A 55649-nucleotide genomic window follows, 5' to 3' on the forward strand; every position below is an offset into this window, starting at 1 on the left:
GCGGCCGACATCGCGACGGTGCGCGACCTGCTCAAGAAGCTCGCCGACGACATGTGGGACGACCCGGAGTACCGCGACCTGGTGATCGTCGAGGAGCCGCAGGTCTTCGGGCTGGAGTCGGTGTCCGGCACGTCCGTGATCTTCCGGGTCAGCGTGAAGACCGTGCCGGCCCGGCACCTGGAGGTCGCCCGTGAGCTGCGGCTGCGGGTGAAGAAGACCTTCGACGAGAAGGGCATCGCCTTCGCCGCCTGACCTTACCGATCGACAACTGGCTTAGGCTGAAACCGTGACCAGCGAGCAGACCCTGTCCTTCTACGAGGTGGTCGGCGGCGAGGACGCCTTCCGGCGCCTCGTGCACCGGTTCTACGAAGGTGTGGCCGAAGACCCCCTGCTGCGTCCGCTCTACCCCGAGGAGGACCTCACCGGGGCCGAGGAGCGGCTGCGCCTGTTCCTCATCCAGTACTGGGGAGGTCCGAAGACCTACAGCGAGCAGCGCGGCCATCCCCGGCTGCGGATGCGGCACATGCCGTTCGTGATCGGCGAGGCCGAGCGGGACGCCTGGCTGCGCCACATGGGCGACGCCGTGCGCTCCCTCGAACTGCCGCCGGAGCGGGAGAAGCAGCTGTGGGACTACCTCGTCTACGCCGCCCACAGCCTGGTCAACGCATAAGCAACGCGGGCAGCGGGCAGCCCATGTGTCATGGAAAAAACCCCCTGGTGGCGTGATGCCGTCGTCTACGAGATCTACGTCCGCAGCTTCGCCGACGCCTCCGGCGACGGTACGGGTGACCTGGCGGGAATCCGGGACCGCCTGCCGTACCTCGCCGAACTCGGCGTCGACGCGATCTGGCTGACCCCCTTCTATCCCTCTCCCATGGCCGACGGCGGCTACGACGTGGCCGACTACCGCGACGTCGACGCGTTGTTCGGGACGCTGGCCGACTTCGACGACCTGGTCGCCGACGCGCACGCGCACGGACTGCGGCTGATGGTGGACATCGTGCCCAACCACAGCTCCTCCGCCCACCCGTGGTTCCAGAAGGCGCTGGCGGCCCCCAGAGGCTCGCAGGAGCGCGAGCGGTACATGTTCCGGGAGGGCGGCCCCGAGGGCACCGGCGGCGGCCACGGCGAGCCCAACAACTGGATGTCCACCTTCGGCGGCCCGGCCTGGACACAGGTGCCCGACGGGCAGTGGTACCTCCACCTCTTCGCGCCGGAGCAGCCCGACTTCAACTGGCGCAACCCCGAGGTGCGCGAGGAGTTCCTCGACATCCTGCGGTTCTGGCTGGACCGCGGCGTGGACGGCTTCCGCATCGACGTGGCGATGGGGCTGATCAAGGCGGAAGGGCTGCCCGACACCGATCCGGGGTTCACCGCCAAGTCGCCCATCTGGAGCCGGCCGGAGGTGCACGACGTCTACCGCGACTGGCGGCGGGTGCTCGACTCCTACCCCGGCACCCGCGTCGCCGTCGGCGAGGTCTGGACCGACTCCGCCGAGGACCTCGCGCTGTACGTGCGGCCGGACGAACTGCACCAGAGCTTCAACTTCGCCTGGCTGGAGGCTCCCTGGTCGGCCACGGCGTTCCGCAAGGTCATCGACGACACCCTCGTCGCCGTGGCCTCGCCGACCTGGGTGCTGTCCAACCACGACGTCGTACGGCACGTCACCCGCTATGGGCAGGGGTCGCTCGACCCCGGGGCCGGCCTCGCGCGGGGGCGTGCGGCGCTGCTGGCCATGCTCGCCCTCCCCGGCTCCGCGTACCTCTACCAGGGCGAGGAACTCGGGCTCCCCGAGGTGACCGACCTGCCGCCCGAGTCGCGGCAGGACCCGATCTTCGCGCGCTCGAACGGCGAGGTGCCGGGCCGGGACGGCTGCCGGGTGCCGATCCCGTGGTCGGGCACCGAGCCGCCGTACGGCTTCGGGCCGGGCGGGTCGTGGCTGCCGCAGCCCGCGGACTGGGCAGACCTCACGGCCGAACGGCAGGCCGCCGACCCGGCGTCCACGCTGTGGTTCTACCGGCAGGCGCTGCGGACGCGCCGGGAACTGCGCGGCACGCTGCCGGACGCGATCACGTGGCTGGACTCACCCGAGGAGACGCTGTTCTTCCAGCGAGGACGGCTGCTCTGCGTGGTCAACTGCGGCGAGGGCGCGGTCCCGCTGCCGCCGCACGACCAGGTGCTGATCACCAGCAGCCCGCTCGACGGCACCGACCTCCCGCCCGACACCGCCGCCTGGCTGCTCACCGCCTGACCTGAGCGCGGCCCGCGTCCCCACTCCCCCGCCGTCCGACCGCCCGCCACGTGCGACCGACCGGCCGCCGGTTCTCCGCGGCCGGTCCCAGGCGGGGCAGAGGCCGGTCCCAGGCGGGGCAGAGGCCGGTCCCAGGCGGGTCGCCGGAGAGGGCGGGGTCCGGGGCTCGGGGGGCTCAGGCGGGGGCGGAGAACCGGCGGAGGAAGGCGACCTCGTCCTCGCCGAGCCTGCGTGGCCACGCGGCAGCGGAGTCGTAGGCGACCAGGATCGTGCGCGCCTCGGCGTAGAGGGTCGCGTCGTCGCGGATCTCGTACGCCAGGGTGAACCGCGACCTGGAGATCTCGGTCACCCACACCTCGACGCGCACGGGGTCGGGGCGAAAGTTCAGCGGCCGCCGGTAGTCGATCTCCTGCCGGGCGACCACCAGGTCGAGCCGGTTGCCCTCGCCGTCGCGCGGGCGCTCCCACAGCATGGACACCCGCGCGTCTTCGAGGTAGTCGAAGAACCGGACGTTGTTGACGTGGCCGTAGCTGTCGATGTCGGCGAAGCGCACCTTGCGCTCGAAGACGTAACGGTGGGCATGCTCAGCGGGGCGCGGCTCGGTCACCCGTCAAAACTAGTGCCCCTGCTCACGAGGTTCGGCCGGGCGGCGCGGTGTCCACGGTGATGCCGCGAAGTCCCCCGCCGGGCACGGCGGGGGACGGGACGCGGGTCCTGGTCAGTCGCGGGTGAGCTTGCGGTAGGTGACGCGGTGCGGGCGGGCCGCCTCCGCGCCCAGGCGCTCGATCTTGTTCTTCTCGTAGTCGGCGTAGTTGCCCTCGAACCAGAACCAGTTCGAGCCCTCTTCCCACGCGAGGATGTGGGTCGCGATCCGGTCGAGGAACCACCGGTCGTGCGAGGTGATCACGGCGCAGCCCGGGAAGTCGAGCAGCGCGTTCTCCAGGCTGGAGAGGGTCTCGGTGTCGAGGTCGTTGGTGGGCTCGTCCAGCAGCAGCACGTTGCCGCCCTGCTTGAGCGTGAGCGCGAGGTTGAGGCGGTTGCGCTCGCCGCCGGACAGGATGCCCGCGAGCTTCTGCTGGTCGGGGCCCTTGAACCCGAACGCCGCGACGTACGCCCGGGACGGCATCTCGACGTTGCCGACCTTGATGTGGTCGAGCCCGTCGGAGACGACCTGCCAGACGTTCTTCGCGGGGTCGATGCCGGCCCTGCTCTGGTCCACGTACGAGATCTTGACGGTGTCACCGACGGTGATCGACCCGCTGTCGGGGTTCTCGGCACCGGTGATCATCCGGAACAGCGTGGTCTTGCCGACGCCGTTCGGGCCGATGATGCCGACGATGCCGTTGCGGGGCAGGTCGAAGGAGAGCTCGTCCATGAGCAGCCGGTCGGCGAAGCCCTTGCTCAGCTTCTCGGACCGGATGACCGTCGTGCCGAGGCGCGGGCCCGGCGGGATCTGGATCTCCTCGAAGTCGAGCTTGCGATACTTGTCGGCCTCGGCGGCCATCTCCTCGTAGCGCTGGAGACGGGCGCGGCTCTTGGTCTGCCGGGCGCGGGCGTTCGACCGCACCCACTGCAGTTCCTCCTCGAGGCGCTTCTTGCGCTTGACGTCCTTCTGCCCCTCGACCTTCAGACGCGCGGCCTTGGCCTCCAGGTAGGTGGAGTAGTTGCCCTCGTAGGGGAAGCAGCGGCCGCGGTCCAGCTCCAGGATCCAGTTCGCGACGTTGTCCAGGAAATAGCGGTCGTGGGTGACGGCCAGGACGGTGCCGGGGTACTTCTCCAGGTGCTGCTCCAGCCACTGCACGCTCTCGGCGTCGAGGTGGTTGGTGGGCTCGTCGAGCAGCAGCAGGTCGGGCTGTTCGAGCAGCAGCTTGCACAGCGCGACCCGGCGGCGCTCGCCACCGCTGAGCTGGGTGACGTCGGCGTCGGGCGGCGGGCAGCGCAGCGCGTCCATGGCCTGTTCGAGCTGGCTGTCGAGGTCCCACGCGTTCCGGTGGTCGAGGGCGTCCTGCAGGCGGCCCATCTCCTCCAGCAACGCGTCGCTGTAATCGGTGGCCATCTGCTCGGCGATCTCGTTGAACCGGTCGAGCATCGCCTTGGTCTCGGCCACGCCCTCCTCGACGTTGCCGAGCACCGTCTTGGCGTCGTTGAGCGGCGGCTCCTGCTGGAGGATGCCGACCGTGAAGCCGGGCATCAGCCGGGCCTCACCGTTGGACGGCTGCTCCAGCCCCGCCATCATCTTGAGCAGCGTGGACTTGCCCGTGCCGTTCGGGCCCAGGACGCCGATCTTGGCCCCCGGCAGGAACGACAGCGTGACGTCGTCGAGGACCACTTTGTCGCCGTGCGCCTTGCGCACGCGCTGCAACGTGTAGATGTACTCCGGCATGCCTTCAAGCCTAGGGGATCGCACCGGCAGCGCCGTCCGCGCTGCGGGGAGGAGGGGCCAGTGGGGCGGCGGGGAGGCAGATCCTGTCCCTGCCGAGCTCCTTGGCGCGGTAGAGGGCGAGGTCCGCCGCCGCGAGCAGCTCCAGCAGGTCCTCGCCGTGGATGTTCAGGATGGCGACCCCGGCGGAGACCGTGACCGTGACCGCCGCCTGCTCGGTGGGCACCGCCATGCGGCTCACCCGGACGCGCAGCCGTTCGGCCACCCGCCGCGCCTCGTGCACGTCGGCGCCCGGGAGCAGCACGACGAACTCCTCGCCGCCGAACCGGCCCACCACGTCGTACTCCCGCAGCTGCGTGCGGAGGGTGGCGGCCACCTCGGCGAGCACCTGGTCGCCGACCAGGTGGCCGTACGTGTCGTTGACCTTCTTGAAGTGGTCGATGTCGACCAGCACCAGCGCGAGCGGGTTCCCGGTCCGCTGCGCCCTGACGATCTCGGTGTCCGCCTCCCGCTGCCAGGCGGCCGCGTTCAGCAGGCCGGTCTTCGCGTCCGTCCGGGCCGCCGCCTGGAGCTGCGCGTGCAGCAGGCTCCGCTGGAGCAGCACGACGGGCGGCAGCACGAGCAGCAGCAGCGCGAGGTTGATCCCGCAGACGACGGCGACGAGCACGCCGAGGCACAGCTCGACGGCGTCGAGCAGGACGCGCTCGCGGTCCCACAGGACCTCGCCCCAGCGGCCCTCGGGATCGGACGCGTGCGCCGCGACCGCGATCAGCGCCGTGTTGAGCACGGTGAACAGCACCGCGCAGGCCGCGGCGACCAGGATCGGCCTGCCCTGCCCCGAGGACAGCCGCGCCGGCACGACCACCCAGTGATGGAAGGCCGTCGACGCGGCGCCCGCCGCGAGCCCGATCGCCGCCGCGCTGAACACCCGCCGGTAGAGCACGGTCGCCCGCACCCTGAGCTGGAGCAGGATCTGCATCGGGACGGGCGCCAGCAGGGCGTAGACCGGCGGAAGCAGGAACGCCGCCGGAAGCCACCAGGCCGACAGCAGGTCGCGGGACACGCCCGCGGGCATGCCGAGGCGGCGGGTGGCCTCGATGCAGACCGCGCCGCACAGCGTGAGCGCCCCGAACATGGCGAGGTCACAGGCATGGAAGACGGTCGCCCTGGCCAGCACCGCGACCAGGACGGTGTAGAACGCCAGAATCGCGCAGACATAGGACACGAGGGCGGGCGGCTGGGTCAGCAACGGCCAGCGGCTCCGGGAGCAGATGGCGCCGCGCGGCCTCGCCGAGGTCTGACCGGTTGCCGTCATCCCGCCCCCCAACGACGCCAAATCAGCATCTCACGATGTGTAACACAATAGTTGCGGAGTGTGCGACGCGCGACGGGAACCGCTCCCTTGGCACGGGGCCATCTGCATCCGATGGGCTGCGAGGGTCTCTGTGGCGATTTGCCCGGAGCCCGGCGCCCGGCGCCCGGAACTCGGCGCCCGGAACTCGGCGCCCGGCGACCTCCCGTGCCCCACGCCACCGCCCACGCGCCACCCCACGCCCAGCGCCGCACTCCCGTGACCAGCGGGTTCAGGCCCGCCAGGGGGCGTGGGGGCAGGGAGCCGTCCGCGTCGTCCCGCACCCCCAGGCGTCACCCATGCGCCGTCCCACACCCCGCCGGGAACTCCCGTGACCAGCGCGTTCAGGCTGCGAGGGCGCGTGGGAGCAGGGAGCCGTCCGCGTCGTCCCGCACCCCCAGGCGTCACCCATGCGCCGTCCCACACCCCGCCGGGAACTCCCGTGACCAGCGCGTTCAGGCTGCGAGGGCGCGTGGGAGCAGGGAGTCGTCCATGTCGTCGGCGTCGTCCGTGTCGTCGGCGTCGTCCGTGTCGTCGGCTTGCGGCCCCGCGCCGGACCCCGCGCTCGTGACGACGCCCGCGTCCCCCTCGGCACCAGGCTCGGTGCCGACCTCCGTGCCGACCTCCGTGCCGACCTCCGTGCCGACCTCCGTGCCGAGCCCTGCGTCGAGTTCCGCGCCCGCCGTCGGCACGCCGCGCTCCCCATAGGTGGCCCCGAGGGCGGGGCGCTCCGGCGGGGTCGTGCCCCGGCCTCCGACGAGGGCGTCGAAAGCCTCGTCGGCTTCGCCACCGTCGGCGGTGGGGGTGCCGGCGAAAGGGCCCCCGGGGGAAGGGGCGCCGGGGGCGGTGCGGCCGGTCAGCTCCCACTCCCTCGTGGCGTCCTCCATCGCCTGGCGGTCGTCGTCGCTGACCGCTCCGGCGGAGTAGGCGCGGATCGGCTTCTCGTAGGTGGTGATGCCCCACTTCAGGTCGTGGCCGACGGAACTCGCCTCGATCTCGGCCCAGAACCGCTGCTCGCCCTCCCGCTCGAACTGCTTGATCCGCAGCTTGCCGTACACCACGACCGGATGGCCCTTGCGGACCGACTGCTGGACGTTGTCGGCCAGCCCCCGGTAGCAGCGGACCACGTAGTAGGTGGTGTCCCTGGTCTGCCAGGTGTTGGTCTGCTGGTCGAGCACGCGCCGGTTGACGGCCATCCGCATGGACGTGACGCGCGAGCCGTCACGGAACCGGTACTGCCGTGGGTCGTCGGTGACGTTCCCGCTCAACGTGACGTAGATGTCGCTCATGGAAGTGCCTCTCCGGCCCGGTCACCCGCCGGGCTCGGATGACACCCTCGCCGGGACGGCCGTTCCCGTACGGGCCGGAAACGCGTTCTGTGGACGGGCGGGCGCCTGTGGACGACCGGCCGTGGACGAGCTGCGGGGTCAGCGGCGGGTGGCCGCCATCGCGCCGAAGAAGTCGTTGTAGCGGTTGAGTTCGCGTTCGACCGGCTGGACGACCATGTCCTGCGCGAGGAGGTCCACGCGGCGTCTCATGTCGCGTTCCAGGCGGTCGCGTTCCCTGCCCGCGCCCAGGACCACGAAATTCCTGCTCGCCATGGCGGAGAACAGCCCGAGCCCGAGGACGCTGATCACCATCAGTCCCACCCACGGCAGCAGGGCCACGTCGCCGAGGATCTCGGCCGGCGGCCGGCCCGCCTCGAACACGCCGTACGCCAGGATCGCACCGGCCCAGGCCAGGCCCGCGGCGAACATGACCACCAGGAGGTACTGCCAGATCTTCAGCAGCCACCACCAGCCGGGCACCCGGTCGAGCGGCGGGGCCACCTCCGACAGTTCGGCGGAGAGCGCCCCGGGCAGCTCGGCGGACCGGGACCGGGCGGCCTGGCGCACGCCGTCGCGCCACTGATCCGGCATGCCGGCGGTGAGCCCGTCGGAGAGCGCCGTCACGGCGTTGTCCACCTCGGCGGGCTGGGCCGTGACCGAGCTGCCGACCAGACCGCGGATGTCGTCCTTCACGGCCCCGAGGCGCAGGCTCTTGAGCGGATCGGGCCGCACGCGGCCGGCCCAGCGCGCGTACGGCCACCCGACCCAGGAGACCGAGCGGACGCCGTACACGTTCTCCATCGCCTCGCCGAGCGCGGAGACGCCGATCGCGTCGCACAGGGCGTCGACGAGCGCGGCACGCCGCGCGCCGTCCACCGCCGGCTCGACCCGCAGCATCTCGGGGAGATCCTTCACCAGCCGCGCCACCAGCCGGTCGAGGTCGGCTTCGAGCCGCTGGTAGGCCGCGCGCCGGGCGGTGACGGACTCGGCCAGGACGGCCTTCAGGCCGTCGACGCCCTCGCCGGTGACGGCGGAGGTGGTGACCACGCGGGGGTGGGCGACGCCCTCACGCCGGAGGAGCTCCTCCAGATCGCCCGCACACTCGGCCTGCTCCTCGGAGGTGAGCCGGTCGGCCTGGTTCAGCACGAAGACCGTCACCGCGTCGTGCCCGGTCAGCTCGGCGACGTAACGCCGGTGGACGGAGGCGTCGGCGTATTTCTGCGGGTCGAGCACCCACACGACGAGGTCGGCCAGCTGGATGAGCCGATGGGCCTCGGGATCGGTGAGCGCGCGGATCGAGTCGTGGTCGGGCAGGTCCAGCAGGATCAGCCCGTGCAACTGGCTCTCGCCCCTGTCCAGGGCGCTGGCCCGGGCGAACCGGTGCCGCCACTGGATCTGCAGCCAGTCGAGCAGCGGGCTCGCGCCGTCGATGCCCCACACGCAGGCGTGGGTGCGGGCCGTGGTCGGCCGGCGTGCTCCGGTGGGTGAGAGCTCCAGCCCGGAGATGGCGTTGAACAGGGAGGACTTGCCGCTTCCGGTGCCCCCGGCGAGCGCGACGACGGTGTGGTCGGACGACAGCTTGAGCCGGTCGCCCGCGCGCAGCAGGAGCTGGGCCGCCTCGGTGATCAGCGCCGGGTCGACCCGCCCCTGACCCAACTCGACGATCTTGGCCAGGGCGGCGAGCCTGGACCCCAGCCCGTGCTGCGTTTCGGCGGTGCTGACAGTCGTCATCGATCCCTCACCGTCGGTGCCCGGGGCGTCCGGGCCGGATGGGCTCCGTCATCGTGCGACCTCGAGGTTGTACGTCGCCTGGTAGAGCCGCGTCGCCGCGGCCTCGTCCGGTATGCCCGCGCTGTCGAGGGCGTCGACGTACCTGAGCGTCTCCTCGTCGAAGAGCAGGCCGATTCTGGCCCGCAGGTCGCTGCGGGCCTTGGCGCTGATGCTGCGCAGCGACTCGGCCCCGAGCAGGCCGCGCAGCAGCCGCTGGGGCAGCGCCGCGGCGCCGGTGGCGGTCTGCGGGTCCGTGGCGCCGTAGCCGAGCAGGCCGATCATGAAGATCAGCGAAAGCGACTCCACGTCGAACGAGACCAGCTTGGCCACCGAGCGCTTGGTCACGCCCTCGGTGCGGATCAGCTCGGTGACGTGCTCCTGCCAGGCGGCGACCGTCCTCACCGTCCTACGGGCGATGTCCTCCGGCGGACGGCCGAGCCCGGGAGTGGCGGCAAGCCGGTCGCCCGCGCCCGCGCGCTGCCTCCACCGGGTCACGACCTCCTCGGCGGCCCGCTCGACGGCCGAGGTGACCAGGGATTCGAGGCCGGCGCGGATCGCCGCCTTCAGCCCGCGGACCCGCTCGGGGCCCTGGTGCTGGCCCTTGGCGCCGCGGCGCAGCTGCAGCGTGCGCATGAGGTCGCCGGAGCCGGCGAAGTCCTGCCACCGCGCGAGCACCTCGCCCCGCAGCAGCGAGCCGTCCCGTGTCGCCTCGTCGATGTCCGTGAGCGCCCCCATGTACGCCGCGTCCACGTCGGAGCGCAGGTCGGCGCGCAGCGCGACCTGGGTCTCCAGGTGCCGGGCGAGCGCGGGCAGGCGGGTGCGGAAGCTGTTGAGCACGCCGTTCAGCGTCGTCCGTACGGCCTCCTCCCGACGTTCGTCGTCGACGGACAGCCCGGTCAGCCACATGCGCAGCTCGGCGATCTCGATCTCGGGCAGCCGCCCTTCCTGGACGGACGTCTCGTTGATGACGAACCGCTCGACGTCGCCGAGGCCGTACTCCTTCAGCATCCGGCCGAAGTGCTTCATGATGACGTCGCGGGACCGGGCCGGCACCCGGGACAGCACGATGACCAGGCGCGCCCGGCGCTCCTTGGCCCGCCGCAGCAGGCCCCACGACGGCGCGTCGGCGTAGCGGGACGCCGTGGTGACGAACACCCACAGGTCGGCGGCGTCCAGCATGCGGTGCGCGATCTCGTGGTGCTCCTCCACGACCGAGTCGATGTCGGGCGTGTCGAGCAGGGCCACCCCCGCGGGCATCGACGGGCTCGGCACCAGGACGACGCCGCCGGGCGCGGCCTCGGCCGGGGGCTCGTCGAGCCTCTCCAGGCCGCCGAGGAGATCGCCCCGCGCGTACCACTCGAGGTCGCCGGGATGGACGGCGAGCACGGGCGTGCCCGTGGTCGGGCGGCGCACTCCCGTGGCCGTGACCCGGCGTCCCGCGAGCGAGTTGACGATGGTGGACTTGCCCGCCCCCGTGGACCCCGCCACGACGATCAGCGCGGGCGCGGTGCTCAGGTGGACGCGCGGGATGACGTAGTCGTCGAGCTGGGCCAGCACGGCCGCCTGCGCCTTGCGCGCCTCCTCCGACCCCGGCACGTCGAGGCCGAAGTGCAGGTCCTTGACCGCCGTGCGAAGCTGGTTGAGCGCGTCCGTCAGCGCGGCGGATACCGGCTCCGGCATCGGGATCTCGCGGACCCGGTCCTCGCCCGGCGCGTCCTCGCCGTCTTCGCCCGGCAGGTACTCGCCGTCCGCCGCGTCCTCGGCGTTCTCGCCGTCCCCCGTGCCGGTCGCGCCCGCCTCGGCTTCCAGGTCGGCCGCGGCTTCCAGGTCGGCCCCGGCTTCCGGGTCCGTCGCGTCTGCCGGGTCCTCCGCGCCGGTCGCGCGGGTGTCTTCCTCCATGCCGGCGACGCCTGCCGCTGCTACCTCGCCGGCCGCGTCCGCCAGGTCCGCGTCGCCTTCGGCGGCGTTCTCCGTGTCGTCCTCGGCGGCGTCGTCCTGGCCGTCGTCTCGTACGTCTCCGGGCGCCGCCTCAGATCCGTCCTCGTCCGGAGTGGACCCGTCGTCCGCCGCGCCGGGCCCGGCCTCGTCCGTCCCGGGTCCGCCGGGGCCGGAGATCTCGGACGGAGCGTGGCGGGTCGTGGGCTCCGGATCGCCGGGCCGCAGGACGGGGACGTCGTCGCGGATCTGGGGAAACGCGACCGTCCGCTCCCCCGGCGACTCGGGTGGCGGATCCCCGGCGCCCGGCTCGCCGGTCACGGCCTCGCCCGGACCCGCGCCGGTCCCGTGGTCGGGCGTCTTCCTGGCTGCCGATCTCACGGAACCCGCTCCGCTCGCACCATTTCGATCTCCTGGCCGACCTTGACGACCTCGCCGACGATCACGATCGCCGGAGGCCGCACTCCGGCCGCGGTCACCCGTTCCGCCACCGTCGACAAGGTCGCGGTAACGGCTCGCTGGGTCGGAAGAGTACCGTCCTGTACCACCATCACGGGAGTTTCCGGCGAACGTCCGTCTCGAAGCAGCGCCTCGGCGATCTCCTTGATCCTTTCGACCGCCATCAGAAGTATCAGGGTTCCCGCGGATCGCGCCAGTCCCGGCCAGTCGACGGTGGACCTCGGGTCGCCGGGGGCGACGTGCACCGAGACGACGTGGAACTCCTGGCTCACGCCGCGATGGGTGACCGGCACCCCGGCCGCGCCGGGAACCGCGACCGCGCTGGTGATCCCGGGCACCACGGTCACCGGGATGCCCGCGCGGGCGCAGGCGATCATCTCCTCGCCGCCCCGGCCGAAGACGAAGGGATCGCCGCCCTTCAGCCGTACGACGAACTTGCCCATCCGGGCGTGCTCGACGAGCAGTTCGTTGATCTTCTCCTGGGACAGCGACCGGCCGTACGGGACCTTCGCGGCGTCGATCAGCTCGACGTCGGGGGAAAGCTCGTCCAGGAGGGCGCGCGGCGCCAGGCGGTCGGCCACCACCACGTCGGCCTGGGCCAGAAGCTGGCGGCCGCGCACGGTGATCAGGCCGGGGTCGCCGGGGCCGCCGCCGACCAGGGCCACCCCGACCGGCCTGGTGCGGTGCCGCCGGGCGTCGACGGTCCCGTCCCTGAGCGCGCCGACGATGGCGTCGCGGATCCCCGCCGCACGCCGGGGGTCGCCGCCCGCGGTGACCGCGACGCCGATCTCGTCCACCCGGCCGTGCGCGGGGGTCCAGGCGGCGGAGGCGTCCTTGTCGTCCGCCCTGACGCACCAGATGCGCTTGGCCTCGGCCTCGGCGGCGACGGCGGTGTTGACCTCGCGGTGGTCGGTGCAGACGTGCACGAGCCACGCGCCGTCGCAGTCGCCGACCTGGTACGGACGCCGTTCCCAGGTCACCCGCCCGGCGGCGATGAGATCGTCCAGCGCGGGGGTCACACTGGGCGAGATCAGGGTGACGGAGGCTCCCGCGTCGAGCAGCGCGGGAATCCGCCTCTGGGCGACGCGTCCGCCGCCGACCACGAGCACACGCCGCCCGTCGAGGCGCAGGCCGAGCAGGTAGGGCGCCATGACCTCAGTCTCCCTGTTGCGTCAAGGGTGCATAGTTAGGAGGCAAACCTACCCGCTGGGCTCCGGCCGCATTCACCGGACGAGACCGGCAGGGTCGCGGGCGGGTCCTCCACCGGCTCAATCGCCCTTGTCCGCCACGCCGGCGGAGTCGAAGGTGGCGACCTCGTGCATCACCCGCACCGCCGCGCTGACGAGAGGGTGGGCGAGCAGGCCGCCGGTGCCCTCTCCGAGGCGGAGCCGCAGGTCGACGAGGGGCTCCAGGCCCAGGTGCGTCAGCGCCACCGCGTGCCCGGGCTCCGCCGACCGGTGCCCGGCCAGGCAGTATCCGACGGTGTCCGGGGCGAGCGCGCACGCGGCCAGGGCCGAGGCTCCAGCGATCACCCCGTCGAGGATCACCGGCACCCGGGCCGCGGCGGCGCCGATCACGAAACCCGCGATCGCCGCGTGCTCCAGCCCGCCGACCGCCGCGAGCACGCGCAGCGCGGCGTCCGGGCCGCCGGGTACGGCCTCCGCCTCGGCGATCCCGTTGACCCGCAGGCCGCGCCGGACGATCTCGATCTTGTGCTGATAGGTGGCGTCGTCGACGCCGGTGCCCCGCCCGGTGACCCCGGCGGCCTCCCTGCCCGTGAAGGCGCAGATCAGTGCGGCCGAGGCGGTGGTGTTCGCGATGCCCATGTCGCCGGTCACCAGGCACCGCGCACCCGCGGCGACGAGATCGCGGGCGACCTCGACGCCGGCCGTCAGGGCCGCGGTCGCCTGGTCCCGCGTCATCGCCGGGCCCTGGGACAGGTCGGCCGTGCCGTACGCGACCTTGCGGACGAGCAGTCCGTCGGCGGGAGCCAGGTCGGCCGCGACACCCACGTCCACCACGGTCACCGACGCGCCCACCTGCGCGGCGAAGGCGTTGGCGACCGCTCCTCCGGCGGCGAAGTTGGCCACCATCTGCGCGGTGACCTCCTGCGGCCAGGGGCTCACCCCCTGCGCGTGCACGCCGTGGTCGGCCGCGAAGATCGCCAGGGCGGCCGGGGCGGGAAGCGGCGGCGGGCAGGCGCCCGCGATGCCGGCCAGCCGGACCGCGACGTCCTCCAGCACCCCCAGAGAGCCGCTCGGCTTGGTGAGCCTGTCCTGATGCGCCCGGGCCTCCGCCATCGGGCCGGGCTCGACCGGCCGGACGGCGCCGAGCGTCTCGCCGAGGGACGTCATGTTCTCTCTCTCCTCGCTTCGTCGCGGCTCCGGCGTGTCAGCCCACCACGTCGGCCCGCGAGGCTGAACCAGCGATCCGGTCCGGTACGCCGGCCTGCCGGCCCGCCACGCCTGACTGCTCGTCACGCCCGCCCACGACAGTCAGCCCGCCCGATCGCCGAGTCCGGCCGGCACGCCCGAACGAGCCGGGCTACACCGCGCTGGCCACTCCGGGCTGGGCGAGCGGTCCGTCGGGTGAACCGCCGCGGATCTCCGTGACGGCCTCGGCGTGGCCGGTCGCGCCGATCATGGTATCGGTCTCGGCGGCGGCCTCCGTCCTCCCGTCGAACGACTCGGCATCGAACGACTCGGCATCGAACGACTCGGCATCGAACGACTCACCGTCGAACACCTCGGCATCGAACGCCTCCGTGCCGAAGACCTCCGCGTCGAACGCCTCTGAGGAGAGCACCTCGGCGTCGAACGTCTCCACGTCGAGAGCGTCGGCGTCGAGCGTCTCGATCACGGGCACGTCCGGTGCCGCCGTCCCGATCGCGGGCACGGCGACCGGCCCGACGACGGACGGGCGGCCCGAAACCGCCGCGGCCGGTCGCGTCGCGGCGGGGATGGTGACCGGCGCCGGGGAGTGCCCGGCTCCCGCGAGCGCCTCCTCGTACCGGTCGATGACCACGTCGGCGAGGCCCTCGCAGTCGCCGATCACCTCGGCGCAGCGGATGTCGAGCCCCTCGTGGTTGGCGCCGTAGGCGAGCGCCTGCGCCCAGATGCGTTCGAGGACGGCGCCCGCGAACAGGACGTACGGAAGGACGATCACGCGCTTGGCGCCGAGCCTGCGGCAGCGCTCCAGGCCCCCGGGCACGCCGGGGCGGGTGTGCGAGACGTAGGCGGTCTCCACGGTCAGCAGGTCGGCGGCGTGGGTCTCCCAGAACAGCCGCGAGACCCGGTGGACCTCGGCGTTCACGGCGGGATCGGTGGAGCCGTGCCCGACGAGGACGACCGCGGTCTCGCCCGGCGTGATCTCGGCGGGCGGTTCGTCGGCGACGAACCGGGGCATCTCGGCGCGGGCGTCGGCGAGTCGCTCCGCGAGCAGCCTGAGCACACGGGGATCGGGCCCGAGCGGGCGGCCGAGGTCGTACTCCAGCGTCGGATGCCGTTCCTGTTCGAGTGCCATGGTGCCGGGGATGTCCCCGAGCGCGCGCCGGTCTCCGGTCAGGCTGAGCGGCAGGGCCACCAGATGGTGGTGGCCCCGGGCCACCAGGGAGGCGATGGACTGGCCGAGCTGGGGGCGGGCGTTCGTGATGAAGCCGCCGCTCACCTCGGCGGGAAGCCCGTCGAGGCGGCAGCGGAGCCGGTGGACGAACCTGCCGAACTCGGCCACGCCGGTCTCATCGTGGGTGCCATGGCCGATGAGCAGCAGCGGCGGTTTCATCTAATCGATCTCCCCTGCGTAGACCTGCGTGTCGTTCACGATCCCCCGCTCTCCCCGATTCCCCGCCTCCGCCGCGGCGCCCGCGCTCACCGGTCGTGCCGGGCGTGCCGTGGGCGGGGTGCCGGGCACGCGTGACGGCGGGCGCTTCCTCGTCCCATGGAGTCGCTCGTGCTCGCCTCCACTCACCGCCGGCACTCACTGCCGGTGCGCTCCGGACGGCCGGCGACCCGGCCGGGCCGCTCCGTCGCTCCCGCCGGCCGGCGGGACGCTCTGGCAGGCGAGAATAACCTTTCGGCCCCAATCATGGAGGTCTCTTGACCGGAGGGCCCAGGGTCTAGAGCGATTCTTTACCTATTGCCATGAAATTTCCCCGTTGAGGATGCTGAAGAGCACGGCGTCGGCCCAGCCTCCCGGCACGGGCAGTGCCTGCCGCATGATGCCCTCCTCGATGAACCCGGCCTTCCTCGCGACCGCCTGGCTGGGCCGGTTGCCCGTCGCCACCAGCAGGTGGGCCCGGTGGAACCCGAGATCGAACAGGTGCGCGGTGGCCATGCGGACCGCCTCCACGGCGTACCCCTGGCGCCTGGCCCACGGCGCGATCCAGTACCCCAGCTCCGCGTCGCCGCGCTCGTGGTCCTCGCGCTGCACGCCGACGGCGCCGGCGAGCCGTCCCCCGTCCCGCGGCTGTATCGCGAAGTTGCCACCATAGCCGGGGCCCGGCGCGTGCGCGAGGCGGGTGCACCACTCCAGCGCGCGTTCCAGCGTGTAGCCCTCGGCCCACGGCATCCAGCGGGCGATCTCCGCGTCACCTCTGACCGCGTCGACCATGTCGAAGGCGTCCTGCCGGGCGAACGGCCGCAGGACCAGCCGCTCGCTCTCGATCCGGCGGCGTGGCGCCTGCCGCTCGTCTCCGCGGAGCCTGCCGAAGACCACAAGGTCGTGCGGGCCGTCGTCCTCGAACCCGGCGCCGCGCAGCAGGCCCTCGCGGACGAAGCCGGCCTTCTCCGCGACCCGGATCGACGCCAGGTTGTCGGCGTTGGCCCGCAGTTCGACGCGGCGCAGCACCCCCGTCCCCAGCAGGCGGCCGGCGAGCCCCCGCACCGCCTCGGTCGCGTATCCCCGGCGGCGGTACGCGGGGTGCACGCCGTACCCCACCTCGGCGACGCCCGCGCCCCACTGGGCCTTGAACATGCTGATCGATCCGACCACCCCGTCCCTGGCGTGCATCGCCAGGTGGATGCCCTGCCCCGAGCGCCACAGCTCGTGCACGCCGTGCGCCAGCCACTGGCCGATGCCGGTGGCGTGCCCCGGCGCGCCGGGCGGCAGCGCGGTGGTGTGGGCGCCGTCCTCGATGATCGCCCGAACCTGGCCCGCGTCCCCCGGGCCGAACGGCCGCAGGATCAGCCGCTCGGTGTTGATCGTCAGCCGTTCGTCGAACAACGCATCGCTCCATCACATACGGGGATTTTTCGCCCGTCGGCGGTTAAGTAGGGCACGTCGTCACCGTTCTCGATGTTTGGGGCAGGGGGTTCGGGTACGAGGCACGACAGTGACCCTAATCGGGAGGTGAGGTCATGAGTATCCAACGCGGCAGCGACAAGCACGGCCGCCGCCTTGACGAACAGCAGAAGCACGAGACGCAGGGCCTCGTGCAGGGCTCCGGGACCAGCCGGGCCGAGGAGTGGCGCGAGACGGAGCCGACCCAGCAGCCCGAACAGGACATGTCGCCACCGCGCCGTCAGCCGCCCGGCCGCGAGCCGGGGACGCCGCTCGGCATCACCCCCGCCGATGTGGAACGCCGCAGCCACCTGGCCACCTGGCTCAGCGACGCGGGCTTCCCCGCCGACCCCGCCAAGCTGCTCGACCACGCCGAGCGCAAGAACGCCCCCGACGCCGTGATCGACGCCGTACGGCGGCTGCCCGAGATGAGGTTCCACAACATCGGGGAGGTGGCGGAGGCCCTCGGGCTCGGAGTGGAACGCCAGCGCTGGTAGGGGGATTCGGTGCGACTCGACTTCATTCGCGGACTGTACGAGCCGGGCGGGCCGTACGCCTCGGTCTACCTGGACACCGACCGGTCGTCCGAGGGAGCGGCCAACGTCGTCCAGCGGCGGTGGGCTCACCTGCGTGAGCTCCTCGCCGCTGAGGGGGCGCCGCCGGAGGCCCTCGATCCCATCGGGGAGCTGATGCTCGATCCCGTCTGGGCGGCGCCCGGTCGCGCGGTCTTCGCGAGGGAGGGCGAGGTCGCGCTCACCGAACCGCTCGCCCACCGTCCGCGCCGCGAGACCGCGCGGTGGTCGCCGCTCCCCCATGTGGTGCCGCTGCTCGCGCAGCGCGGCGAGCACGTCCCGCACATCGAGGTGCTGGCCGACCGGGCCGGAGGCGACGTCGCCGTCGTGGCCGACGGACAGCGGCGCGAGCTGACCGTGGAGGTCGCGGAAGGGCCGATCCAGAAGACCGGAGCGGGCGGCTGGTCGCAGCGGAACTTCGAGCGGGAGGTCGAGGAGACCTGGCGCCGCAACGCCGTGGCCGTCGCGGAGGTCGTGGAGAAGGAGGCGCACGGCGTCGGCGCCGAGGTCGTGGTCCTGGCCGGGGATCCCAAGGCGCGGGCCCTGGTGACCGACCATCTCGCCAAGGACGTCGTACGGCGGCTGACGGTGGCCGAGCACGGCAGCCGCGCTCCCGGCGCCGACCCGCACCTCTTCCGGCAGGAGGCCGACGCGGCCTGCCGGGCCTGGGTCGACCGCCGGTGCGCGGAGTTGCTGGAGGCGTTCGCGGCCGGACCGGCCGTGGCGGGCCTGCGGGAGACGGCCCGCGCGCTGCGCGACCGGCGGGTGAGCACCGTGCTGGTGCGTGACGACCCGTCCTCCACCGCGACGATGTGGATCGGGCCGGAGCCCACGCAGTTGTCCGACGATCCGGCCGAGCTGGCCGCCTGGGGAGTGAAGGAGCCGGTGCGGGAACGGGCCGACGCGGCCATCGCGCGGGCGGTGGCCGCGACGGACGCGGAGCTGTGGTTCGTCGATCACATCGACTCGCCGGACGGCATCGGCGCCGTGCTCCGCTTCTGACACTCGCCGCTTCGTGCTCCGGTCAGGGCGCTCGCGGCGAGTTCCGCCCGATGTCCGGCCGTCAGAACCGCCGGGCGGCGGCGCGGGGTCGCCGCGAGACATCAGGCGACGATCAGCACTTCGAGCGTGCGGGGGCCGTGCACGCCCTCCACCCGGTTCAGCTCGATGTCACTGGTGGCGGAGGGACCGCTGATCCAGGTCAGGGGCCGAATGGGGTCCAGCCGGGCGACCGCGTCCGGGACCCCGGCGACGATCTGGCCCGCCCGCACCACGCACAGGTGATAGTCGGGCACCAGCGACAGCGCCCGCCGTCCCTGACCCGGCCCGGCGTCCATGACGATCGTGCCGGTCTCCGCGACGGCCACGGCGCAGGTGGTGAGCACGCCGTCCAGCGCGTCGAGATCGGCGGCGGTCGGCGGCGGCTCGTCGGCGACCCGCTCGGCCTGGACGGCGGCCGTCCACGCCGCGGGGAACCCCCCGGGCACGGCGACCCGCCGCGCCCCGCGCTCGGCGAGAGACCGCGCGACGCGCTCCGGCACGCCCGCCTCGTCCACGACGTGCACGACCGCGCGATAGTCCCGGAGCCGCTCCTCGAACAACCGGATCTCGCCCGGCGTCCCGGACGGGCCGCGGTAGGCGCGCGGGATCTCGACGTCGGGCACGCCGGCGACGGCTCGGCGGACCCGGGCGAGGATCAGGTCGCGGGAGCGACTCATCGGCGGCCTCCGTCCGTGCGGTCCCACCAGTCGCGGAACGACTCCCGGGGCACCTCGGGCAGGTCCCTGGTGTCCGTCCAGGCCGCCAGCGGCCCGGGAAGCCGCCGGGGCGCGAGGTTCCGCAGCCGTCCCCCGATCCGCTGCATCCGCGCCAGCCGTCCCGACCGCCGCAGCACCCAGCCGGCGGCGGCCATCCCGGCGCGTTCCGGCCAGGGATGCGGGACGCGGGCGCGCAGGTCGACCAGCACCGACGGGATGTCGATGGCCACCGGGCAGACGTCGTAGCAGGCGCCGCACAGCGAGGAGGCGTACGGCAGCGAGCGGTCCAGCTCCGAGCTCATGCCGCGTAGCTGCGGCGTGAGGATCGCCCCGATCGGCCCCGGGTAGACCGACCCGTAGGCGTGGCCGCCCGTCCGCTCGTACACCGGGCAGACGTTGAGGCAGGCCGAGCAGCGGATGCAGCGCAGCGCCTGGCGGCCCACCTCGTCGGCGAGGACGCGGGTGCGGCCGTTGTCGAGCAGCACGAGATGGAACTCCTGGCCCTCCGTCGCGCCCGCCCACATCGAGGTGTAGGGGTTCATCCGCTCGCCGGTCGAGCTGCGGGGCAGGAGCTGCAGGAAGACCTCCAGGTCGCGCCAGGACGGCAGCACCTTCTCGATGCCGACCACGCTGATCAGGGTGGTCGGCAGCGTGAGACACATCCGCCCGTTGCCCTCCGACTCCAGCACGACGAGGGTGCCGGTCTCGGCGATCGCGAAGTTGGCCCCCGAGATCGCGACCTTCGTCTTCAGGAAGCGCTCGCGCAGGTGCAGCCGGGCCGCCTCGGCCAGGGCCGCGGGGTCGTCGGTCAGGTCCTCCGGGGCGGGACGGCCCCAGCCCGCCATGCGCCCGGCGAAGATCTCCCGGATCTCCGCGCGGTTGCGGTGGATCGCGGGGACGAGGATGTGCGAGGGCCGGTCGTCGCCCAGTTGCACGATGAGCTCGGCCAGGTCGGTCTCGTACGCCGTGATGCCGTGGTCGAGCAGCGCCTCGTTTAGCCCGATCTCCAGGGTGACCATCGACTTGACCTTCACGACCTCGGTCTCGCCCGTGGCCTTCACCAGGCCGGCGACGATCTCGTTGGCCTCGGCCGCGTCGGCGGCCCAGTGCACGTGCCCCCCGGCCGCCGTGACGGCCTCCTCCAGCTGAACCAGGTATCGGTCGAGGTTGCGGAGGGTGTGGTCCTTGATCGCCCGCCCGGCCTCGCGGAGCGCGGCCCAGTCGGGCACCTCCGCGACCACGCTCGCCCGCCTGGCCCTGATCGTCCGGGTCGCCTTGCGGAGGTTGAACCGCAACTGCGAGTCCCGTACGGCTCTCGCGGCGTTGCGGGGGAAGGGCCGCGTCGCCGGCATCCCGAGGAAGGTGACGCTCACCGGACGTTCCGCACTCACCGGGCGCTCCCCGCTCGCCCGGCGGCGCCCGCCGGTTCGGCCGCGCCGAGGATCTCGGCCAGGTGCATCACCCGTACGCCCGACTTCTGCCGGGCGAGCATGCCGCCGATGTGCGTCAGGCACGAGTTGTCGGCGGCGCACAGCACCTCGGCGCCGGTGTCGAGGACCGCGCGCACCTTGTCGGCGCACATCGCCGCCGACACGTCGGCGTTCTTCAGCGCGAAGGTGCCGCCGAAGCCGCAGCACTCCTCCGCGCCGGGCAGCGGCACCAGGTCGAGCCCTTTCACCTGGCGTAACAGGGTCAGCGGCCGGTCGCCGAGGTGGATGCCGCGCAGCGAATGGCAGGTCGGGTGGTAGGTGACCCGGTGCGGGAAGCTCGCCCCCACGTCGGTCACGCCCAGCACGTCGACGATGAACTCGGTGAGCTCGTACGTCCTGGGCACGACCCGCGCCACCGCGTCGGCGAAGGGCCCGGACGGCCCGGCCAGCCTCGGGTACTGCTCGCGGATCATCGCCGCGCACGAACCGGAGGGCACGACCACCGCGTCGTAGCCGCGCAGGACCGCCACGGTGCGCCGGGCCAGCCGTACGGCCTCGTCCCGGTAGCCGGTGTTGGCGTGCATCTGGCCGCAGCAGGTCTGGCCGCGCGGGAACTCGACGTCGACGCCGAGCCGGCGCAGCAGCATCACGACCGCCCGCCCGGTGGCCGGGAAGAGCGTGTCGTTGACGCAGGTGACGAACAGGGCGACCCGCACGTCCCCTCCCGGCGTGTACGGTCGGCCCGCACATGGACCGAATATGGTCAGACCCTACCTCCTGGTCCCCTTCCGGGCTCGACGAGAGCGTCTCCGAGGGGGGTCCTCCGATAGAGCACGCTCCGGCCGTCGCGGATCTTCGTCACCGCGCCCGCGTCGTACAGGACCGCCAGGTGATCGCCGACCCCGCCCGTGCTGAGGCCGAGCCCGCGGGCGAGCAGCGTGGTCGTGGACGGCTGGTCCAGGGCGCGGAGGACGGCGGCCCGGGTCTCGCCGATCAGGCGGCCGGCGCCGTCCGGCGGGACGCGGCCGCCGCCCCAGAGCCGTCCGGCGCCGCGGGCCGGGTAGATCAGCGCGCAGGACTCCGGAGGATCGAGGGCCAGCCATCGTCCGCCGAGCGTGCAGGGCACCAGGGTCAGGCCCGCGCCGTCGAGCGCGCGGTCGGGGCCGCCGATGCCGGCGATCTCAAGACGGTCGCTGCCGCGCCAGCGGACTCCGAGGTTCATCCCCGACAGCGCCCGTGACCAGCCGTGCGTGGTCAGCAGGCCCGTACGGTAGAGCATGTCCTGCTCGGCGATCGCCTGGAGGCGGGGCCACATCGGCTCGACCAGCTCGCTCCAGACCGAGAAGAGGCTGTCGGCGACGCGCCTCGCGACTCCCCGGCCCGAGAGGCTCCCGGCCAGCGGACGGCCGCCGCTGCTCACCTCCAGGTCGTGCCGGGCCCGCTCGTCGGGGGTCTCACCGACGCGGGTCAGTTCCCGGGTGACGGTCGTCCGCAGGTCCGGCGGCGGCGCGCAGACGAAGTCGGGCACCCAGGAGGTCGTGGCCACCAGCTCGGCCAGGGCGGCGACGGTGGGGTCGCGGCGGCAGAGGCCGGCGTAGGCGGCGCGGCCGTACTCGCGCCAGGGACGCAGTTCCACCGGGCGGCTGCGCCCGCCGAGGATCTGCAGCGCCGCGACGGTCTCGCCGATCGGCGACATGGCGAACCGGATGCCCACCAGATCGTCCGCCGAGACCCGCAGCACGACCATGTTTCGCCTCCACACGTAAGGATGGCCCTGTCTCACCTGCCTACCCCAGGATTCCGATCGTGGTCGGTTACGGTGACGTTCTGCGGGTGCCCGAGTTCCGGGCGCTCTTCGGCGGGCACAGCCTGACGATCGCCGGCAGGACCATGCAGCAACTGGCGCTGGCGTCGCTGGTCTTCGCGGTGACCCGCTCGCCTCTGCTGTCGGCCGTCGCGTTCCTGGCCGGGCTGTTGCCGCAGGCGATCGTCGCCCTGACGGTGATGTCCCTGGCCGACCGGCTTCCGCCGCGCGCGGCCCTCACCGCCTGGGAGGCCGTCAGGGCGGTGACGCTGTGCGCCCTGGCGTCGGACGTGCTCCCGGTGCGGGCCGTCCTTCTCGCGATCCTGTTTCTCGGGGCCGGCGACGCCGTCGCCGTCGCCGTACGGCAGGCCGTCCTCGCCGACGTGCTCGGCCGGGAGCAGTACGTGCCGGGCCGGGCGCTGCTGAACATCGTCGTCGGCGTCATGCAGATCCTCGGGTTCGCCGCGGGCGGCGTTCTGGTCACCGCCGCCGGCGTCTCCGGAGCCCTCCTGGTCGCGGCCCTCGCCGCGCTGGGCGCCGCCGGGGTGAGCTGGTTCGGGCTGCGGCCGAGGCCCTCAAGCGGTCCCGCCGCGGGTGCCGTACGAGCCGCCGTGCGAGCCACGTGGGCGGGCAACCGGACGCTCTTCGCCGACCGGCGCATCCGGGGCCTGCTCCTGGCGCACTGGCTGCCCAACGGGCTCGTCGTCGGGGCCGAGGCGCTCTACGTCCCGTACGCCGGGGACACCGCCGGCGCGCTGTTCGTGACGGCGGGGGCCGGCATGCTCCTCGGCGACGTGGTCGTGGGGCGTCTCACGCCGGAGCTGAGGGGGCGGCTGATCCTGCCCCTGTCCCTTCTGCTCGCGGTGCCCTACCTGGCGTTCTTCGCGATCCCTCCCGGGCCGGGCGCACTGGCCGCGGTCGCCGTGGCGTCGTTCGGGTTCGGGTCCACTCTTGGCGTTCAGGAACGCCTCGTGCTGGCGATGCCCGAGCGCCTCTGCGGGCAGGGCCTCGGCCTGGCCATGAGCGGCATGATGACGACGCAGGCCGTCGCCGCGTCCCTGACGGGGACGATCGCCGAGATCACGAGCACGGGCGCCGCCATGGCCCTCGCCGGCGCCGGTTCCCTGCTGCTGACACTCGCCCTGACCGCGCACGTGGGCCCACGCTGGCGCGCCCGGGCCGGCGTCGTGCCGGATTCGGAGACGACGGTCCGATAAATGCGCCGGCCGGAATTCCTCGGGTGAACGATTCCGCGAATCCGGTCGTTTGCCGGGGAAACAGGCGGATCGATGCTGCGAGGGAATGGATGGATCTGCTCGGCGCCGCCACGTTGGCGGTCTCTCTGCTCGCGCTCGCCGTGTCCGTCGCGACGGCACTGCGGCAGATACGGATAATGCACCACAACAACCAGCTCCCCGTTCTGGTCGAACTGTTTCAAGAATTCCGGTCGGCGGAATTCCAGCTGGCCGAGCGGTACGTCGTCCAGCGACTGCGGGACGAGCACGATCCGGGAACGGGCTGCATGCTGCTGCCCGAGGAGGCGTTTCTCGCCGTCACGAAGGTCGTCGGCTTCTACAGCGGATGCGGCGCATTCATCGCGCGGAAGGTGGCGGACGAGGGGCTGGTCGTCCCGCTTCTCGGCTATCGGGCGAGCAGGGCGTGGGACGCGCTGGAGCCGTTCGTCAGAAGGGAACGGGAAATCCGGGAGTCGCGCGACCGCTATGCCGGTCTTTTTGAGGATTTCGTGTGGCGGGTCCGGCGGCACACGTCGCTGGAGAAGGCCTACGGTCTCCGCCTCAGAACGCTCCCGCCGGCCCCCTCCCGGGATGTTCCGCCCCCGGAGCCGCAAACGACGTAACCCTCTCCTACCGGCGTACGAGCCGGGGCCTGATTAGCGGCGTCGCGGACGGGATAAGAGTGAGGCAGGTCACAGCGGCGCCGAGGGGAGAACCAGATGGGGTCCACGTCGTCACCGGTGAGCCGGGCGGCCGCCGGCGTGTACGCGGGCCTCGCCGCCCAGGTCGTCTCGCTGACCGCGCTGGCCGTGTTCGAGCAGGCCAGGGGCAGGCGGCTGGCCGCCCAGATCGCGGCGTTCGGCGGCGACCCCGCCTCTCCCGCCGCGCGGGCCGTCAGCGGCGCGGCGACGGCGTTCGCCGTGCTGGTCCTGGTGCTGCTGAGCGCGACCGTGGCCGCCGCGTTCGCCTACCTGTCCTGGCTGCGGCTCGTACGGCCGGGCACACCGCCCGCGGTGCTCGCGGTGGCCTGTCTCGTGCCCGGGATCAACCTGGTGATGCCGCCGATCCTCGCCGACCTGGCATGGCGTGAGACACCGGCGCCCGCGCGCGGAGGTCCGGGACGCCCGCGGCGCACGGCCGGGGACGACGACCACCCCGCGTATGGGGGCCACGCGGCCTCGCAGCCCGAAGCGGCCAGGGCGACCAGGGCGCCGGGTGGTGGGCCGGACGACCGCGTGCGGTGGCGGGCGACGCTCGCCTGCTGGTGGCTGAGCTGGCTGGCCGCGCTCGGCCTGGTGTTCGCGGGCCCGGCGCGGGACGGGCTGACCGGCCTCGGCCTGCCCCAGGTCGCCGCGGTGACCATCGCGGCGATCCTCTGCGGCGCCGCCGTCCGCGAGGTCACCGACCGGCACACGGGCCTGGCCGGCCGCGGGCGCGACAGGCGGAGCGCCATCAGCTTTCCGGTTCGCCTCAACCCGGCCGGAGCGCCCTTGGGAGCGCCGGCCGGAACGCCCTTGGCAGTACCGGGCGGAACGATCGCCACGCCGAGCGGCGTGCCGCACAGCGCGATGGAGCGCCCGGCGCACAGCACCATGGAGCGCCCGGCGCACAGCACGGTGGACCGCACGATGGACGGTGCGGCGGATCGCACGGCGGACGACGCGATGGACGACGCGATGGACGGCGCCGGCGCGCGGCGTGCCGACAGCGCGGCCCGTCAGCGGCCGGGCGGAGGGCCCGAACTGCCGGAGCTGGCGTGCCAGAGCCGCCGCTGGGGCTCCCCCGGATGGCCGGGGAGCCGTCCCTCCCGCGCGGCGGGCGGGGCCCCGTTGTCGGAGTAGGGCGACACCCGGAAGCCGTTGCCGTACTCGATGGGCCGCCCGCCCACTCCGGCGCCCGGCACGGGCACCTCGGCGAGCACGGCGCGTACGGCGTCGAGCCCCCGGGTGCGCCACACGTGGTCGAGGTCGGCGAGGTTCCAGCAGTGCACGGCGCGCAGCGAGACGGCCCTGATCCCGGTGCGCCGCACCACTCCCCTGGCGGCCAGCAGCCACGACCCGAACACCGTCGCGGCCGTGTGCGCCTGCACCGACTCGAAGAAGGTCAGGTCGATCGGGCCGGTGGAGTCGTCCAGGGTGGTGAAGATGACCCGCTGGCCCGAGCGCACGGCGGGCGTCTGGGTGGCGACCTTGACCCCCGCGACCAGGATCTCCGCGCCGTTGCGCTGCCGCAGCAGGTCGGCCGCCCTCGTCACGCCGAGCGCGTCGAGCAGGTCGTGGTAGAAGTCCATGACGTGGTGGCTGACGTCCATGCCGAGGATCGCCAGCTCCGCCTCGACGGCCTCGGCCTCGGTCATCTCCGGCAGCTCGCCGGGCGCGACCCGCTCGGTGAACCCCATCGGCAGCTGCCCCGCCGCGCCGGTGGCGCCGCGGTCGAGCGCGCCGACCTGGGCGATCAGGTCGCGCCTGGTCAGCCGTCCGGGCCGCCAGCGCGGCTCCCCCGGGCGCAGGCCGTGCAGCGCGTCGAACCCGCCGACCTCCACAATCCGCTCGGCGACCGGCCGGGAGGGCCGGGCCCGCTCCCAGAAGTCCGCGAGCGAGGTGTACGGCCGGCCGGCGACCATGCGGTCCACCTCGGCCTCGCTCGCCCCCCGCACGGCCGAGAACGGCACCCGCAGGCCGTACCCGTCGCCGAACCCGCGCTCCCCCGCGGAACGCCGCTCCGTACGCTCGACCAGCCAGGTCTTCCCGGAATGGTTCACGTCGAGGGGAAGGACGTCAACGCCGCACTGGCGGGCCTCGTCGAGGATCACCCGGCTCGGGTACATGCCGGGGTCGTGGGTGAGCACGCCCGCGAGGAACGCGGCGGTGTGGTGCCGCTTGAGCCAGGCCGACTGGTAGGTGGGCAGCGCGAACGCCGCCGCGTGCGCCTTGCAGAACCCGAACCCGCCGAACGCGTCGAGCACCCTCCACGCCTGCTCGACGACGTCGGAGGCGTACCCCTTCTCCCGGGCGAGCGGCACGAACCACGCCCGCACGGCCTCGCGGCCCTCCGGCGTCCCGAGGGCGCGGCGGGCCCGGTCCGCCTCCGCCAGCCCCGCCCCGGTCATGACGTCGATGACCTTCATGACCTGCTCGTGGAAGACGACCACCCCGTTGGTCTCCCGGAGTGCCTCGCGCAGCGACTCGTGCGGGTAACGCGCCTCCCTGAAGCCGTGCCGGGTCTCCAGGTACGGCGTGACCATGTCGGAGTTGACCGGTCCCGGGCGGAACAGCGAGATGTCCACGATCAGGTCGTGCATCGTGCGCGGCTCCAGCTTGGCGACCAGCTCGCGCTGCCCCGGCGACTCGATCTGGAAGCAGCCGATCGTACGGCTGAGGCGGATCATGTCGTAGGTGTCGCGGTCGTCTCGGGGCACGGCCTCCAGGTCGATCCGCCGGCCCTCGACCCGTTCGACCTCCTGGATCGCGTAGGCGAGCGCCGACTGCATGCGCACGCCGAGCACGTCGAGCTTGAGCAGGCCCGCGTCCTCGACGTCGTCCTTGTCGAACTGCGACATCGGGAACTCCAGCAGGCTGCGCTCGACCGGGGTGCGGTCGCGCAGCGTGGAGTTGCCGATCAGCACGCCGCAGGGGTGCAGCGCGATGTGCCGGGGCAGCCCGTCGAGCCGCTCGGCCAGCCGGAACACGGCCTGGAGCGACCGGTCGTTCAGCCCGCTGTCCCGCAACTCGGGCAGGTCGGACAGCGCGGCCCTGATCTGCCTCGCCCGCACCTGCGGGAACGCCTTGGCGATGACGTCGATCTCGTGCGGCGGCAGGCCCATGGCCGCCCCGACGTCCCTGATCGCGCTGCGGGCGCGGTAGGTCTCCATCATCGACACGCAGGCCACCCGGTCCTCGCCGTACCGGCCGAGGATCGCGCGGTAGCAGTCGAGGCGGCGGGCGGACTCCACGTCGAGGTCGATGTCGGGCAGGCCCGGACGGCCCTCGGACAGGAAGCGCTCCATCAGCAGGCCGTGTTCGAGCGGGTTCACCTCGCCGACGCCGATCAGGTAGTTGACCAGGCTGCCGGCCCCCGAACCGCGGATCGCGCACCGCACGCCCATCGCCCGGATCATGTCGGTGATGCCGACGACCGCGGTGAAGTATCCCGACAGCCGCTTCCGTTCGATGATCCCCAGCTCGGCCGCCAGGCGGTCGCGGGCCTCCGCCGAGCGGTCCAGGCCCCGCCGGGCCAGCCCCTCCTCGCACCGGTGGCGCAGCAGGGGGACCGGGTCCTCGCCGACCTCCGGCAGGTGCAGCCGGGGCCGCTCGGGTTCGAGCATGGGCACGATCTCGACGGGGTCGAGCACGCAGCGCTCGGCCACCCGGCGCGTCTCGGCCAGCAGCCGCCCGGCCCGGCCGGGGTCGCCGCCGCAGATCCGCGCGGCCACCCGCGCCATCTCCGCGCCGTCCTTCAGGTACGCGTGGGCCGTGGGGTCGTCGATGTGCCGCCCGTCGAGGGGCACGAGCTTGCGCGCCGCGTCGAGCACGTTGCCCACCTGGTGGTCGGCGGCGTCCAGGTAGCGGACCGCGTTGGTCAGCACGACCGGCACGCCCATCGAGTCGGCCAGCCCGACCATGCGGGCGGCGACGTTCGCGTCGCGGTAGCCGTACAGGTCGGAGACCTCGACGACCAGATCGGGGAGCACCGCGCGCCAGGCGGCCAGCAGGGCGCGGGCCTGGTCGTCGCGCCGCTCCGCCACCGCGCGGCCGAAGCCGGAACGGGGTCCGAGCAGCACGGTCAGGCGTGGCCCGCCGTCCGGGCCGGTCGCGTGCTCGGCGATCATCCCCGGCGTGACGTACGGCTCGCCGCGCTCCCCCGCCGCGTGCGCGGCGGTGACGAGACGGCACAGCGCGGCCCAGCCGTCGGCGCGCGCGAGCACGACGACCCGGGCCGGCTCGCCCGGCGTCCTCCGTACGGCACGCCGGCCCGGTGCCGGGAACAGCCCATCGCCCGAGGAGAGCCCTCCGCCCGGGAACGGCCCTTCGGCCGCGAACGGGCCTTCGTCCCTGATCGGGAGGGAGCCGTCCGCCGGCGGGCCCGCGCCGAGAGCGAGGTCCACGCCGGCGATCGGGCGCACGCCTCGCTCGTGGCACGCCCGGACGTGCTTGATCGCGCCGTAGAGGCCGTCGCGGTCGGTCAGCGCCAGCGTGTCCGCGCCCTGCTCGGCGGCCCGCCGGACGAGTGCGCCGGGGAACGCGGTGCCGTACCGCAGCGAGAAGGCCGACGCCACGTGCAGGTGAGCGAAGGACGGCCCCTGGAGCGTTCCCATCGGTCCCTGCCCCATTGATCCCCGGCCCATCGATTCCAGGCCCATCAATCCCAGGCCCTCAGGAGGAGCCAGCCGTCGCTCGCGGTGTCGAAGCGCAGCTCATAGGTCCCCACCTCCTTGCCGGCCGCCGCCCCCACCCGCCAGAAGCGCCGCTCCCCGGGATCGGCGTCCGAGGTCTTCCACCATTCCCGGGCGACCACCCAGTGATCCTGGATTTCGCGGACGGTGTAGAGCCGGTCACGCCAGACGAACTGCACAGGCTGCCCGTCCCGCACCCACACCTCGATCGGATCGCCGTAAAGTCTGCTCAAGACTCCTTCTCCCTGTGGCTTCGTGGCCACCCGGGGGAAGACGGGCGGATGATTCGGGCAGAATCGCCGCTACTTCGAACATACGTTCACAGGGGGCCGAACGCAAGTCGGCACGACGCCTTCGGCTGTCCGTTTCGGGAGGCGTTCGCCACACCCCGCCTCTCACGCCCGAGCTGCGGTCACCGGCCGGTCATCCGGCCACCCAGATCCCGCTCCCCCGGTACGGCGGCTCCTCACGCTCGGTGTCGTCCGCCGCCACCACCCAGACGCGCGCCGTCCCCGGTTCCCTGACAACGGACGCCAGGCGGGTGTGCCCGAGTGGGCCGACCGGAAACGTCCCTTGCGTCCACTCGCCGCCCGACAGGTGACGGACCGCCGTGTTCCACTCGTTCTTCGCGTAGAACAGCCAGAACCCGCCCCGGCCGTCGGCCTCCAGCCGCAGGTGGGGGTCGAGCTCGGGGTCGGACATCAGGCTGTAGCTCCACCGTCCGTTCTCCCGGCGCAGGAGAAGCGTGCTGCCGCAGAAGGTCACGTCCTCCTCCTCGGTGCCGCAGACCCACGCGACCCAGCCGACGGCCGCCACCCGGCCCGACTCGTCCACGGCGAGGTCGACGAGTTCGGAGAGCTGGTTCCGATGCAGCGCGGGAACCGCGGGGAGCGGGACCGTGCTCCAGGACCAGCCGTTCCACCGGGCGACGGCCGCCCGGCCGCGGCTCGAACCGGCCACCCAGACCTCACCGCCGGGCAGGCCGTCCACGTCTTTCGCGACCAGCGGCGGCCGTGCCGTACGCCAGGCGGCGCCGTCCCAGTGCCGCAGATCGGCCCGGGAGCTCCAGGACCCCTCGATCTCGGCTCCCCCGGCTCCGTCCAGGAAGTTGGCCTTCACGATCGCCCACACGTCGCCGGGAGCCGCCGCGTGCACCCGGTCCGGTCTCCAGCCCAGGCCGGGCGCCGTGGTCCACCTCCGTCCGTTCCAGCGCGCGGCGGTCCTATCCCCGAAGAGCCACACGTCGCGGTCGGAGGCGGCGGCCACGGCACGCGGCTCGGCCACCGGCGGAGTCGCGACCTCCCGCCACCCTCCGCCGTCTCCCCGCAGCAGCAGCGGCGCACTCGTCTCGGGCCCGCAGGCGTGGGGCACCCGGGTGCCGGCCACCCACACGGTCTTCTCGCGGGTGACGGCCAGGCCGGCGAGGCGGTCACGGTAGTCGTAGTACGCGACCCGCCACTCTCCGCCGCTCTTTCCACCTTCCGCGCCGTCCTCGCCGGCGCCCGGCCGAGGTGTCGGCGAACCCGCCAGGCAGGAGGGCGACGGGCGCTCCCCCGCGGCGGGTTCGCCACCCATGGCGTCGGCCTCGTTCCAGGTCTCGAGATCGCGGGGCAGAGTCGACCCGCACGCCGCCAGCGTCATCGCGGCCAGCGCCGCCGTCACACACCGAATCCGCGTCCGCACACCCCATAGGACGCCCCCATCCGGCATCAGGTTCTGCCGAGTGGGCGTTAGGATACGACTGTATCCATTCAGAGGGGACGAGGTGCACGATGCGTACACCCGACCGGCCGTCGGCCTTCACCGGCGACTCCGCGCGTGACAGGTACCACGCCGTCTATGACCGGGTGCTCGGCGAGGTGTGGCCGGTGCCGGTGGACGCCGCCGACGTCGAGACCCGCGCCGGCCGTGTGCGGATCCTCCGGGCCGGGCCCGCGACGGGGGATCCCGTGGTCCTCCTGGCCGGCGCCGGCGGGAACGCACTGGCCTGGTACCGCTACATCGAGCCGCTGGCGCGCACGCGCCCGGTCCTCGCCGTCGACCCGCTCGGCGAACCCGGCCGCTCGGTCCAGACGCGGCCGCTCGCGACCGGCGCCGAGGTCGGCGGCTGGGTCACCGACGTGCTGGCCGCGGCCGGAGCCGAGCGCGCGCATGTGGTGGGTTCCTCGTACGGCGGCTGGACCGCGGTGGAACAGCAGCGCGGCGGGGGCGGCCGGGTCGCGGCGCTGACACTGGTGGACCCGGGCGGCTTCGCGCCGTTGCCCGGGCGGTTCATCCGGTGGGCCCTTGCCGGGGCCTTCGCCTCCCTCCTTCCTCGCGCGTCGCGACACCGCATGGCCGGCGTGGTGGACAACGGGGTGCTGCGCGAGGATGGGCTGGTGGAGCTGATGCGGGCCGGCTGGTCCTTCCGCCGGCGTGTGCCCGTCCCGCCCGCCTACACCGACGAGCAGATACGCGAGGTGGCCGTACCCGTGCAGGTGCTGCTGGGCGCCCGCAGCGCGCTGCTCGACGCGGAGGCGGTGGCCGCGCGGCTGGCCGGCGTCGCGCCGTCCTGGCGGGTGGAGATCGTGCCCGGCACCGGGCACGCGCTGCCCGTCGAGGCGCCCGACCTGGTCGTCGAACGGATCCTCACCTTCCCCGGCCGTGTCCGGGCCGAGAACGCGACGCCGAAGCACGGCACGGACGGGGGCTAGGAAACCGCATGCCGAAACAGGTGGACCACGACGAGCGGCGGCGGCGGTTGACCGAGGCGCTGCTGCGCATCGCCGGCACCCGCGGCCTGCAGGCCGTGTCGATGCGTGAGATCGCCGCCGAGGCCGGTGTCTCGCTGCGCGTCGTCCAGTACTACTTCACGAACAAGCAGGCCCTGCTCGACTCCGGCCTCGCCGAGCTGGGCGCCCGCATGGACCGCCGGGTCCGGCAGCGGGCCGCCGCCACCACGGGCGGGCCGTCCACGCGAGATCTCTTCGCCGCCGTGCTCGGCGCGATCCTTCCCTCCGACGAGCAGAGCCGGCTGGACTCCCTGGCCTGGACCGCCTACTACACCGCCGCGCTCACCGACCCGGCCCTCGCCGCGACCGGGCTCACGCTGCCCAACGCCCTGGAAGACTTCCTCACCACCCGGCTCACCACCGCGCAGCAGGCCGGGGACATCACCCCTGACCGCGACCCGCGCACGGAGGTCGCCGCCCTTCTGGCGCTCGCCAACGGCCTGACCTCCAGCGTCCTCAGCCGGCAACGCAGCCACGAGGCCGCCGCCGCGATCGTCGGCTACCACCTCGACCGCCTCTTCGGACCGGCAGCCGCCCCGCCTCACCGGTGAGTCCGGGTTCCCCTGGTCATGACGTACTTGCGCAGGGCCGGGTCGTGCGGGTGGACTTCGTACACGCCCGTGCGCTCGAATCCGAGCCGCCGGTACACCCGTTCGGCGGAATCGTTGCCGCCGATGACCCACAGCTCCACCTGGGAGTGTCCCGTCTCCCGGGCCCAGGCGACCACTTCCAGCGCGAGGCGCTCGGCGATCCGGCCGCCCCTGGCCTCGGGACGCACCCACATGCCGAAGAGCTCCACGACCCCGGTTCGGTCCGCCGAGGTCCGGCCCGCGGCGACACCGACCGGCACGCCGGCGTCGAACGCGGCCACCTTGACACCGTCCTCGGTCCACGCGCGCCACCGCGCCTCGTCGTATGCCCGTTCCTCTTCGACGTCCCCGTGGAAGATGGCGGGCGCGTCGGCGAGTGCCGCCAGCCGGAGACGACGCCAGGTACGCCAGTCCTCACCGCCGAGACGACGTACGACAACCGCATTCATGCGTCTCCTCCTCGAATGATCCGAACGGGGCCGATCATGCGCGGGTGCGGAGGCCTTCGAGGAGGAAAGTGAGATAACGGCGGGCGGTCGCCGCGCGGTCCTCGGTGCCGGTGGCCGGGTGGACGGTCGCCGCGAAGGCCACCCCGCACATCAGCGGCACCATGTCGGCCTGGGTCACGCCCGGGTCGATCACGCCGGCCGCGCGAGCCTGGTCGAGGAGCTTCCCGAACAGCACGGCGAGCCGTTCCTTCAACTCGCCGACGTGCGGAAGGGCGTTCACCGGCGCGGCGAACACCGGGGAGATCGACGCGTCGGTGATCTGGGCGTCGGCGGCCGCGAAGAGGAAGTCGCGCAGCGTCGTCAAGGGATCGCCGCCGGACAGCGCCCGCTCGGCGTGCGCGACCAGGGCTTCGAGCCCGGGGGTGGCGACGGTTTCGAGCAGCGCCTCCGGCGTGGGGAAGTGCCGGTAGACCGTGGCCACCCCGACCGAGGCGGCCCGCGCCACGTCGTTGAGCTGGATCGGCGTTCCCTCGTCCACGAGCCGGCGGCCCACCTCGACGATGCGGTGCCAGTTGCGGGCGGCGTCCTTGCGGAGCGGGGCGGCGGGCATGCCCCAAGCATAACCGGATAGCTCATCCGATTCGTGCTACAGTGAAACGGATGAGTCATCCGTTTCTGGCGGACCCTTCTCCCCGGGAGATCCCTGTGCCTTTCACCGTGACCGGCGTTCCGCACCTGCCGGACGGCTTCACCGACACCTTCACCAGCCGCACCGTCGACGTGGGCGGTCTCACCCTGCACGCCGTGACCGGCGGGACCGGCCCGGCGCTGTTGCTGCTCCCCGCGTGGCCGCAGTTCTGGTACGGCTGGCGCCTGGTGATGCCCGCCCTCGCCGAGCACTTCACGGTCGTCGCCGCCGACGTACGCGGGGTCGGAGCCAGCGACAAGCCCGCCACCGGCTACGACACCGCCACCCTCGCGGGGGACATGGCCGCCCTGATGACCGGCCTCGGCCACGAGCGCTTCGCCGTCGCCGGCCACGACCTCGGCATGATCGTCGGGTACGCGCTCGCCGCCGGCCATCGCGACCGGGTCACCCGGCTCGCCGTCGGGGAGGCGATCCTGCCGGGGCTCTCCCCGATGCCGCCGCTGCTGATGGAACCGGCGCTGAACGAGTACCTCTGGCACTTCGTCTTCAACCGCCTGCGGGACGTCAACGAGCGGATGGTGGCCGGGCGGGAGGAGATCTACTTCGGGCACCAGTTCGCCTCGAAGGCGGCCACCCCGGACGCGATTCCGCCGCACGCGGTGGAGGTCTACGTCGAGGCGCTGCGCGACCCGGCGGCGCTGCACGCGAGCTTCGAGTTCTACCGGGCGGGAGAAGGAGTGGCCCAGATCGCCGCCCTGGCGGCGGGGCCGCTGACCATCCCGGTGCTGGCCGCCGGCGGCGAGCGGGCCTCGGGCGAGGCGGTCGAGCAGGTCATGCGGAAGGTCGCCGTCGACGTGACCGGGGTGGTGGCGCCGGGCGCGGGCCACTTCCTGCCGGAGGAGGCCCCGGAGTGGACCGCCCGCACCCTCATCGACTTCTTCGGCTGAACGGGAGGGGACAGACATGACAAGGGACAGCGTCGAGGTGGGCGGCAGGCCGCGTACGTACACCGTGGTGGGGCCGGAGGACGCCAAGCCGTCACGTGATCTGGTTCTCGTCTTCCACGGGTCGCGGCAGACCGGGGCCAAGCACCGGAAGTTCACCGGGAAGGCGTTCGACGCGCTGGCGGACGGCGGCGCGGCGGTGGTCGTCTACCTGGACGGCCACAAGGGAAACTGGAACGACGCGCGCCGGGCGAGCCGGTTTCCGGCCCGCAGGGAGAACATCGACGACGTCGGCTTCACCCGCGCGGTGATAGAGAAGCTGGTGGCGAGCCACCGGATCGACCCGGGACGGGTGTTCGCGATCGGCTACTCCAACGGCGGGCAGATGGCGATGCGCCTGGCCCATGAGGCGCCGGAACTGATCGCGGGGGCGGCGGTGCTCGCGGCGACCATGCCGGCGCCGGAGAACTTCCTGGTGGCCGACGCGCCGTCCGTGCCGATGCCGGTGCTGCTGGTCCACGGCACGAAGGACCCCATCGTCGGCTACGCGGGCGGCGAGCCGAGCTGGTGGGTGCGGAAACTGTTCAAGATCGGCGGGCGGAGCCTGTCAGCGCCGGAGACCGCGGCCTACTTCGCGGCCCGCAACGGCATCACCGACGAGCCGGTCAGCAGGACGCTGCCGAAGCGGGCGGGCTCGGCCGGCGGGACGTCCGCCGAGCGCACCGACTACCGCCAGCAGGGCCGGCCGCCGGTGACGCTGCTCACGGTGCACGGCGGCGGGCACACCATCCCCGGCCCCCGCAAGGCACCCGCCGTCGTCGGCAGGACGAACCAGGACGTGAACACCGCCGAACTGATCGCGGAGTTCTTCGAGATACCGAGCGTCACATAATGCCTTCCGACCTGGGAGGCGGTGAGTATGATTCCGGGTATGAGCGGAGACAGGAAAGCGCGGATCACCATCACCGTGGACCCTGACGTACTCGAGTACGCCGAGCACCTCGTCGCCACCGGCAAGGCCACCAGCGTGGCCGCCGTCTTCAACGACGTGATCGCGGAAAAGCGGATCGCCGACCAGCGTGCGCTCGCCCTGCTACGCGAACGCGCCCGGCAGGCCGACCCGGCGCGGGTGGCCCGAATGATGCGACACGTGAACCGCCAGCTCGCCGAGCACGGATTCCCGGCGGCGCCGGGTGAGTGACTTCACCCCCACGCCGTACATCCTCGACACGAGTGTCCTGTCAACTGTCGTCCGCGGAGACGCCGACCTGATCGGCCTCCTGCAAGGCTTCGACCGGGCGGGCCAGCCTCTTGTCGTCCCCGCTCTGGCCGCCGTGGGGGCGCTCCTCGACGGCCGCGGATCGCCGGATGCCCAGGCGCTGCTCGCCGGCCTGGCCGCGTTCGAGCACGCCCTCGTCGCTCCGCTGGAGGGCATCGCCCAATCCGCCAAGCTCGTCGACACGATCGCCGTCACCGGGCTCGACGTCTATGACGCGCACGCCGCGGCCATCGCCGACGTGTCGGTCTGCCCCATCCTCACCGTGCGCGGCGACAAATGGCACCAGCCGTCTCGCGCCCTGGACAACCCCCTGCATGTGATCGAGATCGCCGACCCCGAGCAGTAGTGCCGGACTCACCCCATGGGGAACCGGTCCGCTCCCCGCGCCCGGCGGGCGGGCGGTGAACGGCGGTCCTACTCGGGGCGATGTGCGGGGGCCGACGACAGGACGGCGTCCAGCAGGGCCGGGAAGCGTTCGTCGACCTCCGCCTTGCGCAGGGTGACGATGCGCTGGCGACCGGCCGGATCGTTGCGGATCAGCCCGGCTTCGCGCAGCGTCTTCAGGTGATGGGAGAAGGTCGACTTGGGCACGCCGGGCTCCGTCGCCTGGCACTGCGCCACCGTCAGCGGCCCCTGCGCCGCGAGCTGCCGTACGAGGTCGAGCCGGGCCGGGTCGCTGAGCGCGAACAGGACGGCGGGAAGCTCGACGTCCTTCAGCTCGGGATGCGGGAGCCGGCGCGTTGTGGCGTTGCTCACAGTTCGACCTTCTTGGAACTATCGGCGTGACGGTGTGGTTCCAACAGTTCGATACAAATCGAACAGTAGGCAGGTTGGAGCCCACGATGACAAGTCTGCTGCACGGATCAGCATCCCTCGGCACCCCGGCGCCGGAACGCCGCCGCCTTCCGGTGCTGCCGCGCGCGGCGGCCTTCTGGCTGGTGGCGGGCACCACCGCCATCCTGCTGGCCGCCTCCAGCGCGCCGAGCCCTCTCTACCCCGTGTACCAGGACGAATTCGGCTTCAACGCCCTCACGCTGACGGCGATCTTCTCCGTCTACGTGCTGGCGTTGCTGGTCAGCCTGCTCACCGTGGGACGGCTCTCCGACTTCCTCGGCCGCCGCCCGGTCCTCGCCGCGGCGCTGGTCGTCGAAGCGGCCGCGATGGCCGTCTTCCTCGGCGCGCACGGCGTCGCCGCCCTCTTCGCCGCCCGTGTCGTCCAGGGCCTGGCGACCGGCGCCGCGGTGGGGGTGGTCGGCGCGTACCTGCTCGACCTGCAACCGGACGACGGCTCGCGGCTGGGCTCGCTCGTCAACGGCGCGGCGGCCACCGGCGGCCTCGGTCTCGGCACGATCGGGAGCGGCGTCCTGATCCAGTACGCCCCGCAGCCGACCCGGCTGATCTTCGTGATCCTCACCGCGGCCTTCGCCGTGCTCGCCGCCGCGACGGCGGTGCTGCCGGAGACGGTCACGCGGACGCCCGGCGCCGTGGCCGCGCTGCGCCCGAAGGTGTCCGTCCCCGCGCCGGCGAGGAGCGCGTTCCTGCGCGCGGCGCCCGTCCTGGTCTCCACCTGGATGCTCGGCGGGCTGATCCTCTCCGTCGGGGGCTCGCTGCTCGCCACGGTGTTCGGCGAGCGCGACCACGCGGTGACCGGCCTCGTGCTCGGCGCGCTCGCCGTGTCCTCGGCGCTCGCGTCCGTGCTGCTCAGGCGGCACGCCCCGGAGCGCATGCAGCGCGAGGGCACGCTGCTGCTCCTCCTCGGCACGATCCTGCTGGTCGCCGCCGTGGCGACGTCCTCGCTGACCGTCTTCGTCGCGGCGGCGGTCGTCGCCGGCGTCGGATGGGGGCCGGCCTACCTGGGCGCCTTCCGGATGGTCAGCCAGCTCGCCGCGCCGCACGAGCGGGCCGCGCTGATCTCGGCGATCTACGTGGTCAGCTACCTGGCCTTCAGCATCCCGGCTCTGATCGCCGGGGTGGCCATCACCACGCAGGGCCTGCGGGGGACGTCGCTGGTCTACGGCGTCGTGGTCGCCCTCGTGGTCGCCGGCACCCTCGCCTACGAGGCGCGGAGCCGGCGCCGCCCCGCCGCCGCGTGACGGCCGGCCCGCCGGAACCGCTGTGACCGCCAGTACGGCGGCGCCACACTAAGATCGCGTTCCATGCCTTCGGACGGTTTGTGGCGGATCCTCAGGATCGGAACAGTAGGCCTGTTCGTCGCGGCGGTGGGCGCGGGCCTGGTGGCCGGTGAGTCCTGGCTCTGGGTGGCCGTCGAATGGTCGCCCCCGGCCAACGCGGGGTTCTACACGCCCAGCGACTTCTTCGGGCCCGGAGGGTTCGACACCGCGACGACCGTGGCCCTGCTCGCGGCCGCCCCGGTGAAGGCCGCGCTCCTGTGGCTGATCCTGCGTACCCCCGTGCCGGGAGCACTGGACCGCAGGGAGAAGGCGCTGCGCCGGCTGCTTTACCTGGCGGTGGCATACGCCCTCGTGCTGCGGTTCCCCATCGAGATGCTCCCCGACGCGGTCGACGCTGCGTTGCAGCTCGCGCTGTGGGCCGTGATCGACGTCCTCTACCTACTGGTCATCCGCTGGCGGTCCCGCGTGCTGCGGGCGGCGGCCGGAGCGATGTTCGCGATCGGGCTGGCCGGGATGGCCGACGACCTGCTCGACGAACTCGACCTTCCACAGCTCGGATCAGGCGACGTCGTCGCACCGTTCCTGATGCTGGGCGGAGTGGCCGCGACCATCGTCACGCTTGCCGGGCAGCGGCGCGACGGCCGGTGGAGCAGCGGCACGCAGGCCGCCGGATGGTTGTCGTTGGGCGTGTTCGCGCTGGTAATCCCGCTCAACCTCTTCTTCGCGAGAATGCCCATCGGCACGGCGGCGGTGCTGATCGTGATGGACGCGGTCGCGCTCGCCGGCACCGTGTGGATCGCGGCGACCGCCCGTGAGATGCCCGCCGGCGGCCGCCCTTCCGCCCTTCCGCCCGCGCGGCGGCGCGCGAGCCGCGTCGCCGCGGCGGCCGTCGCCACACTGCCGGTCATCGCGCTGATCCACCCGGAGCAGACCCCGCACCTCACCTACACCGGCTGGTCCATGGGCTGCTACGACCGGCAGAGATTCGGCGACCTGAAGCCCGCCCAACGCGACGCCGCGTTCCTGTGCCGGGCGCGGAACACGGACGGCGGAGTCCCACCCATGTTCCCCGACACCCTGTCGGACCAGCAGGTCCTCGCGTACGGGCGGGCGCTGTGCCGGGCGAAGGACCGCGACGAGCAGCAGGCGATCCTGACCCGGGCCGGGAGCGCGCGGCCCGCCTGGGGCGCGGACCCGTGGGATCTCGTCTACGTCTGCCCGGAGATCGTCGGCGCGACCCATCCCGACCTGCTGCGGTCGTCCGAGGAGGCGCGGACGGCGGAGGCCTCCTACGTCGCCGAGCAGAACGCGAAGTGCCCCGACCCCTGGCCCCGGACGAAGGGGGTCGTCCAGGCCACGGCCACCTACTTCCTCTTCGCCGACGGCGATGCCGGCTATCTGGTCTACGACCCCGATGACGAGGCGGCCGAGGAGGCGGTGGAGCGGGCGACGGACAGAGCCTACGACGGCGGCACGCTCGTCGGAGTGGCCGGCAGCGCGGCGCTCGTCGGGCACATCGAGGACATCATCGATCTATGCCTGACCGTGAAGGCCTTCCGCACCGCGCCGCCGCGGCGGACGGCCGGGTGGGACCAGGTCACCGAGGTGCCGATCGTCAGCCGCAGCGGCACGCTCACCGTGCCGGAGAAAGAGGGCGGAGACGTGGGCGCGGGCGCCCCGATGCCGAACCTGGCGATCGCGGGGAAGGGCCGCTACCGGCTCCGCGTCTACGTACGGCTCGGCGACGTGGGAGAGGAGCACCTGGTCGTCGTGTTCCCGGGCGCGTCGAGGAAGAGGCTCACGCTGAAGCGGTGAACAGACCTGTCAAGCGGGTCAGTCGCCGGCGCGGCGGACGAGGGGGTTGGCGGCGGTGGAGTTGCGGATGCTGAAGGCGACGCTGCCGGCGCGGTAGCGGTCGTCGGAGCACTCGACGGGTCTGCCCTCCTGGCTGGTGGTGGTGCGGCGCTGCCGCAACAGGGGGCTGCCGCGGCGGACGCCGAGCAGCCGGGCGTCCCCGGCTCCGGCGGCCACCGCGTCGATCAGGTGCTCGCCGTACGCGAAGACCAGCCCGGCCGACTCGTACAGCTCCTGGGTCACCGACTCGCACTCCGGGTCGAGCCGCTCCACGGCGGGGGCGATCCAGCCGGCGTAGACGGTGCGCTCGACCAGCACGGGCTCGCCGTCGAGGCGGCGCAGCCGCCGCACGTCGAGCACCTCCTCCCCCGGCTCCACCGACAGCCGTACGGCCTCGGAGGGCGTGCACGGGCGGCGGCGGGAGGACAGCACGCTCCCGCTGGCGCGGTAGCCCATCGACCGCGCCCATTGGGCGAAGCTGTGCAGTTCGGTGAAGCTCTGACTGCGCTCGCTGCCCAGCACGATGCGGCGCGCGCCCTGGCGGGACCCGACCACCCCCTCGGCGGCCAGCAGGGCGACCGCCTGGCGTACGGTCCCCCGCGAGGCGGAGTAGCGCAGGGCCAGGTCGGCCTCCGAGGGAAGCCGGCCGCCGATCGGATAGTCCCCCCGCACGATGGCGTCCCGCAGGTCACCGGCGATGTGTTCATAACGGGCCATCCGTGCCGAGCCCTTCCGTTCACGTGACCGACATCGATGTGCGACTCACTTGGTCTGGCTTGTTTGTACAAGTTCGCCTACGTTCGTTGCACGCACCCTATGGGAGGGACTCTTGTCCGCACGCACCGCCGGTCTCGTGGCCGCGCTCGCAATGACCACCTCGGTGATCGCGGCCTGTGGGGCCGCCCCCACGACCCCCGGCGGCGGTACGGAGTCCGGTGACTCCAAGGCCGCCTCCGCGACCTCGGCGCAGGACCTCGGCGGCCTGGACAAGCTCGTCGACGCCGCCAAGAAGGAGGGGCAGCTCAACACCATCGCGCTGCCGCCCGACTGGGCCAACTACGGCGAGATCATCAAGGCCTTCGAGGCGAAGTACGGCATCAAGGTCGTCAACGACAACCCGGACGGCTCCAGCCAGGACGAGATCAACGCGGTCAAGACGCTGAAGGGCCAGGGCCGCGCCCCCGACGTGCTCGACCTCGGCAGCGCCTTCGCGCTGAGCGGCGCGCAGGAGGGCCTGTTCGCACCGTACAAGGTGCAGAGCTGGGACAAGATCCCCGACGGGCAGAAGGAGCCCGGCGGCGCCTGGTTCTACGACTACGGCGGCTACGTCTCCATCGGCTGCGACGCCAAGCGGGTCAAGAGCTGCCCGGAGACGTTCGCCGACCTGCTCAAGCCGGAGTACAAGGGCAAGGTCGCGCTGAACGGCGACCCGACCAAGGCCGGCGCGGCCTTCGCCGGCGTGTACGCCGCCTCGCTCGCCAACCAGGGCTCCTTCGACGACATCCAGCCCGGCATCGACTTCTTCAAGAAGCTCAAGCAGAACGGCAACTTCAATCCCGTCGAGGCCACCCCCGCCACGGTCGAGAAGGGCGAGACCCCGATCACCATCGACTGGGACTACCTGCAGGCGAGCTACGCCAAGGAGTTCGCGTCCAAGGGCGTGGACTGGAAGATCGTCATCCCCTCCGACGGCCAGTACGCGAACTTCTACTCCCAGGCGATCAACAAGTGGGCGCCGCACCCCGCCGCCGCCCGCCTGTGGCAGGAGTTCCTCTACAGCGCCGAGGGCCAGAACCTGTGGCTGAAGGGTTACGCCCGGCCGGTGCTGCTGCCCTCCATGCAGCAGGACGGCAGCGCCGACGCGGCCCTCGTCGCCCAGCTCCCCAAGGTCGAGGGCACCCCCGCCTTCCCCACGCCGGACCAGGTCAACAAGGCCAAGGAGGTCCTGGCGAGCGGGTGGGGCGCGGCGGTCTCCGGCTGACGTCGTGGGGGACAGCCGTACGGAATCGAAGAGCCGGTGGGCGGTCGTACCGCTGCTGGTCTTCGCCGTCATCGTCTTCGGCCTGCCGATGCTGGTCCTCCTCGGCGGCACGTTCACCAGGGAGGGCACGCCCAGCGCCGCCAACCTCACCGAGTCGCTCCAGGGGGCGTACCTCACGTCCCTGATCGGGAGCGTGAAGATCTCGGCGCTGGTGGCGGTGCTGGGCGGGGTGCTCGGCACGTTCCTCGCCCAGGCCGTGGTGACCTCCCGGTTCCGGGCCCTGCGGGAGGGGGTGCTGACCGCCTCCGGCGTGCTGGCCAACTTCGGCGGCGTGCCGCTGGCGTTCGCCTGGATCGCCACGCTCGGCAACTCGGGCGTCGTCACCACGACCCTGGGCCTCGGCGACCACGGGTGGAGCCTGTACAACTTCTGGGGCCTCACCCTGGTCTACCTCTACTTCTCCGTCCCGCTCATGGTGCTCACGGTCGTGCCCGCCCTCGACGGGCTGCGCCCGCAGTGGCGCGAGGCCGCCCAGAACAACGGGGCGAGCACCTGGCAGTTCTGGCGGTACGTCGGCGTCCCGGTGCTGACCCCGGCGCTGCTCGGCGGGGTGATCCTGCTGTTCGGCGGCGCGTTCGCGGCCTACGCGACGGCGCAGGCGATGGTGGGCTCCAGCGTCCCACTGGTCACCCTCAAGATCGCCGACGCGCTCACCGGCAACGTCCTCATCGGGCACGAGAACGTCGCGCTGGCCCTCAGCCTCGACATGATCGTGGTCGCGGGCCTGGTGATGGCCGTCTATCTCCCGCTGCGGCGAAGGAGCGCCCGATGGCTTCGCTGACCCCCCAGGTCACCACGCCGGCCGTCCCCGGGACGGCGCCCGTCCGGCCGGGCCGGCCGCGCCGTCCCCGGGTCTGGCGCGGCCTGGTCCTCCTCCTCGCCGCCGTGTACTTCCTCGTCCCGCTGATCGCGTCGTTCGTCTTCACGGTGAAGGCGCCGGACCAAGGTTTCTCGCTCGACGCGTACGGCGAGATCTTCTCGGCCGAGGGCTTCGCCGGGAGCCTGCTGCTGTCGCTCGGGCTCGGGGCCGCCACGATCGTGATCGTGCTGCTGCTGACGCTGCCCGCCGTCGTCGCCGTACGGCTCGGCGCGCCGCGGTGGCGGCCGGTGCTGGAGGTGGTCTGCACGCTGCCGCTGGTCGTGCCCCCGATCACGTTCGTGGCCGGGATCAGCACGGTGCTGCGGTGGGGGCCCGACTACCTCGCGAGCACGCCCTTCTACCAGACGATCATCGCGGTGCAGGACCCCGGCTTCCCGATAGTGCTGGTGCTCGCCTACGTCGTGCTGGCGCTGCCGTTCGCCTACCGCTCGCTCGACGCGGGCCTCGGGGCGATCGACGTGCGCACGCTGTCGGAGGCGGCCAGGAACCTCGGCGCGTCGTGGCCCCACGTGCTGCTGCGGGTGATCGTCCCCAACATGCGGTCGGCGATGGCCGGCGCGTCCTTCCTCACGCTGGCGCTGGTGCTCGGGGAGTTCACCATCGCCCGGCTGCTCTCCTTCCAGACCTTCCCCGTCTGGATCTACACGATCTCCGGCGCGCACGCCCAGGTGTCGGTGGCGGTCTCGGTGTTCAGCCTGCTGATCACCTGGCTGCTGCTGCTCGCCCTGTCGTCCGCCGGCGCACGGCAAAGGAGTGGGTCATGAACGGCGCCCGGGTGGAGTTCCGCGGGCTGCGCCGGAGGTTCGGCAGCACGGTGGCGCTGGACGGGCTCGACCTGACCGTGGAGCCCGGCGAGCTGATCGCGCTGCTCGGCCCGTCCGGGTGCGGCAAGACCACCGCGCTGCGCTGCCTCGCCGGCTTCGAGCAGCCCGACGAGGGCGAGGTGCTGGTGGACGGCGCCGACATCACGCGGGTGCCGGCCAACCGCCGCGACGCCGGGATGGTCTTCCAGTCCTACTCGCTCTTCCCCAACCTCAACGCCCGCGACAACGTCGGCTTCGGCATGCGGGTGCGCAAGACGCCGGCCGCCCGGCGGCACGCCCGCGCGCAGGAGCTGCTGGAACTGGTCGGCCTGCCCGACGTGGGCGGCCGGTATCCCCACCAGCTGTCCGGCGGCCAGCAGCAGCGGGTGGCGCTGGCCCGCGCGCTCGCGCTCGAACCCCGGGTGCTGCTGCTGGACGAGCCGCTGTCGGCGCTCGACGCCAAGGTGCGCGTCACGCTCCGCGAGGAGATCCGCCGCCTCCAGCTCTCCCTCGGCATCACGACGATCTTCGTGACGCACGACCAGGAGGAGGCGCTCTCGATGGCCGACCGGGTCGCCGTGCTGCGCGACGGCCGCCTGGAGCAGGTCGCCGATCCCGCCACCCTGTACGACCGGCCGGCGACCCCGTTCGTCGCCGAGTTCGTCGGCGCGATGAACCACCTGCCCGGCCTGCTGTCGGGCGACGAGGTGACGGTGCTCGGGCAGACGCTGCCGGTGGAGGGCCCCCGGCCCGCCGGGCCCGAGGCCGACGTGCTCGTACGGCCCGAGGCCGTGCTGGTCGTCCCCGACGGCGAAGGGGAGGGCGTGGTCGTGGTGTCGTCCTTCCGCGGCTCCACCGCCCGCCTGCGGGTGCGGCTGAGTGACGGCGCCGAGGTGCTCGCCGACGTACCCGGCCACGACTCGGCGCGCCTGGCGCCCGGCACCGCCGTACGGGTCCGCCTGGTCGAGCGGCCCGTGCTCGTGTCGGCCCGTACGGCGGCCGGAGCCGCGGCGGCGGTCCCCGAACCCGATGCCGTCGCCTGATCACCTGGCGGCGGTGCTGTTCGACATGGACGGCACCCTCGTGGACACCGAGGACCTGTGGTGGGATGCCTGCGCCGAGGTCGCGCGCGGCCTCGGCGCCCCGCTCGGGCCGGGCGACCGGCAGGCGCTCTTCGGCCTGCCGGTCGAGGACGCCGCGGCGCACGTCCTCGGCCGAGTGAGTGACGACCCGGGGCGGGATTCCGTCGAGGCCATGCTGACCGGCGCCTTCGTCCGGCGGATCGAGAACGGGGTCACCCCGCTGCCGGGCGCGGTCGCACTGCTGGAGTCCCTGCGCGTGGCGGGAGTCCCCGCCGTGCTGGTGAGCGCGTCTCCCCGGACCGTGGTGGACATCGTGCTGGAGATCGTCGGCGGGCACCTCTTCCGGCTGTCGGTGGCGGCCGGGGACAGCGCGAGGAACAAACCGGCCCCCGACCCGTACCTCGCCGCGGCCTCGCGCCTCGGCGCCGACCCGGCGGCGTGCGTCGCGGTCGAGGACAGCCCGACGGGCATCGCCTCCGCCCGGGCCGCCGGCTGCGCCGTCATCGCGGTCGGCCCCCTCGACGCCGCGAGCGGGGTGACGACGGTGCCGACCCTGGAGAGCGTGGACCTGCCGCTGCTGCGCCGGCTGGTCTCGGGGCAGGTTCCTCCAGGGGCATGAGTTCCTCTCACCTCGATGGTTTCCCGACGGGTACTCGTGTCCCTTGCGGGTAACCAGGCGTCGGTGGATACCGTGCCGCCGAGCCGTACGACCGGCGCGGAGTCCATCAAGAGCGAGGGGACAGACATGACCGAGAACCGGAACGAGACCATGCCCGCCGTCGCGTACCGGCGCAGCCTTCCCGTCGACGACCCGGAAAGCCTCCTGGATGTGGAGCTGCCGGTGCCCGTACCCGGCCCGCGCGATCTGCTGGTCCGGGTGGAGGCCGTCGCCGTGAATCCGGTGGACTACAAGGTGCGGCGAAGCAGCGATCCGGGCGGCGAGCCCAAGGTGCTCGGCTGGGACGCCGCCGGCACCGTGGTCGCTGTGGGCGACGAGGTGGAGCTGTTCGAGGCCGGCGACGAGGTCTACTACGCCGGCGCGATCGACCGCCCCGGCGCGAACTCCCTCTTCCACGTCGTCGACGAGCGCATCGTGGGACGCAAGCCCGCCACGCTCTCCTTCACCGAGGCCGCCGCGCTGCCGCTGACCTCCCTCACGGCCTGGGAGGGCCTGTTCGAACGCCTGGGCCTGCGCGGCGACGCGCTCGGCCAGACCGGGTCGCTGCTGGTGACCGCGGCCGCGGGCGGCGTCGGCTCCATCGTCGTCCAGCTCGCGCGCGCCCTGACCGGGCTGACCGTGATCGGCACGGCCTCCCGGCCCGAGACGGTGGAGTTCGCCCGCCGGATGGGCGCTCACCACGTCGTGGACCACCGCGGGCCGCTGGCGAAGCAACTGGCCGAGGTCGCGCCGGAGGGCGTCAGCCACATCTTCAGCACGACCGGCACCGACCGCAACCTCGCGGCGTACGCCGACGCGCTCGCCCCGTTCGGCCGGATCGTCGCGATCGACGACCACGACTCCCTCGACATCGGCGTGCTCAAGCAGAAGAGCATCGCGTTCCACTGGGAGCTCATGTTCACCCACTCGCTGTTCCGGACCCCGGACCAGGTGAACCAGCACCGCATCCTCGACCGGGTCGCGCGGCTCGTCGACGCCGGAGTCCTCGTCACCACCGCCAACCGGGACCTCGGCCCGGTGAACGCCGCCAACCTGCGCGAGGCCCATCGCATCCTCGAATCGGGCACCGCGATCGGCAAGATCACTTTGACGGGCTTCTGAGGCCCGCCGCACCGGACCGGGAACAACGGGCGGGGCCCGGCGGGTTGGGGAAGATCAGAAGATGCCTCAGACAGGAGTTGCGCATGCGTGCCATCGTCGTCTCCGCGTACGGTGATTCCTCGGTGCTGGAGTACGCCGAGCGGCCCGACCCGGTGCCCGGCCCGGGCCAGGTGCTGATCGAGGTGGCGGCGACCGGGGTCAACTTCATCGACGTCTACCACCGTGAGGGACGCTATCCGCTGCCGCTCCCGCTGGTCCCCGGCTCGGAGGCGGCCGGGACGGTCACGGCCGTGGGCCCGGACGTCACCGACGTCGTGCCCGGCGACCGCGTCGCCTCGGCCAGTGCGATCGGCGCGTACGCGACCAAGGCGCTGATCCCGGCGGACAGGGTGGTCCGGCTGCCCGACGGCCTCTCCCCCGATCTCGCGGCGGCGGTGCTGCTCCAGGGGCTCACCGCCCACTACCTGACCCACTCCACGTACGCGGTCCGCACGGGTGACGACGTGCTCGTCCACGCCGCGGCGGGCGGCATGGGCCTGCTGCTGGTGCAGATGGCCAAGCTGCGCGGCGCCCGCGTGATCGGCACGGTCTCCAGCCCCGAGAAGGAGAAGCTCGCCCGGCAGGCCGGCGCCGACGAGGTGATCGGCTACGAGGGCTTCCCGGAGGCTGTCAAGGAGATCACCGGCTCGGGTGTGCACGTCGTCTACGACGGGGTCGGGGCCGCCACCTTCGAGGGGTCGCTCGCGTCGCTGCGCCCGCGCGGCATGATGGCGCTGTACGGCGCGGCCAGCGGGCCGGTGCCGCCCTTCGACCCCCAGCGGCTCAACGCGGGCGGTTCGCTGTTCCTCACCCGGCCCACGCTCGGGCACTACACGGCCACCCGGGAGGAGTTGCTGTCCCGGGCGGACGACGTGCTCGGCTGGGTCGCCTCCGGCGCGCTGAAGGTGCGCGTCTCCGAGCGCTACCCGCTGGCCGAGGCCCGCCGGGCGCACGACGACCTCGAAGGCCGCCGTACGACCGGCAAGCTTCTGCTGGTCCCCTGACCCCCGGAGTACTTCCTCATTGGGACTACGGCGCCGTGCCGATCAGGCGCCGCGCGGCGGCCACGGCGCCGTCGTCGCGCACCTCGCCCGCGACGGCCCCGGCCCGGTCCCGCACCTCGGGCCGGAGGACCTTGTCGAGAGCCGCCGTCAGCGATTCGGCGGTCGGCGCGGTGGGCGGATGGGCGGTCCCGATGCCGAGTTCGCCGACGCGCCGCGCCCAGTAGTGCTGGTCGTAAAGCTGCGGCACGACGACCTGTGGCGTCCCGGCCAGCGCGGCGGTGGTCGTGGTGCCCGCGCCGCCGTGGTGGACGACGGCCGCGACCCGGGGAAAGAGCGCCCGCTGGTTGACCTCGCCGACCGGCAGGCAGTCGGGGCCGTCGTCCTCCGGGGACAGGCCGGCCCAGCCGCTCAGCACGATGACGCGGCGTCCGAGCGCGCGGGCCGCGTCCACGGTCGCCCGGGCGACGCCCTGGGGAGCCCGGACGCTGCCGAAGCCGACGCAGACGGGCGGTTCGCCGTCGTCGAGGAACTTCTCCAGCTCCGGAGGCAGCGGGCGCCGGTCCGGCAGGACCCAGGCGCCCGTCTGCACCACTTCAAGGTCGGCGGGCCCGGGCCACGGCCCGAGCGCCGGGTCGGCCGCCAGCCAGGGCCGGTCGGTGAAGATGTGCCGTCGTGTGTCGTCGACCGGAGCAAGGCCGATCGAGGCCCGGTGGGAGTTGAGCGCGGCGCCGGCGACGTCGTTCCAGCGCCGCGCGTCCTCGTCCCAGAGCGCGACGTTGCCTGCCGTTCCGTCCGCCGGCGCCTGCCCCCAGACGGGCACCGGCTCGTGATGCGGGGACGGCAGGGTCACCGGGCAGTAGCTCACGTAGACGTAGCCGATGCCCGTCCGCTCCGCCACCGAGTGGGCGGCGATCGACAGGGCTCCGCCCGCCACGATGACGTCGCAGCCCTCGGCCGCCGCCGGGATCGTGGCGAACTGGACGGCGACCGTGCCGTCGAGCATCCGCCGGCGTTGCTCGGGTGTGGGCGGAGCCTGGACCCGGGGGCCGGCCGGCGGCGCGGCCGACGCGGTCTGCCGCAACTCGGGACCGATCGGCACGACGGGAAATCCGAGCCCCTCGATCCACTCGCGGAAGTCGGGCGGCACGCACAGGCGCGCTTCCTGCCCGAGGTCCCGCAACGCCAGGGCCAGCGCCACCATCGGCTGGACGTCCCCACGGGTTCCGATGGTGGACAGAAGCACGCGCATGGCACTCCTCTGTGAAGGCTCTGTAAGGGCATGGGTGACGGCCGGGCGGCCGCACGGTGAAGGTGAGCGCGTCCGCGGCTCCGAACGGAGTCCGGCCTGGCCCGGCCCGGCTCACGGCCCCCGATTCTGCGCCGTCACCGGGGTCTTGCCGCAAGTCCCCCCATGCCCTATACGTTGAAAGTGGCGGCCTCCGCGTATCAGGTCAGCGGGTGGGCGGGCCACTCCAGGAGGCGGGCGCCGAGCACGGCCGTCTCCAGGGTGAACCGCTGTGTCGGGTCGCTGGGCGAGAAGCCGGTCAGCCTCCGGATGCGCTCCAGGCGGTAGGTGATCGCCCGCGTGCTGACGCCGAGCCTGCGCGCCGCGGCGGTGTGGTTGCCCTGCGCGGCGAAGACGGCCTCCAGCGTCTCCAGCAGCGGCTCCGGCCCGCCCCGGGCGGAGGTCAGCGGGCCGAGCACGGTGGAGACCAGGTCGACGATCGCGTCCCTGTCCCGCAGCAGCACCGGGAAGACCAGCAGGTCGGCCGCCTTCAGCACCTGGGCCCGCAGGCCGAGCCGCTCGCCGAGGTCGATCGCGCCCGCCGCCTCACGGTAGGAGGTGACGATCCCGCCCGGCCCCTGGTGCGGACGGCCGATCCCCACCCGCCACGTGGTGAGCGCCGCCCGCACGTGGTGGGTGAACTCCCCGCTCGCCGCGGTCAGTCCGGCCGGGAAGGCGCACACGAGCAGGCCGTCGCGGGCGGCGACGAGGATGTTGTGCGAGCCGAACCTGGCCACGAGCGACTGCTCGATCTTCCCGGCCAGCGGGTCGCCCGCCTCCAGCGGCGTGCCCGGTTTGGCCACGCTGACGGCGTACGCGCCGGCCAGGCGCAGGCCGAAGTGCTCGGCGCGTTCCGCGTCGGCCCTGCCCTGCAGCAGGTCGTCGACGAACAGGCGGCGTGCCTCCTCCTCCCGCCGTACGGCGGCGCGCTGGGCCTCCTCGTATCCGTCGATGTAGGCGGCGATGCCCCGCCGTACGGCTCCGAAGGCCCCACCGGCGGTCATCTCGGCGGCGTGCAGGCAGGCGTCCGCGAGCACGCGCAGGGGGATGCCGCGCTCGGCGGCGAGGGCGCCGCACTCACGCAGGCCGTCCATGTCGGCGCGGCCGGGCAGCCTGCCGGTGGCGGCCGACGCCGCCAGGACCGACAGGAACCCGCCGAGCAGGTCGGCGGGCACCCCGGTCGCCTCGCTCACGCGAGCGAGAACGCTGTCCATCAGACCCCTACGTCGCGCCGTTCGAAGGCGAGCAGCGCCGTCATGAGCAGGACGGCCGTCGCACCCAGCAGGACAAGGTAGTCACCGTACGGCCAGCCCTGGTAGAGGGGGCGTCCGTCGAGGTAGTAGTGGACGGGTGTGAGCCAGCGCAGCCAGCCGATGGCGTCGACGCTACGACCCATGGTCTCCACGATGTATCCGGCGACGCCCCAGACCCCGGCCACGGCGAGCGCGATCTGCCGGCGGCCGAACGCCGCGCCGACGCACAGGGTCAGCGTCCCGAAGAACAGCACGAGCAGGAACAGTCCCGTGTGGGCGGCGAGTATGCGGCCGAACGGCACGCCCATGCCGGCGGCGGACGAGGCCACGGCGGCGACCACCAGAGTCACCAGCGCCACGCCGAGCAGGCCGAGCGCCAGCGCCGTCCAGCGCTCCAGGAGCAGCCGCCGCCGGTCGATCGGCAGCGTCAGCGTGAGCTCCAGCGTCTTGGCCTCCTCGGGACCGGCGAGGGCCCGGTTGCCGAGGATCACGGCGCACATGGTGAAGAGCAGCGGGCCCAGCAACTGGTAGGCGACCGCGTGCAGGTAGCCGGTGCCGGTCGCGATGTCGGACATGCCGCCCATCAGGTCCCTGAGCGCGCCGGGATACTTGGCGATCGCCTGTTTGCTGAAGGTGTCGGGGTCCTTCATCATGCTCGCGAAGATCGAGATGTACATCCCGAGGAACGCGCACAGCCCGACCGTCCACCCGATGAGGGCGCGGCGATACTCCCCCAGGGTCTTACGCACCAGCGTGGGCATGCCGGGCCTCCTCCTCGCTGTAGTAGGTCAGGAAGATCTCCTCCAGGTCCGGCTCCGCGCTGACCAGGTGGACCACCGTGTGGCGGGCCGCCGCCTTGACCAGCGCGTCGGGCCTGCCGTCGATTGTGCAGCGCAGGCTCGCGCCCTGCACGGACACGTCCCGTACGCCGGGGAGCCCCTCGAAGTCCTCCCTGGGGACCGGCGCGTCGAAGTGGAGCTCCACGTGCCGTACGGCCCGCTCGCGCAGCGCGGCGATGTCCTCGACCGCGACGAGGCGCCCGGCGCGGACGATGCCCACCCGGTCGGCGACGTGCTCCACCTCGGCGAGCACGTGCGACGACATGAGGATCGTGCGGCCCGCCGTCCGCGCCTCCCGGACCATCGCCAGGAACTCCTGCTGCACCAGCGGGTCGAGGCCGCTCGTCGGCTCGTCCAGGATGAGCAGCTCGGGCTCGTGCATGAACGCCTGGATGAGCCCGACCTTCTGCTTGTTGCCCTTGGAGAGCCGGCCCATCCTGACCGACAGGTCGGCGTCCAGCCGCTCGGCCAGGTCGTCGATCCTGCTCCGGCTCACCCCTCCGCGTACGCCGGCGAGGAACCGGAGGTAGTCGCGGGCCCGTTCGCCGCCCTCCAGGGCCAGCTCGCCGGGCAGGTAACCGATCCGGGCGCGGACCCGCGGGTCCCGGGTGCTCGCGCCGAAGACCGTGGCCCGGCCCGACGTCGGCCGGATCACGTCCAGGAGCAACCGGATCGTCGTCGTCTTGCCGGCGCCGTTCGGGCCCAGATAGCCGAAGACCTCACCCGGACGGATGTCGAGGGTGAGATCCTCCAGGCCCCGTCTCGTACCGTAGAACTTCGTCAGTCCTTCGGTCTCCACCACTGCTGTCATGCCGCAATGGTGGACCTCCGGCCCGGTGCCGGGGTATGCCTTCTTCCGGACACCTACCGGCCTCGTCTCTTCCCGGCTTCGGCAACGAGGCCGATCAAGGGGCCGATCACACGGGCGGCACACCGCACGTCGTGGAACCGGGCAGGAGATGGCGGTAGCGCGACACCAGGCGGTAGCCCGCCTCCGCCGCCCAGCTCACCGGCGGCGCGAGCATCACGCGGCCGAGCGCGCGCCAGGCGGCGTTCGGCTGCACCGCGAGCATCACCCCGATGGCCCGCGCGCCGTGGGCACGCAGCCCTCCCGGGCCCAGAAGCTGCACGGACGTCATGACCTCCTCGCGGGTCAGCCCCGCCGCGCGGAGGTCGAGGCCCTGCCACGCCCGTACGGCGGGCATGTAGGGCAGGACCCGGTGCCCGGCGTTCACGCACGTCTGGCAGAAGGCGCAGTCGCCGTCGAAGACCAGCAGGATGCGGTTGTCTCCGCTTTCTCCGCCCATGCGATCGAACCTACCAATCCTGGGACGGATCATTCCGATCGCGTGGTGGCGGCGGCGCGGGCCGCCGAGACGCGCGTACGGCCAGCACGGCGACCACGATCACCGCGACCGCGACGCTGAAGACGACCGCGAAGACCAGCAGCAGGACGAGCAGGCTCATCGCCGGCCCCCTCGACGGGCCTGTGAACGGGCCAGGCGTGCGGCGACGGCCAGGGCGACCGACGCGTACGACACGGCGCGCGCCAGCCGTACGGACCGGGGGATGTCGGGGACCGCCGGGCGGGGACCATCGCCCAGCTCCGGGCGGTGCTCCACCCGGCCACCGTAGTCGTTCGCCCCGCCGAGCCGTACGCCGAGGGCTCCGGCGAAGGCGGCCTCGCAGCGCCCGGAGTTGGGGCTGGGGTGGCGGTGCCCGTCGCGGCGGAGCACGGTGGCCGCGCGGCGCGGGGAGCCGCCGACCAGACCGGCGAGACCGGTGGTGAGCAGCGCGGTCAGCCTGGCGGGCACGTAGTTGGCCACGTCGTCGAGCCGGGCCGAGGCCCAGCCGAACCGCGCGTAGCGCGGCGACCGGTGGCCGACCATCGCGTCGAGCGTGTTGACCGCGCGGTAGGCGAGCAGGCCGGGCACGCCGAAGACGGCGCCCCAGACGAGCGGCGCGACGACGGCGTCCGAGGTGTTCTCCGCGATCGACTCGACCGTGCCCCGCGCCAGCTCGGCGGCGTCGAGACCGGACGGGTCGCGCCCGCACAGGTGCGGAAGGCGGGCGCGGGCGGCGGCCAGGTCGCCCTCGTCCAGCGAGCGGGCCATCAGCGCGCCCTCCTTGGCGAGGGTCGTGCCGCCGAGGACCGCCCAGGTGGCGGCGGCGGTGACGGCGGCCCGCGCGACCGGGCTCGGCCGGGTCACCCGCTCGGCGACCACCCCGATGGCCGTCACGGCGCCGACGCAGATGGTCGTGTAGGCGACCCCCGCTAACCGCGAATCCCGATATATGAGCTTTTCGAGGGCGGCGGCCCGGCTGCCGAACACCGCCACCGGGTGGCCCCGCCGAGGGTCGCCGAGGAGAGCGTCGATCGCCGCCCCGGCCAGCAGCCCCGCCGCCGTGGCCCCGTCCATGGTCCCGATCACGCCCGCATTCTTCCGCAACGCTCCCGCGCGTCACCGAGGAGATGGTCCTGGAGCGCTTCCTCGTTGGCGTCGAGCCAGGCGGCGGCGCGCCTGATCCGGCCGCCCACGCCGTCGGCCCACATCCGCGCCCAGCCGCCGCCTCGCGTGCGGGCCCGGTCCCGCATCAGCGCGTACGACCGGCCGAACCGCGTCCGCGCCGTCTCCACCAGCCTCAGCCGATCCTGCGCCGGCAGGCCGTACGCGTCGCAGAACAGCCGCACCCGGGCCGCCGCGTCCAGCGACCGCTGCGCGGGGTCCCGGTCGACCGGGTCGGCGAGCGGAGCCCAGTGCCGCAGCGTCGTCACCACGTCGAACAACCGCGTCGTCGGCCTGGCCATGTCGAAGTCGATCAGCGCGTACGGCACGGGCCCCGCGCCGGGCCGGTCGCGGAAGACGACGTTGGCCGGGGTCACGTCGCAGTGGCCCACGAGTTCGGGCGAACCCTCCGGCGCCGAGCCGTCCTCCCACGTCGCGCCGTGAGGCGGGTCGAACGTCGCCGCCGCGTCGTGCAGGCGCCGCAGCAGCAGGGCCAGGGTGGTCAGTGTCTCCTCGCTCACCGCGTACGCCGGAAGCGGGCGCGCGGGCACCATGCCCTCGATGTAGGTGAGGATCGCCCTGCCCCGCTCGTCGATCCCGAGGAACCGGGGCGCCCGGTCGAAACCGGCGGCCTCCAGATGCCGCAGCAGCGCGTGGACGGACGGCGACGTGGGGCGCATCGGCCGCCGTACCGTCGCCCCCACCCGTACGAGTCCCTCGGAGACGTCTCCGACGAGTGGGATCTCACGTACGGCCATGCCGACGCAGTTTAACCACCACATTTCCGTTGTGAGGGGCAAGCCGCCGGATTTCTTCCGTTCGCGGTAGCCCGTTCCTCTCACTGGAAAGGTCGGGTGCGGCGGGGCGCAACCTCGTCAGACCGAAGCCGAGCTGGCTGTAGAGCTCCAGCTGGTCGAAATACTCGCGGTGCGTCCTGATCCTGCCGTGCTCGACGAAGGCCGTGCAGGTGGCGCGGACCGTGATGCGGCGGCCCGTTCCACCTATCTCCCGGCCGTCGGGCAGAAGGAGAGGTCCCGTGTGGGTGCCGGTGTAGGTCCACTCGGTGACGGCCGGGTTCTCACAATCGCCGAGCTCGAACCAGGCCATCGCATGGAAGTCGGGAAACGCCGTGAAAACCTGTTCATATATCCATGCGATCTGATCGAGCCCTTCCGCCACACCCGACGGCCCCACGTACACGGCGTCCGGGCTGTAGAAGGAGAGGATCTCCGGCAGATCGTGAGCGTTGATCGCGTCGGCCAGCCGATGCTTGAGGTCCCAGAAAGTAGACATCACGCCTCCACTCGCGCAGAGCTGCGTTTTTCACGGTACCCACGAGGCGGACAGCGGCCGATCGGGTGAACGCCATGTCATCGCCACGAACGACGCGGTGAACTCCGCGTTCTCCCAATCGGGCGCCAAGGGGCGGCTCCCGGGTGGTGCGTCCGCCGCTGTGTCAAATCCGGTCGCCGGGCGAGAGCCGGGCGTGCGCCTCGCGGGCCCGGCGCTCCGCCGTCGCCGCAATGTACCGCTGGGCGCCGCCCGTGATGGCGCTGTCCACCACGACGACGGTGCGCGCCGCCGTACTCGCGGGGACAGGGCCGGCCGTGCTCAGCGGACTCGCCGTCGCCGACGATTTCGGTTCCGGGCGGCTGCGCCGCGTGCCGTCATCGGGAATCGGCCTGCGGCGCGGTCTACGCGCCTGCTGGCTCGGCCCGCGTACCCCACCCGCCGGGCCGGTCCGGGACCTTGTCACGCACGTCACGAGCCACCCGCGAGCCACCGTCCCGCCGCCCGATCCCCACCGGCCACCGGCCGGTTCGACCCATGTCCGGGAAACCGGGTGTGTACCTGGTCCCCGGATCATGCAGAATTAGGCACGAGCGCCCTTAGCTCAGCTGGATAGAGCATCGGACTTCTAATCCGACGGTCGGGGGTTCGAATCCCTCAGGGCGCGCTCCCCCATCCAGCCTGGTTGGCCTCCGACCTGGGGTTTCTGCTTGATCGTGCCGTGATCGCATGCGCAGTCGTACGCCACCGAGAGCCGCCGCCTGTCGCCAGTCGCGGGATATACCCGAAGCGATCTTGACTGCATTTCCGCAGGTCGGCAGCCGGATTTCGCCAGCTTCCGGGAAGATCCCGAGTCCTCGTGGAGCACGGTGCAGGGTGGCCCATGGAGTTGAGGTGTGCCAGGATGCAAATCATGACGATCAGAAAGGGCGATGCCGCGTAGGCCGCCCAGCGCCATCCGCGCTCACCAGGCAGCAGCCCCAAGAGGGGAGCGATCGGCTCGTCAGATTCCCGGTATATCCAGCCGGACTCGCGCCGCGATCGCGCGGCTGGAGGCCCAAGGACTGGGGACGGACTTCGTCGCCGAATCCCTTGATCAATACAAGAGCTTCCTGCGACGCCGGGGCCGCACCCTGTATCTCTCGCCGTATCAGTGTCCATGCTGTGATCCCGCAGTGGCGCGTGACGCCCTGGAACTCGCACTGCGTCGGCTGCCGCTCGCAGCTCGTCGTGATCT

The 55649-nt window shown here is 72.9% G+C and carries 54 protein-coding genes and 1 tRNA gene (2 of these 55 only partly in view); 24 read left to right on the top strand and 31 right to left on the bottom strand.

What is annotated here, in order from left to right; all coding sequences use genetic code 11:
- The 3 genes in view from F5972_RS20055 to F5972_RS20065 are tightly spaced (at most 34 nt apart) and all read left to right on the top strand, a layout consistent with a single transcriptional unit that may run on beyond the window.
- A protein-coding gene (locus tag F5972_RS20055) for a mechanosensitive ion channel family protein (protein WP_225311674.1) crosses the window boundary here: on the top strand, nucleotides 1-252 show its final stretch. 765 nt of this gene lie to the left of the window's left edge; only the last 252 of its 1017 coding nucleotides appear in the window; its start codon lies beyond the left edge, outside the window; its stop codon occupies nucleotides 250-252.
- Between the two features lie 34 nt (nucleotides 253-286).
- Entirely contained in the window at nucleotides 287-670 is a 384-nt protein-coding gene (locus F5972_RS20060) for a globin (protein ID WP_150935137.1), read from the top strand.
- 30 nt (nucleotides 671-700) lie between these two features.
- Nucleotides 701-2251, top strand: a complete 1551-nt coding sequence (locus F5972_RS20065; protein WP_150935138.1) for a glycoside hydrolase family 13 protein — start codon at nucleotides 701-703, stop codon at nucleotides 2249-2251.
- Nucleotides 2252-2426: 175 nt separating this feature from the next.
- On the opposite strand, the gene F5972_RS20070 is transcribed toward F5972_RS20065, so the two are convergent.
- The 10 genes from F5972_RS20070 to F5972_RS20115 all read right to left on the bottom strand — a co-directional run bounded on the left by F5972_RS20070 (nucleotide 2427) and on the right by F5972_RS20115 (nucleotide 16694).
- A complete protein-coding gene (locus F5972_RS20070) occupies nucleotides 2427-2858 on the bottom strand; it encodes an acyl-CoA thioesterase (protein WP_225311675.1) in 432 nt (143 codons plus the stop codon).
- Between the two features lie 111 nt (nucleotides 2859-2969).
- Nucleotides 2970-4634, bottom strand: coding sequence for an energy-dependent translational throttle protein EttA (ettA, locus tag F5972_RS20075; RefSeq protein ID WP_150935139.1), 1665 nt, complete (start codon nucleotides 4632-4634; stop codon nucleotides 2970-2972).
- A gap of 10 nt (nucleotides 4635-4644) precedes the next feature.
- Nucleotides 4645-5946: a GGDEF domain-containing protein gene (locus F5972_RS20080; RefSeq protein WP_150935140.1), complete on the bottom strand. Its 1302-nt coding sequence runs from the start codon at nucleotides 5944-5946 to the stop codon at nucleotides 4645-4647.
- A 491-nt stretch (nucleotides 5947-6437) separates the two neighbouring features.
- Entirely contained in the window at nucleotides 6438-7271 is an 834-nt protein-coding gene (locus F5972_RS20085) for a single-stranded DNA-binding protein (protein ID WP_150935141.1), read from the bottom strand.
- A gap of 138 nt (nucleotides 7272-7409) precedes the next feature.
- Nucleotides 7410-9041 (bottom strand): GTPase, encoded by a 1632-nt coding sequence (locus tag F5972_RS20090; protein ID WP_150935142.1) that lies wholly within the window; start codon nucleotides 9039-9041, stop codon nucleotides 7410-7412.
- A 48-nt stretch (nucleotides 9042-9089) separates the two neighbouring features.
- On the bottom strand, nucleotides 9090-11396 hold the full coding sequence (locus tag F5972_RS20095; protein WP_225311676.1) for a GTPase: 2307 nt from the start codon (nucleotides 11394-11396) through the stop codon (nucleotides 9090-9092).
- A complete protein-coding gene (cobA, locus tag F5972_RS20100; protein ID WP_150935143.1) occupies nucleotides 11393-12625 on the bottom strand; it encodes a uroporphyrinogen-III C-methyltransferase in 1233 nt (410 codons plus the stop codon). Before cobA ends, F5972_RS20095 begins: the two co-directional genes overlap by 4 nt.
- Nucleotides 12626-12742: 117 nt before the next feature.
- The gene (gene cobT, locus F5972_RS20105; protein WP_150935144.1) at nucleotides 12743-13828 is read right to left on the bottom strand and encodes a nicotinate-nucleotide--dimethylbenzimidazole phosphoribosyltransferase; all 1086 of its coding nucleotides are present in this window, start codon (nucleotides 13826-13828) and stop codon (nucleotides 12743-12745) included.
- A gap of 190 nt (nucleotides 13829-14018) precedes the next feature.
- On the bottom strand, nucleotides 14019-15254 hold the full coding sequence (locus tag F5972_RS38230; protein ID WP_225311677.1) for a sirohydrochlorin chelatase: 1236 nt from the start codon (nucleotides 15252-15254) through the stop codon (nucleotides 14019-14021).
- 351 nt (nucleotides 15255-15605) lie between these two features.
- Complete coding sequence (locus tag F5972_RS20115; protein WP_150935145.1) at nucleotides 15606-16694, bottom strand: GNAT family N-acetyltransferase; 1089 nt, start codon at nucleotides 16692-16694, stop codon at nucleotides 15606-15608.
- 134 nt (nucleotides 16695-16828) lie between these two features.
- On the opposite strand from F5972_RS20115, the gene F5972_RS20120 reads away from it, so the two are divergent.
- Entirely contained in the window at nucleotides 16829-17248 is a 420-nt protein-coding gene (locus F5972_RS20120; protein WP_150935146.1) for a DUF2795 domain-containing protein, read from the top strand.
- Nucleotides 17249-17257: 9 nt separating this feature from the next.
- The gene (locus F5972_RS20125) at nucleotides 17258-18325 is read left to right on the top strand and encodes a baeRF2 domain-containing protein (protein WP_150935147.1); all 1068 of its coding nucleotides are present in this window, start codon (nucleotides 17258-17260) and stop codon (nucleotides 18323-18325) included.
- A 101-nt stretch (nucleotides 18326-18426) separates the two neighbouring features.
- On the opposite strand, the gene F5972_RS20130 is transcribed toward F5972_RS20125, so the two are convergent.
- The 4 genes from F5972_RS20130 to F5972_RS20145 are packed head-to-tail and all read right to left on the bottom strand — an operon-like array spanning nucleotide 18427 to nucleotide 22257.
- A complete protein-coding gene (locus F5972_RS20130) occupies nucleotides 18427-19041 on the bottom strand; it encodes a LutC/YkgG family protein (RefSeq protein WP_150935148.1) in 615 nt (204 codons plus the stop codon).
- Nucleotides 19038-20432 (bottom strand): lactate utilization protein B, encoded by a 1395-nt coding sequence (locus tag F5972_RS20135; RefSeq protein ID WP_404803068.1) that lies wholly within the window; start codon nucleotides 20430-20432, stop codon nucleotides 19038-19040. Before F5972_RS20135 ends, F5972_RS20130 begins: the two co-directional genes overlap by 4 nt.
- A gap of 35 nt (nucleotides 20433-20467) precedes the next feature.
- Nucleotides 20468-21226, bottom strand: coding sequence for a (Fe-S)-binding protein (locus F5972_RS20140; protein WP_150935149.1), 759 nt, complete (start codon nucleotides 21224-21226; stop codon nucleotides 20468-20470).
- A gap of 47 nt (nucleotides 21227-21273) precedes the next feature.
- Nucleotides 21274-22257, bottom strand: a complete 984-nt coding sequence (locus F5972_RS20145) for an ArsR/SmtB family transcription factor (protein ID WP_150935150.1) — start codon at nucleotides 22255-22257, stop codon at nucleotides 21274-21276.
- Nucleotides 22258-22316: 59 nt separating this feature from the next.
- On the opposite strand from F5972_RS20145, the gene F5972_RS20150 reads away from it, so the two are divergent.
- Entirely contained in the window at nucleotides 22317-23531 is a 1215-nt protein-coding gene (locus F5972_RS20150) for an MFS transporter (RefSeq protein WP_150935151.1), read from the top strand.
- Between the two features lie 89 nt (nucleotides 23532-23620).
- Nucleotides 23621-24172 carry a DUF4760 domain-containing protein gene (locus F5972_RS20155; RefSeq protein WP_150935152.1) on the top strand — a complete coding sequence of 184 codons (552 nt, stop codon included), beginning with the start codon at nucleotides 23621-23623 and terminating at the stop codon, nucleotides 24170-24172.
- Between the two features lie 1094 nt (nucleotides 24173-25266).
- Here the strand turns inward: F5972_RS20155 and F5972_RS20160 are convergent.
- From F5972_RS20160 to F5972_RS20170, 3 genes are all read right to left on the bottom strand, one after another.
- A complete protein-coding gene (locus F5972_RS20160) occupies nucleotides 25267-28863 on the bottom strand; it encodes a DNA polymerase III subunit alpha (protein ID WP_150935153.1) in 3597 nt (1198 codons plus the stop codon).
- Between the two features lie 44 nt (nucleotides 28864-28907).
- Nucleotides 28908-29174, bottom strand: coding sequence for a DUF6504 family protein (locus F5972_RS20165; RefSeq protein WP_150935154.1), 267 nt, complete (start codon nucleotides 29172-29174; stop codon nucleotides 28908-28910).
- Nucleotides 29175-29364: 190 nt separating this feature from the next.
- Nucleotides 29365-30603 carry a hypothetical protein gene (locus F5972_RS20170; RefSeq protein ID WP_150935155.1) on the bottom strand — a complete coding sequence of 413 codons (1239 nt, stop codon included), beginning with the start codon at nucleotides 30601-30603 and terminating at the stop codon, nucleotides 29365-29367.
- A 110-nt stretch (nucleotides 30604-30713) separates the two neighbouring features.
- Between F5972_RS20170 and F5972_RS20175 the strand changes: the two genes are divergently transcribed.
- Both F5972_RS20175 and F5972_RS20180 read left to right on the top strand, forming a co-directional pair.
- Nucleotides 30714-31634, top strand: a complete 921-nt coding sequence (locus F5972_RS20175) for an alpha/beta fold hydrolase (RefSeq protein ID WP_150935156.1) — start codon at nucleotides 30714-30716, stop codon at nucleotides 31632-31634.
- 8 nt (nucleotides 31635-31642) lie between these two features.
- Nucleotides 31643-32263 (top strand): TetR/AcrR family transcriptional regulator, encoded by a 621-nt coding sequence (locus F5972_RS20180; protein ID WP_150935157.1) that lies wholly within the window; start codon nucleotides 31643-31645, stop codon nucleotides 32261-32263.
- Here the strand turns inward: F5972_RS20180 and F5972_RS20185 are convergent.
- Entirely contained in the window at nucleotides 32254-32751 is a 498-nt protein-coding gene (locus F5972_RS20185; protein WP_150935158.1) for a GNAT family N-acetyltransferase, read from the bottom strand. The two genes, F5972_RS20180 and F5972_RS20185, sit on opposite strands and share 10 nt — an antisense overlap.
- 34 nt (nucleotides 32752-32785) lie before the next feature.
- Nucleotides 32786-33361 (bottom strand): TetR/AcrR family transcriptional regulator, encoded by a 576-nt coding sequence (locus tag F5972_RS20190; RefSeq protein ID WP_150935159.1) that lies wholly within the window; start codon nucleotides 33359-33361, stop codon nucleotides 32786-32788.
- A 95-nt stretch (nucleotides 33362-33456) separates the two neighbouring features.
- On the opposite strand from F5972_RS20190, the gene F5972_RS20195 reads away from it, so the two are divergent.
- The 4 genes from F5972_RS20195 to F5972_RS20210 are packed head-to-tail and all read left to right on the top strand — an operon-like array spanning nucleotide 33457 to nucleotide 35969.
- Entirely contained in the window at nucleotides 33457-34347 is an 891-nt protein-coding gene (locus tag F5972_RS20195) for an alpha/beta fold hydrolase (RefSeq protein ID WP_150935160.1), read from the top strand.
- Between the two features lie 16 nt (nucleotides 34348-34363).
- The gene (locus F5972_RS20200) at nucleotides 34364-35236 is read left to right on the top strand and encodes an alpha/beta hydrolase family esterase (RefSeq protein WP_150935161.1); all 873 of its coding nucleotides are present in this window, start codon (nucleotides 34364-34366) and stop codon (nucleotides 35234-35236) included.
- Nucleotides 35237-35275: 39 nt separating this feature from the next.
- Nucleotides 35276-35545 (top strand): hypothetical protein, encoded by a 270-nt coding sequence (locus F5972_RS20205; RefSeq protein WP_150935162.1) that lies wholly within the window; start codon nucleotides 35276-35278, stop codon nucleotides 35543-35545.
- On the top strand, nucleotides 35538-35969 hold the full coding sequence (locus F5972_RS20210) for a hypothetical protein (protein WP_150935163.1): 432 nt from the start codon (nucleotides 35538-35540) through the stop codon (nucleotides 35967-35969). The genes F5972_RS20205 and F5972_RS20210 overlap by 8 nt, the downstream gene beginning before the upstream one ends.
- Nucleotides 35970-36037: 68 nt before the next feature.
- Here F5972_RS20210 and F5972_RS20215 read toward each other — a convergent pair whose 3' ends face one another.
- The gene (locus F5972_RS20215) at nucleotides 36038-36379 is read right to left on the bottom strand and encodes an ArsR/SmtB family transcription factor (RefSeq protein WP_150935164.1); all 342 of its coding nucleotides are present in this window, start codon (nucleotides 36377-36379) and stop codon (nucleotides 36038-36040) included.
- Nucleotides 36380-36405: 26 nt separating this feature from the next.
- Here F5972_RS20215 and F5972_RS20220 point away from each other — a divergent pair, with 26 nt between their 5' ends.
- Both F5972_RS20220 and F5972_RS37365 read left to right on the top strand, forming a co-directional pair.
- Nucleotides 36406-37716, top strand: coding sequence for an MFS transporter (locus F5972_RS20220; RefSeq protein ID WP_150935165.1), 1311 nt, complete (start codon nucleotides 36406-36408; stop codon nucleotides 37714-37716).
- Nucleotides 37717-37779: 63 nt separating this feature from the next.
- Complete coding sequence (locus F5972_RS37365) at nucleotides 37780-39570, top strand: hypothetical protein (protein ID WP_191910230.1); 1791 nt, start codon at nucleotides 37780-37782, stop codon at nucleotides 39568-39570.
- Nucleotides 39571-39588: 18 nt separating this feature from the next.
- Here the strand turns inward: F5972_RS37365 and F5972_RS20230 are convergent, their stop codons facing one another.
- The gene (locus tag F5972_RS20230; RefSeq protein WP_150935166.1) at nucleotides 39589-40326 is read right to left on the bottom strand and encodes a GntR family transcriptional regulator; all 738 of its coding nucleotides are present in this window, start codon (nucleotides 40324-40326) and stop codon (nucleotides 39589-39591) included.
- A gap of 112 nt (nucleotides 40327-40438) precedes the next feature.
- Here F5972_RS20230 and F5972_RS20235 point away from each other — a divergent pair, with 112 nt between their 5' ends.
- The 7 genes from F5972_RS20235 (at nucleotide 40439) to F5972_RS20265 (ending at nucleotide 47238) form a co-directional block, all read left to right on the top strand.
- Nucleotides 40439-41590 carry an ABC transporter substrate-binding protein gene (locus F5972_RS20235; protein WP_225311678.1) on the top strand — a complete coding sequence of 384 codons (1152 nt, stop codon included), beginning with the start codon at nucleotides 40439-40441 and terminating at the stop codon, nucleotides 41588-41590.
- Nucleotides 41591-41594: 4 nt separating this feature from the next.
- Nucleotides 41595-42431: an ABC transporter permease gene (locus tag F5972_RS20240; RefSeq protein ID WP_225311679.1), complete on the top strand. Its 837-nt coding sequence runs from the start codon at nucleotides 41595-41597 to the stop codon at nucleotides 42429-42431.
- Nucleotides 42419-43294, top strand: coding sequence for an ABC transporter permease (locus F5972_RS20245; protein WP_150935167.1), 876 nt, complete (start codon nucleotides 42419-42421; stop codon nucleotides 43292-43294). Before F5972_RS20240 ends, F5972_RS20245 begins: the two co-directional genes overlap by 13 nt.
- Complete coding sequence (locus tag F5972_RS20250) at nucleotides 43291-44376, top strand: ABC transporter ATP-binding protein (RefSeq protein WP_150935168.1); 1086 nt, start codon at nucleotides 43291-43293, stop codon at nucleotides 44374-44376. The genes F5972_RS20245 and F5972_RS20250 overlap by 4 nt, the downstream gene beginning before the upstream one ends.
- Entirely contained in the window at nucleotides 44363-45034 is a 672-nt protein-coding gene (locus F5972_RS20255; RefSeq protein ID WP_150935169.1) for an HAD family hydrolase, read from the top strand. The genes F5972_RS20250 and F5972_RS20255 overlap by 14 nt, the downstream gene beginning before the upstream one ends.
- Before the next feature lie 126 nt (nucleotides 45035-45160).
- Nucleotides 45161-46195, top strand: coding sequence for a zinc-binding alcohol dehydrogenase family protein (locus F5972_RS20260; RefSeq protein ID WP_225311680.1), 1035 nt, complete (start codon nucleotides 45161-45163; stop codon nucleotides 46193-46195).
- Nucleotides 46196-46278: 83 nt separating this feature from the next.
- The gene (locus F5972_RS20265; RefSeq protein ID WP_150935170.1) at nucleotides 46279-47238 is read left to right on the top strand and encodes a quinone oxidoreductase family protein; all 960 of its coding nucleotides are present in this window, start codon (nucleotides 46279-46281) and stop codon (nucleotides 47236-47238) included.
- 25 nt (nucleotides 47239-47263) lie between these two features.
- Here the strand turns inward: F5972_RS20265 and F5972_RS20270 are convergent, their stop codons facing one another.
- From F5972_RS20270 to F5972_RS20305, 9 genes are all read right to left on the bottom strand, one after another.
- Entirely contained in the window at nucleotides 47264-48487 is a 1224-nt protein-coding gene (locus F5972_RS20270) for a glycosyltransferase (protein WP_150935171.1), read from the bottom strand.
- A gap of 197 nt (nucleotides 48488-48684) precedes the next feature.
- Nucleotides 48685-49716 (bottom strand): PucR family transcriptional regulator, encoded by a 1032-nt coding sequence (locus F5972_RS20275; RefSeq protein WP_204284708.1) that lies wholly within the window; start codon nucleotides 49714-49716, stop codon nucleotides 48685-48687.
- A 20-nt stretch (nucleotides 49717-49736) separates the two neighbouring features.
- Nucleotides 49737-50537, bottom strand: coding sequence for an ABC transporter permease subunit (locus tag F5972_RS20280; protein WP_150935173.1), 801 nt, complete (start codon nucleotides 50535-50537; stop codon nucleotides 49737-49739).
- The gene (locus tag F5972_RS20285) at nucleotides 50518-51426 is read right to left on the bottom strand and encodes an ABC transporter ATP-binding protein (RefSeq protein WP_150935174.1); all 909 of its coding nucleotides are present in this window, start codon (nucleotides 51424-51426) and stop codon (nucleotides 50518-50520) included. The genes F5972_RS20280 and F5972_RS20285 overlap by 20 nt, the downstream gene beginning before the upstream one ends.
- A gap of 106 nt (nucleotides 51427-51532) precedes the next feature.
- Complete coding sequence (locus tag F5972_RS20290; protein ID WP_191910231.1) at nucleotides 51533-51922, bottom strand: thiol-disulfide oxidoreductase DCC family protein; 390 nt, start codon at nucleotides 51920-51922, stop codon at nucleotides 51533-51535.
- Between the two features lie 10 nt (nucleotides 51923-51932).
- Complete coding sequence (locus F5972_RS37370; protein WP_191910232.1) at nucleotides 51933-52082, bottom strand: hypothetical protein; 150 nt, start codon at nucleotides 52080-52082, stop codon at nucleotides 51933-51935.
- Complete coding sequence (locus F5972_RS20295; protein WP_150935542.1) at nucleotides 52079-53035, bottom strand: cobalamin biosynthesis protein; 957 nt, start codon at nucleotides 53033-53035, stop codon at nucleotides 52079-52081. The genes F5972_RS37370 and F5972_RS20295 overlap by 4 nt, the downstream gene beginning before the upstream one ends.
- Nucleotides 53036-53043: 8 nt before the next feature.
- The gene (locus F5972_RS20300; protein ID WP_150935176.1) at nucleotides 53044-53880 is read right to left on the bottom strand and encodes a phosphotransferase; all 837 of its coding nucleotides are present in this window, start codon (nucleotides 53878-53880) and stop codon (nucleotides 53044-53046) included.
- Nucleotides 53867-54415 carry an ester cyclase gene (locus F5972_RS20305; RefSeq protein WP_150935177.1) on the bottom strand — a complete coding sequence of 183 codons (549 nt, stop codon included), beginning with the start codon at nucleotides 54413-54415 and terminating at the stop codon, nucleotides 53867-53869. Before F5972_RS20305 ends, F5972_RS20300 begins: the two co-directional genes overlap by 14 nt.
- 254 nt (nucleotides 54416-54669) lie before the next feature.
- Between F5972_RS20305 and F5972_RS39415 the strand changes: the two genes are divergently transcribed.
- Both F5972_RS39415 and F5972_RS20315 read left to right on the top strand, forming a co-directional pair.
- The gene (locus F5972_RS39415) at nucleotides 54670-54999 is read left to right on the top strand and encodes a LysR substrate-binding domain-containing protein (RefSeq protein WP_404803069.1); all 330 of its coding nucleotides are present in this window, start codon (nucleotides 54670-54672) and stop codon (nucleotides 54997-54999) included.
- A 6-nt stretch (nucleotides 55000-55005) separates the two neighbouring features.
- Nucleotides 55006-55079 (top strand) — tRNA-Arg (locus F5972_RS20315).
- On the opposite strand, the gene F5972_RS39420 is transcribed toward F5972_RS20315, so the two are convergent.
- A protein-coding gene (locus F5972_RS39420) for an ATP-binding protein (RefSeq protein WP_404803066.1) crosses the window boundary here: on the bottom strand, nucleotides 55070-55649 show its 3' portion. Its footprint extends 488 nt past the window's final position; the window shows 580 of its 1068 coding nt (coding positions 489-1068); its start codon lies off the right edge, out of view; the stop codon is at nucleotides 55070-55072. The two genes, F5972_RS20315 and F5972_RS39420, sit on opposite strands and share 10 nt — an antisense overlap.

Origin of the sequence: Microbispora cellulosiformans, assembly GCF_008728085.1 — a bacterium.
Classification (GTDB): Bacteria; Actinomycetota; Actinomycetes; order Streptosporangiales; family Streptosporangiaceae; genus Microbispora; species Microbispora amethystogenes.

What these genes read in the sequence shown, in the direction of transcription:
- F5972_RS20065 (WP_150935138.1), top strand. Translation starts at nt 701, where the DNA reads ATGGAAAAAACCCCCTGGTGGCGTGATGCCGTCGTCTACGAGATCTAC.
- ettA (WP_150935139.1), bottom strand. Translation starts at nt 4,634, where the DNA reads ATGCCGGAGTACATCTACACGTTGCAGCGCGTGCGCAAGGCGCACGGC.
- F5972_RS20080 (WP_150935140.1), bottom strand. Translation starts at nt 5,946, where the DNA reads ATGACGGCAACCGGTCAGACCTCGGCGAGGCCGCGCGGCGCCATCTGC.
- F5972_RS20085 (WP_150935141.1), bottom strand. Translation starts at nt 7,271, where the DNA reads ATGAGCGACATCTACGTCACGTTGAGCGGGAACGTCACCGACGACCCA.
- F5972_RS20090 (WP_150935142.1), bottom strand. Translation starts at nt 9,041, where the DNA reads ATGACGACTGTCAGCACCGCCGAAACGCAGCACGGGCTGGGGTCCAGG.
- cobA (WP_150935143.1), bottom strand. Translation starts at nt 12,625, where the DNA reads ATGGCGCCCTACCTGCTCGGCCTGCGCCTCGACGGGCGGCGTGTGCTC.
- cobT (WP_150935144.1), bottom strand. Translation starts at nt 13,828, where the DNA reads ATGACGTCCCTCGGCGAGACGCTCGGCGCCGTCCGGCCGGTCGAGCCC.
- F5972_RS38230 (WP_225311677.1), bottom strand. Translation starts at nt 15,254, where the DNA reads ATGAAACCGCCGCTGCTGCTCATCGGCCATGGCACCCACGATGAGACC.
- F5972_RS20120 (WP_150935146.1), top strand. Translation starts at nt 16,829, where the DNA reads ATGAGTATCCAACGCGGCAGCGACAAGCACGGCCGCCGCCTTGACGAA.
- F5972_RS20130 (WP_150935148.1), bottom strand. Translation starts at nt 19,041, where the DNA reads ATGAGTCGCTCCCGCGACCTGATCCTCGCCCGGGTCCGCCGAGCCGTC.
- F5972_RS20135 (WP_404803068.1), bottom strand. Translation starts at nt 20,432, where the DNA reads ATGCCGGCGACGCGGCCCTTCCCCCGCAACGCCGCGAGAGCCGTACGG.
- F5972_RS20145 (WP_150935150.1), bottom strand. Translation starts at nt 22,257, where the DNA reads ATGGTCGTGCTGCGGGTCTCGGCGGACGATCTGGTGGGCATCCGGTTC.
- F5972_RS20155 (WP_150935152.1), top strand. Translation starts at nt 23,621, where the DNA reads ATGGATCTGCTCGGCGCCGCCACGTTGGCGGTCTCTCTGCTCGCGCTC.
- F5972_RS20160 (WP_150935153.1), bottom strand. Translation starts at nt 28,863, where the DNA reads ATGGGAACGCTCCAGGGGCCGTCCTTCGCTCACCTGCACGTGGCGTCG.
- F5972_RS20175 (WP_150935156.1), top strand. Translation starts at nt 30,714, where the DNA reads ATGCGTACACCCGACCGGCCGTCGGCCTTCACCGGCGACTCCGCGCGT.
- F5972_RS20180 (WP_150935157.1), top strand. Translation starts at nt 31,643, where the DNA reads ATGCCGAAACAGGTGGACCACGACGAGCGGCGGCGGCGGTTGACCGAG.
- F5972_RS20185 (WP_150935158.1), bottom strand. Translation starts at nt 32,751, where the DNA reads ATGAATGCGGTTGTCGTACGTCGTCTCGGCGGTGAGGACTGGCGTACC.
- F5972_RS20190 (WP_150935159.1), bottom strand. Translation starts at nt 33,361, where the DNA reads ATGCCCGCCGCCCCGCTCCGCAAGGACGCCGCCCGCAACTGGCACCGC.
- F5972_RS20200 (WP_150935161.1), top strand. Translation starts at nt 34,364, where the DNA reads ATGACAAGGGACAGCGTCGAGGTGGGCGGCAGGCCGCGTACGTACACC.
- F5972_RS20205 (WP_150935162.1), top strand. Translation starts at nt 35,276, where the DNA reads ATGAGCGGAGACAGGAAAGCGCGGATCACCATCACCGTGGACCCTGAC.
- F5972_RS37365 (WP_191910230.1), top strand. Translation starts at nt 37,780, where the DNA reads ATGCCTTCGGACGGTTTGTGGCGGATCCTCAGGATCGGAACAGTAGGC.
- F5972_RS20230 (WP_150935166.1), bottom strand. Translation starts at nt 40,326, where the DNA reads ATGGCCCGTTATGAACACATCGCCGGTGACCTGCGGGACGCCATCGTG.
- F5972_RS20245 (WP_150935167.1), top strand. Translation starts at nt 42,419, where the DNA reads ATGGCTTCGCTGACCCCCCAGGTCACCACGCCGGCCGTCCCCGGGACG.
- F5972_RS20250 (WP_150935168.1), top strand. Translation starts at nt 43,291, where the DNA reads ATGAACGGCGCCCGGGTGGAGTTCCGCGGGCTGCGCCGGAGGTTCGGC.
- F5972_RS20255 (WP_150935169.1), top strand. Translation starts at nt 44,363, where the DNA reads ATGCCGTCGCCTGATCACCTGGCGGCGGTGCTGTTCGACATGGACGGC.
- F5972_RS20260 (WP_225311680.1), top strand. Translation starts at nt 45,161, where the DNA reads ATGACCGAGAACCGGAACGAGACCATGCCCGCCGTCGCGTACCGGCGC.
- F5972_RS20265 (WP_150935170.1), top strand. Translation starts at nt 46,279, where the DNA reads ATGCGTGCCATCGTCGTCTCCGCGTACGGTGATTCCTCGGTGCTGGAG.
- F5972_RS20270 (WP_150935171.1), bottom strand. Translation starts at nt 48,487, where the DNA reads ATGCGCGTGCTTCTGTCCACCATCGGAACCCGTGGGGACGTCCAGCCG.
- F5972_RS20280 (WP_150935173.1), bottom strand. Translation starts at nt 50,537, where the DNA reads ATGCCCACGCTGGTGCGTAAGACCCTGGGGGAGTATCGCCGCGCCCTC.
- F5972_RS20285 (WP_150935174.1), bottom strand. Translation starts at nt 51,426, where the DNA reads ATGACAGCAGTGGTGGAGACCGAAGGACTGACGAAGTTCTACGGTACG.
- F5972_RS20290 (WP_191910231.1), bottom strand. Translation starts at nt 51,922, where the DNA reads ATGGGCGGAGAAAGCGGAGACAACCGCATCCTGCTGGTCTTCGACGGC.
- F5972_RS37370 (WP_191910232.1), bottom strand. Translation starts at nt 52,082, where the DNA reads ATGAGCCTGCTCGTCCTGCTGCTGGTCTTCGCGGTCGTCTTCAGCGTC.
- F5972_RS20295 (WP_150935542.1), bottom strand. Translation starts at nt 53,035, where the DNA reads ATGGACGGGGCCACGGCGGCGGGGCTGCTGGCCGGGGCGGCGATCGAC.
- F5972_RS20300 (WP_150935176.1), bottom strand. Translation starts at nt 53,880, where the DNA reads ATGGCCGTACGTGAGATCCCACTCGTCGGAGACGTCTCCGAGGGACTC.
- F5972_RS20305 (WP_150935177.1), bottom strand. Translation starts at nt 54,415, where the DNA reads ATGTCTACTTTCTGGGACCTCAAGCATCGGCTGGCCGACGCGATCAAC.
- F5972_RS39415 (WP_404803069.1), top strand. Translation starts at nt 54,670, where the DNA reads ATGGCGCTGTCCACCACGACGACGGTGCGCGCCGCCGTACTCGCGGGG.